Origin of the sequence: Vibrio diazotrophicus (assembly GCF_038452265.1) — a bacterium.
Classification (GTDB): Bacteria; Pseudomonadota; Gammaproteobacteria; order Enterobacterales; family Vibrionaceae; genus Vibrio; species Vibrio diazotrophicus.
Map to the genome: position 1 here is coordinate 1441787 of NZ_CP151842.1, position 57671 is coordinate 1499457.

Below are 57671 nucleotides of genomic sequence, written 5' to 3' on the forward strand. Positions count from 1 at the left end.
TGGCACCATCAAACACTTCGCAGCGAACGATCAAGAAACCGCACGAATGGATGTAGATAGCGTGATGTCACAGCGCGCGCTGCGTGAAATCCACATCAAACCGTTTGAAATGACGGTGAAGTATGGTCAGGCGTCTACCATCATGACCGCTTACAATCCGATCAACGGTCATTGGGCGGCTTCCAACTATGATCTGAATACCACCATCTTGCGTGGTGAATGGGGTTACACTGGCATTGTGATGACCGACTGGTGGGCCAAAATGAATCACCCCGTTGACGGAGGTGAAGAGAGTAAGCGCTTCACTGGCTACATGCTACGAGCGCAAAATGATCTCTACATGGTAGTGGAAAACGAAGCAGCCGAGCGTAACCCGATGGAAGATGACTCCTTGCAGGCGCTCGCGCAAGGTGAGTTAACGTTGGGCGAATTGCAGCGCAGTGCGATGAACATCTGCCGTTTTATTTTGAATGCACCAGTTATGCAAAGACCGTTGCAGGCGTATCATGCGGTGAAAGCTTTTGCGCCACTTTCGGCTCAGGCGCGCCACGCAGTGCCTGAAACGGCACCAATCTGCTTTGCGGATCAAACCATTGAACTCAACAGCCAAGAATCCATCCAATGTTTGTTGCAGGTAGAAAACAGCGGTACTTACCTTTGTTTTGCTCAGATGGCCTATGATCGAGAAGCTCTGGCGCAATCTTCTTGCAGTTTGAGCATCAATGGTGAATTTGCTATGTCACTGCCCATCAACGGTAACAACGGCAAGACTACCATGGTTCAAGGGCGAGCTATCTATCTGCCATCTGGTGTTTATTGGTTAGAATGTCAGTTCGTTAAAAAAGGCGCAGAGTTACAAACCTTATGTTTTGAGAAACAAGTGGAATAGGTGCGAACAATTTTCGTCAAATTTAGCTGTGAATTTTGTGTGTCCTTTTTGGGGTATGAGTATGTATGGAGCATTAGTAGTATGTACCCTTAGTGAATTTGGTTAAGTATTAGTTCATTTAAAATTAATAATTAAAGACTCGCGTCACGTTAAAAGAAAGCGCTTTCTTGTATGGTTTTGAGTAATAAATTCTGAGGAAAACGATATGAAGTTGTTAACTATTATATTACTTGCAGTTCTGAGTGTAGCTTGTTCGAATTCAACATTGGTTGAAAATAAGCTGTATAAGGAAATCCCTGACAGGCTAGCACTAAAAGAGCATCATTATGTGGCTCTAAATGAAATTCGATATAAACAGCTGCCTGAGGTCGGTGATATAGAACTTAATGTATCTAGTTCCAATGACATTATTAGACTCGACTCTAATTATTCTTATGTAGAAGGTATTAAACTTCCTGTAAGCTCAAGTGATATTGGAGTTAGTGTTTATTCACCAATTGATGACAACGGTGTATTTTTGCCTTCTATCTTGGTACTAGATGAAAACTTCAAGCTTTTAGATTTTCTTGGAACTAGTAATAATTTTTATACACCAAAGAGTTTATTTAAAGCAGAAGGATATTATAGCGAATATAGACTTCATCAAGTTTATCCTAATGGCAAAAATCCTAGCTACTTAGTATTTTTTACGGATGTGGAAAAACTGAATTTAGATTCTCCTAAACCGTTAAGAGTGATCAATGATATGGCGATCCGTGCTGGTGATATTGAAGCAAATATACTGGATGCTTCAAATAGTAATATCCAATATAGAAAAATTGGTAGGATATACCTAGAAATAGAATTAGAACACTTTAGTAATCCTTATGAGAGAGTAAAAGAGCAGAAGGTTATTAGTAATATTCCTTCATCTTTTAAGTGGAGTGAATCCAAAGATGATGAATCTAAGTACTACTATGAGATGATTAAAAATTTCGTTCGTAAAGGGTATTTTTCAAAAGCTGCTACGTATATGGAAGAAGCAGAGAACAAAGGAGTTGAAGGTGTTAGAGAGTTATTTGTTCTTGAGGTAAATAATTACTGATAAGCCAACTGCGTTAGCAGTTGGCTTTTTCATGCACCTCATTCGGAGTTCTCATCCCAAGGCTAAGGTGCGGTCTCATATTGTTATAGATGTTGATTGATTCCTTTACCAACTGCTTAAGCTCAACGATATCCTTACACTCATGAAGTAAAAACTCTTGTTTCAGGATGCCGTTTACTCTTTCTGCTAACGCATTCTGATAGCAGTCATAACCATCCGTCATTGATGGCTTGATTGTGCCTTTTTTCAATCTATCTTGGTAAACTCCTGAGCAATATTGAAGCCCGCGATCTGAATGATGGATACACGAGCAACCGTACCGACGTGTTCTTATCGCCATATCTAAAGCCTTTACAACATCCGTCGCTTTCATTTCATTGCTAAGTTCATAACCCATAATTTTACGACTAAAGGCATCAGTCACTAACGAGAGATAATGCACGCCTTCATCAGATTGGACATAGGTTATGTCGCTCACCAACACATCTTCGGGATGACGAGGCTTGTAGTCCTTCAGCAAGTTAGGATGTTTTTTCATCCAATGTCGACTATTTGTCGTCTTCGTAAAACTGCGCTTAGGTTGAACGAGAAGGCGTTCATCACGTAAGTAATCGAAAAGTGCATCTCTACCTAGTTTGATCCCTTGTTCTTGAAGCTTGGGTTTAAGTAAGGAATACAATTTTCTAGTCCCTATTCGAGGCATATAACGCCGAAGTTCTAGAACCCTCTGTTTGATAGGGATGAGCTCTACCTGACGGTGAGCGGCTCGCTTTTCTCTTTGATAAACGCTTTGCCTCGATATACCGCACAACTTACAGACTCGGGCTAGGCTCAGTCCTACCTGTTTTTGAAGGCTTCTTGCTCCTTGGCGATATACTTTTTTCTGAGACTAGTCCCGTGCTCAGCGTCAAGAATATCAACGACTTCATTTAAAAAGAGATTTTTTATTCGTTCATCTTCCAACTCTTTTTCAAGTCGCTTAATTTTTTGAGCTGGGGATTCATTGGGTTTCGTTGTTTTATGCATGGCGTTCTTCCTTGGATTTTGCGTCCAGTCCATTTTTCCGAACTTTCTTAGCCAGGTTAAAACCGTTGAACGACCTTGAATGCCATAGATAGCTTGGGCTTGTTTATAAGTCATGTCGCCTTTTTCAACAGCATCAACAACCTGTAATTTAAAGCCTAGTGTGTAATCACGCTGGGTGCGTTTAACGTAGAGATTATGTGAAGTAGTCATAATTCGTCCTCAATGTGTAAACATATTTCAGGACGAGACAAAATACTAAAAAAAGCCACGGCTCTCTTGATGTCGGACTCACTGAACAATTCTTGACAATCAAGAAACTCAAGCAGAGCCACAGCGTAAAAATATTATGCGAAGTCTTCAATGTTCATCGAAGTAGTTATAACTATTGGCATAAACGCCCAACGGTAATCAATGCTGAAGTAGTAAAGCTTCGCAGCTTGGTGAGCGAGGCTCACGCCGCAAGCAATGGCTCTGCGGGAGCGAGAACCATTGCAGATATAGTCACAAATCAGGGCGTAAAGCTGAGCCGATACCGAGCAACAAAGCTTATGAAAGCTCTTGGTTTAGTGAGTTGCCAAGAACCAAAGCATCGTTACAGAAAGGCTTCACAAGAGCATATTGAAATTCCAAATCACTTAGGTCGTCAGTTTGCGGTTACTGCGCCAAATGAAGTCTGGGCTGGCGATGTTACGTATATTTGGACAGGTAATCGGTGGATGTATTTAGCGGTTGTTATCGATCTTTTTGCCCGCAAAGTGATTGGTTGGTCAATGTCGTTATCACCTGATTCTAGGCTAACAGGCAAAGCTCTTTCGATGGCTTATGAGTCTCGTGGTAAGCCTAAAGGTGTCATGTTCCACAGCGATCAAGGTAGTCACTATACCAGTCGTAAATACCGCCAATTACTGTGGCGTTTTCAAATAAAGCAGAGTTTATCTCGCCGAGGAAATTGTTGGGATAATGCGCCGATGGAGCGCTTCTTTAGAAGTCTGAAGACGGAATGGGTGCCAACTGTGGGTTATCGTAGCTTCGCTGAGGCTCAACAAGAGATCACCCGCTACATTATCGGATATTACTGCCAACTCAGGCCACATAAGTATAACGGTGGTCTAACTCCCAATGAATCAGAACGATTATATTGGGAAAACTCTAAAACCGTGACCAATTTTAGTTGACCACTACACCATAATGCTAGGGCTTCGATTAAAGATTCGGCTACAACTGAACGCAGCATTCTCGCGATAGTGTGCCGACGAGGGATGCCATGAGTGAATGGTCGATATTTTCTCAGCCATTCAAGTTTATGTTCGTCATATGTTTCGATATCTTGCCAACCCTCGCTATCAGCGGTTATGGCACTAATAACTAGGGAAATAATATCAATTAAATCATGCTGTTGGTTTATGTCTGAACGAGTATCTTCGACAACGGTAAGGCGTTCTAAAAGGCTCAAAATTGGTTTCGTTTTATTGGTTTGCGCCTATTAGATTATATCTATTAACAAAGTGCGATCCCGCCCTGACTTTGGTGCAACCAAGCTAGCAAAGGGGTTAGAATCGCATTGAAGCCTAATATGATAAGTCGATCAAGTATTGATGGATTACCAATTCAATTTACGACCATACTGAAAAAAACACCCGTTAATTCTATCCTTAGTCTCTAACAAATTAAGTATTTCTAATGCTGCATCTCTTGGTAAGTCAGGAGCATCAGGTCCACCCATTTCAGTCTTTACCCACCCTGGACAGACAGAACATATTTCAACTTCACCGAATGTCTCTTTGGAAAGTGAAACAGTTAAAGCATTTAAAGCAGCTTTACTAATGGAATATAAAGGTGGACCTTGTAGTCCTTTATCAAACGCCCCCCACTCTGAACTGATGTTGATAATTCGGCCTTTCCCATTCTTAAGCATTTCTTTTACAAACATACTGCTGATTATGTAAGGGGCAGTGGTGTTGACATCCAATGACTGTTTGAAGTCATGAAAGTTAAAATCAAGCAATTTGCTATCTTTCATAATAGCTGCGTTATTTATTACAAAGTCTACTGTGTGACCAGAGTGGACAATAATTTTAAAAATTAATTTTTCAAGCTCATTACTGTTACTTAAATCAATTGAATATATTGCTAAGTTTTTATGATTTATACTGTCAGTATAATTTCCTCTAATAAGACCTAATACTCTATACCCTTTCTCTAACAATAGCTTAGTGATCTCTGAACCAATTCCTCTATTTATACCTGTAACTAGTACTGTTTTCATAAATACTCCGTATATATTCAGTGTTATAAGGGTTATTTACTAATTTTAATAGGAATATACGCCATTGTTATTAATTTCTGGTAAATTGTGATTTTACTTTATTTGTTAGTTTTAGTTTTAGTTTTAGTTTTAGTTTTAGTTTTAGTTTTAGTTTTAGTTTTAGTTAACTTATATTTTTAATACATTGACTGGCTTTGTTGCTTAAATCGATGGAACTAAATCAAGAAGCGACGATCTGATCGGCTACACCCATCAATCATCGTAGCCTCATGCCTAAACCTCGTTATAAAACAACTAACTGGAAGCAAAACAAACAAGGCAAGCGTGGTAGGCCTCACCGATTCAGCGACTTAACCATTACTACCGCACTGATGGTGAAGCGCGTTTTCTCTATGCCATTGAGAGCGCTGCAAGGTTTTCTAGACTCAGTATTTAAGCTAGCTAACATCCCGCTTGTTTGCCCACACTACACCTGTATAAGCCGCCGAGCTAAGGAAGTTGAGGTTTCATTTAAAACAAAAAAAAGAGGAGCAATACAACATCTAGCCATTAATGCTACTGGTCTTAAGTTTTATGGCGAAGGTGAATGGAAGGTCAAGAGGCATGGTACTGATGGGAAGCGCAGAGTATGGCGTAAGCTGCACATCGCAGTAGATACGCACACCCACGAAATCGTCGCAGCAGAGCTGAGTTTGTCTAACGTAACCGATGCAGAAGTGCTCCCTAACTTACTAAAACAAACACGTCGTAAAATCATTGAGATATCCGGTGATGGTGCTTATGACACAAAGGGTTGCTATGATGCTATACGAATCAAACGAGTGGTTCCGCTTATCCCGCCACGAGAAGGGGCAGCCTTCTGGGGACGGAGGCATCCTCGCAGTTTAGCGGTAGGTAGTCAGAAGCTTTACGGCTCGAACAAGATGTGGAAAAAGCGGTACGGCTATCACAAGCGCCCGCTATCAGAGACAGCAATGTATCGAGTGAAGCAGTTGTTAGGTGGGAAATTAAGCCTGAGAAACTACAACGCTCAAGTTGGCGAGACTTACGCTATGATCAAGGCGATGAATAAGCTTACAGGGTTAGGTATGCCTGAAACTCAGTATATCGTTTAAGAATTAAGCACTACGGGACAGGCATGTCTTCTCTCTGAATTAAGCAACAAAGCCACAGCTAATTTGAATAAATCAACTAGCAATAATGATTTAACCCCTCTTTAAAATCTATCTTAAGCCTAAGTGGTTTGAAGATTTTAAACACATATTCATCGAGCAATGACACATCTGTAGTTGACTAGGTTGTAGTGGCTGCAAGAAGCGATACCTAGTGATGCAAAAAAACGGCTTGTGGGGTTGATACCTACAAGCCGTTATTATTTTCTTTTTTCTTAAGATTAAATCGAAGAAAGTTAGCAAATATAAGCTAGTAATCAGTAGTACTGTTACGCTATAACAGATGTCTTATTTAGCCGATTCATTTATTCATCGTAGTCTTTGTAGAAATTCTCTGTCTACACAGACATCCAGAATAGTTGCAAAACCTACGATTAAACTGCTGAATATTTTTACACATAAATCTAGTTTTCCAAGCTTATATGGTTAAATGATCAAATGTTGTTGCGCAAGCTTATACTTTTTCTGGTATGTTTCGAATAGGTTCTGCCGAGACTTACCAGTGTTTCCGTAAAAAAGACAGTTGTTTGAATTCAAGAATTCGTAGTGATTGACTATAGAGTCTAAAACATGATCAATTCTTGCTAAGGTTTTTTTTGTACAACTTTTTCCATGCAAGTCGTCTTCAATATCTAGCACATGAGACCTGAACGATTCAGCTCTATATAGGTTCTTCAATGCGTTACTGCTTTTCAAAGCTTCAGACCATTTATTGACAATATTTTGAAAGTGTTGAATAACCTCAGATGACGCATTATTTGCTTTCAACCATGATATTTTTTTGTTAAAGACACCTATTGCTACAGATTTTAGGTCGGCAAACAAAGCTATTTTGTCATCTTCACTTAGATTATCTCTATCTAAGAGCCATCCAAAGAAAAATCGGGTTTCGAATCGTTCAACGCTATTAAAAATAGAGTCAGACATACCGTTGCTATTTATATCTACGAGAGGGTTGAAAGGGTACATATAACCAAAGTCGAATAGAAAAACTTTACCGTCTTCATTAATTAAAATGTTACCTTCGCAGAGGTCCCATTCCATTAGCCCATATTGCTCACATAGTGACGTGGTTTCTAGTATTTGCTTGAAAATATCTTTGTTTAAAGTTTCTAGCTGCTCACCTTCGATCCACGGGGATAATATTATACCTAATCGATAGTTAGCGTAAATCGTATCTACAATGTTGGGTAAGAGTTCATGATCATCGTGGTTGGATTTTAATTTGTAAAAATCAGCTCTACGTTGAACTTCATTCAAAAATGAGAATTTACCATCCACGTTAGAAACAAGTGCCGAAGCTCTCTTTTTCTTGAGAGTATATTTTTCACTATTAACAGTAAGTTGATAAACTTCAGCGGTCAGGCCGGAATCTATTGATTTTGTTACATAATCTGAAGCTTCGGTAATGCTTGCTAAGACTGAAGGATCTAGAGGACAGTTTTCAGGAGAACCTACTTCGATGTTGTCCCCACTTGCTTCAAACTCCGTTTGTTGCTTTTGCCTAGTGTTCATATAAATTTCCCTTTTCCAAAACGGGGATGAAAAATCATCCCCCAAAGTTTTATGCAATTGTAAGAACTTCTTCAGTGGGTCTTCTGGTCTTTTTTTGCCAGTTACCGTCTGCAGCTTTGCCTACGGTAATTAAAATTGTTGGGATTAGTGAATCGCTTAGATTGAATGAGCGCTTAACCATTTCAGGATCGAAGCCACCTACACTACCCGTATTGTATCCCTTAGCTTCCGCTGCATAAATCAAACTCATTGCTAAGAGGGATGCAGAACGGATCGCTTCGTCTCTACGTAGTATTTCACTGTTTTCGTGGCTTTGTGAAGCCATGCCAACCCATGCGTCTTTGATAGAATCAGGTATGATTTTCTCATTGACATCGCTTTGCAGAATTCTTTCTAAATTTTTATATCCTTCGCTATCGCCACAAACGACATATGTTACTGCAGCATCTTTAGTCTGTGGCTGCCCATATGCTGCTTCACATAATTTCTCTTTAGCGGATTGAGAGTGCGCGGCAAGGATATGCCAATTTTGCAAGTTGAAAGCTGATGGGCTTTGAAATGCATAGTTGGCAATTTCTTTGACGTCTGAGTCCGATATCACAACATCTGGATCATATATTCCTGTTGTCTTACGCTCAACAATCAGTTCTAGTGCGTTTTTCATTTTCTTTACCTGTAAGTTAGTTGATTTATTCAGCTTCTAAATCATAACAAATAGATTGTTCACTGTTAGTTAACTGTCAATTCATAAATAAATACAAATTTCTGTTATATAGTGTTTTAGTTTTAATTTGAGAGGTAATATAAATGAAAATTGAATTCTTCCATGATGTAGTGTGTGGGTGGTGTTATATACAGTCTCCAATTCTAAGAGAGTTGAACCTAAAATATAATATAGAAGTCACTCATAGGAATTTTATTTTGCAAAAAAATGATCAAGAAATGATCGCAAGGTGGGGTTCGTTAGAGGCTGCAAAAGAACTAGTACTACAACATTGGGAATCTTGCATGGCATTTGAAGGAAAGCCAGAAAGGTTTAATATTGATGGTATGCGTGAATCAAATTTCAATTATCCTAATGGTATGTTGGCTGCGAAAGCCACTAAGACCGCCGAAATATTAGGTGGACAAAGTGCTCATTGGGATATGTTTGATATCTTACAAAAATTTCACCTTCAAGATTCTAAGAACGTAAGTGATATTAATGTTATAAAAGAAGCTATTAATAGTCAAAACTATGATGAGCGAAGTTTCATTGAATTGATGGACTCTGAGCAAGTAAATAACGAACTAAGTAAAGATGCTTTAATGGCATTTAATTACGGTGTGAAGTCTATCCCGACATTAGTTGTAAATAATAAACATGTCATCCGGTCGACCACTAAATTACCTGTATTAACAAAAATATTATCTGACTTGGGGGTGCTATGAACTTCTATAATTATATGGAGATTATGGATCGTAAAGGTTTAGTTAATGACTACAATGAAACTGTTAAGGAAAATAAATATCTTAATATAACTAAAGATACCGGATCCTTTCTCGATATGATGGTTTGTATTATCAAACCAAGTAAAGTTTTAGAAGTTGGTACATCTGACGGGTATCTACAGTGTGGTTGGTAAAAAATTACCTGAGGAAGGTAAATTAATAACGACCGAAAAGCAGTCTAACAAGGCCAAAGAGTCAATGTCTAATGTAAATAACGTTGGGTTTGAGGATAAAGTAACTGTTGTTGTCTGTACTGCTCAAAACTATCTAAAGTCCAATAATTAAATGTTCGACATGATATTTCTGGACGCTAATAGACTGGAGTATCCAGATTACTACGATCGTTTGATAGCGAGTTTGAGGTGTGGTGGGTTATTGGTGTGTGATAATGCTATATCTCATGAGGAGGAGTTCAAGCTATTCACTTGCATGGGTGGAAGAAGATACAAGGCTACTTTCTTTCACTATAAATGTAGGTAAAGGAGAGCTCTTGGTATATAAGTATTAGATGGCTTAGGAGGGGGTATGGATAAAGTTAGAGCTCTTACTGTTTTTAGGCGCATAGTTGAACTTGGTAGCTTTCAAGCAGCTGCTAGCGACTTAAAGCTTTCGAAAGCAGCAGTGACGAAAAATATGAATGAGTTAGAGGTATTTCTAGATACTCCACTGATAAATCGTACGACTAGAAAACTGTTTGTTACGGAGGCTGGCTTAGAGTACTACAAAGAAGTCTGCTTGGCTTTGGACACGATCTCAAATGCTGAACAGTCGCTTTTTTTTAATCGAGATCACATTGTAGGAAAGTTAAAAATCGGCGCTCCTTTATCTTTAAGTCTAGTTCTGTTGAATGAACTTATATGTGAGTTCTCTGAGCTTTATCCATCGGTCGCGATCGAGGTTATCATGGATGATCAACAGCAAGACCTAATCGCTCAAGGAGCAGACGTTGCAATAAGAGGTAGTGGTACACTAACTGACTCCACACTTAGGTCGAGAAAGCTATTTAAGTTGAAACGTGTTTTATGTGCCTCCCCCAAATATATTCAAAGTCATGCTCCGATATTGAGCCCATTGGATGTCAAGAGCCACCAATGCTTAATATATAGCTTGGCTACGGTTAACAAATGGAAATTTAGTCGGGGCTATGAAACGGAAGAAGTTGAGCTGGAAAATTCACACTATATGGTTAACAACAGTTTAGCATTAGTAAAAGCTTGCCAGCTCGGTAAAGGTATTATACTAACTCCAGATATCTATGTTAAATCAATGCTAAAAGATGGTCGATTAATAGAGATACTTCCAGATTGGTCCCCGGAGGAACATTATTTGTATGCTGTTTATCCGAGTAGTAGAGCTAAATCAAAATTAGTTAGAAGTTTTATTGATTTTCTGGTTGAACGTTTATCTTGATTTCTTTTTACCTGATAATACCAGTCCATAAAGCGATACTAATACTAATAGCATACCAAAGCCTTGAACTAAACTCATAGACTGGTCTAACGCCAACCAACCGAGAGTAATTGCCGTAATTGGACTCAAAAAACCTAATGGAGTGACAATTCCTAAAGGTAGGTTTTTAATTCCATTAAACCATAGTGAATAAGAGATAATTGCCCCAAATACTACTAAATATCCATATCCATATATATTTTTTAATTCAACGGTGTCTGGGTATATATCAAAGAAAGGGGAAATAAAGAGTAAAACAATACCTCCAAATGTCAATTGATAGCCTGTAAATGCAAAAATGTTAATTTTAGTAGACCACTCTCTTGAGAAAAATGTACCAAATGACATAGATAATGCACCTATAAAGGCTGCTAAAACTCCGATAGTATTTAGTTGTGTTTGAGGTGTTAAAAAAATACAACACATTCCTATAAACGCAGTTACAAGCATAAACTTTTTTCTGCTCTCGAGAGTTTCGCCTTTAAATATAAATGCAAGAAATATTATTATTGCCGGCTGTAGAGAGGTAATTAGGGATGCGACACCGCCAGGTAGAGTATAAGCTGAGATAAAAAGCATACTCTGGAACAAGGTAATATTCAAGATTGAAAGTATAAATAACCTTTTCTTCGTTACGGTATCGACTTTTTCTCGAAAGAAAAAGAGTAGTACTAACCCTGCAGGTAAGCACCTAATAGCCGATGCTAAAAAGGGTTGGTTTGGTGGGAGGAACTCTGTGGTTAAATAGTATGTAGTGCCCCAAATAATTGGCGCTAAAGCGGTTGTAAATATTTGTGTAAGCATAGTTAGTCTCTAAAAGTAAAAATTCACTAAATTATTATTAATTTAATTTTTCTCTAGCTTCAATATAAAGGTAGTGAATTGATAGTTTACTAAAGTGTCATTATATTTTTGGAGGTGATGAATTAATATATAAGTGTAAATTAAATTGGAGGCTGATTATGTTATTTAGAAAGATCCTTATTTCATTGTCGTTAGTTATTTTCTCAACTCATTCTTTAGCAAGCTCGCCGGAAACAAAAGGTATGCTGGAACTATCTTTTAGTGATGGAAGACCGTCTGTTCAAGGAGTAAAAAATGTAAATAGTTTCTTAGAGCGCGTTGGTGTCAAAGTTACACAATTGAGTATCCCCAAAAAAGTACAACCTATTATCGAAAAGTCTAAGGCAACAGCACTCAATGCAGATGAAAAAAAACTTCTAATTCAAGTGTTTTCACTGAATCGAGCTCAATTACTTGAACAAATTGAATTGGCTGGTAGGAAACCCGCTGTTCATAGAGGCGGTTATTTGTCTACGTCAGAACCAGATGTAGCCCCTTACCCAAAAGTTTACGACATGATGTCAATGTCAGAAGACATTAAATATTATCTCCAGCATAAATTTGGGAAGCTTCATGTAAATAGTTCAGAGAAAGGTGAGGGTATTGATGAAGTTATGACAATTATTTCAGGGGGACATTGGACTTGGTTTTTTGTTCTTGATGATGGTGTTGTTGGTAAGTTAACCCTCGGCTACGTTGATATGGATAGCAAAGCTTGGCGAATTTCTTACCCTGGGCTTGTATCACACGGTGGCTTTTTCGATGCCGATTATGGTCTTGTAGTCGCTCATGCGCATGGTCCAGAACAGTTTATCATGCGATATGAAGAGCCGAGTATAAGTTGGCCAGGAACGTTAAATGGAAACCCTTGGATCGACTTTACAAATGAAGCTCCTGTACTGCTCAATCAAACTGTAAAATTTTAGATTTCTCCTTTGAATCAAAAAGTATATTGGGAGTAAACATGTTTACTGTGTTGTATGAATTCGTAATCAACGAAGGTACGGATAAAAAATTCAGAGAAGCTTGGATAGAGCATACGGAATACGTATACCAAATGAGAGGAAGCTTTGGTTCAAGGTTGCATACAACTGGAGTCGCGAATACATACGTAGCTTACGCCCAATGGCCAGATAGAGAGCGCTGGGCTGAGACTGATGAGTTATTTCGTGACTTACAGCCAAGTACATTGGTTGAAATGAAAAAATACCTAACAAGTTCATCAGTGTTAAGAGAGCTAACAGTATGTGATGATATATTAAAATAGATAATATGAATTTTTTACTGTTAGATTCGTTTAAATATAGAGAGTTAAATGTTTAGGGACTCTCTATATATTGACACCCCAAGGGGCGAATAATTGAACCTCATGTTTAAATTTATCTTAAGTTCTCGTAGCTGCTTATTCTCGTCATCAGCAAGAAATCTATAGATAAGTGGATTCAAAACAGTTTTTTGGCGCGTTAACACGACTGTATCTCCTTTCTATTAGTTAGTAAGCAGTGCTGATCTTGGTTGACTTGAATTGTAGAGAATATTACTTAGAGGCGTGAAGGAATACAGTTTGCAATATAGGGAATGATATGAATAAGCAGGCTTTACCAAAGGTATTGCTCAGCCTTTTTGATACTGCAGGTGAAGGGTTTTGGTTTATGAGTGATGACAATGTGGTTCAGTTTTACAACCACTCATTCTACCAACAGTTCCCTCTATCAATGGAAGATTCAACTTTAGATGATTGGTTAAGGTTGGTTCACCCTGAAGATAGAGAAAAATTATTGCAAGAAGTAGACAGTCATCGACAAGCACTGTTGTTTGCACGAGTGACCACGCGGTATCGAGTAAAAAATGTATCTGGACGTTACCTCTGGATTGAAGCGACTGGTGTGAGAGTAGAGTACCAAGGTGGACTCGCCATAGTGGGGGTACATAAAAACGTATCTGAAGAGGTACTGCTGAATCAGTACCTTACTCATATGGCTACTCATGACAGCGAAACTGGTTTGTTTAACCGACACAAGTTTCTGGAAAAATTTCCAAGTCTTAGTGAGAAAACTTGGATTCTGGTATGTTGTCTGGCGCAACTGCAACAGCTGCAACGACAAGTTGGATATGAAGCAATTGGGTATCTTTCTTCGGCTCTAGTATCAACATTGGATGATGTTTTGCAAATGAAGTACGGTTTGTATCGAATTAGCGCGGATGTGTTTGTTGTCACGATGGAGCAAGCTATTAATTCAGAGGAGTCCCTTTCGCTGTTGTACAAAATTGAATCCGTATTTCACCAAGTCGGCGAAAATGACTCAATACTTTCAAGTAGACTAGGTCTTGGTGCGATTCCAGTTTGTGCTTTAAGCGTCACTGCTCCTTTACAGCAAATATTTGACTTATCTGAGTACTCCCGGGCTATCACTTCGCCTATTACCTACATGGGGGAGTCACAGCGCAGTATAGATAGGTACTTTGTAATTCATGATGCTTTAGAATCAGCTGTTAATAAGCACCAAATTACGATAGCGCTGCAACCTATTGTAGAAGCCGCGACAGGAGAGCTGATAAGTTTTGAAGCGCTAGCTCGGTGGGAACACCCTGAATTGGGTTCGATTCCGCCCTCAGAGTTTATTCCGATTGCAGAGCGATTGGGGCACATACACGCATTGGGTATGTTGATTTTTGAGCAAGCTTGTCAATATTTGGTGATGTTCGATGCGAAACACCATGCGAGACCTTTAGTCAATGTGAATGTGTCAGCGCATCAATTGCTTAGGGCGAGCTTTGTCGATGATGTTTGTAAGGTTGTCGCGCACTTTGGTATTGATTCAACCCGTATAGTGCTCGAGGTGACCGAGTCTTATCTGCTTGATGAAAATCCGACGATCACAAAAGCGCTCGATGTACTTCACACTCATGGTTTTAAGCTATCACTCGATGATTTTGGCTCAGGGATGAGTGCGATTACTAGTTTATTCAGACTTCCGTTGTATCAAGTCAAACTAGATAAGGTATTGATTAACGAAGCGATGAGGCGTGAAGCCTGTTTAAAACTCATTGCCCATTTGTACGAATTTGGGAATACATACAACATAACACTTGTCGCGGAGGGGGTAGAGACGTCGGAAATGTTTAAAAGGCTAACAGAGGTTGGCATATCGTATCTTCAGGGGTACTACTTGTATCGGCCCTGCTCACCGCAAGTATGGCTAGAAAAGAGTGTCTTCGAATGAGGAGAATTGACGGACATGAGATATATAGGTTCATGTTCAAAGTGACGTCCACCAAACAAATATGCTGGGAGTAGATCACGGTTGTATATAGAGTTTAATGTTGTAGCTGGTTCTATCATTAGTATTGATAGTGCTATTGCGTACAATAACGATTATCTTACCATCTTAAATAAGGTTACCTAGTAGTATTTGTAGCCCTTTCCATTAGTCGATGAATACTACAAATGGCAAAAGTAAAAACAGTCTTAATAACGAGGAAAATGTTCAAAATAGTCTATTAAACATTGCTGGTCTCGTAGCGAAAATAAAAGCAGCAAGTAGTAAAACAGCTCTGGCTAGTCAAAGGCAAGAGATTCTAGCATTTGATATTGAAGAGCAGGTCAATGGTATTGAGAATATGTTGATGAAAGTTAAAAAGTCAAGCTCGGAATTAACTAATGAAACTTGTAAATTGACAGAGATGAATGGAGAGCTAAAACGCATGATATCTAAGTTTGGAAATGGAAGTTAAGTTAGTTGTGAGTGTGTAAATTATGATCGTATATTCATGACTTTCGTAAGGTAATTCTAAGGGACTGACTGTTATGGAAATGCCTCTTATTGCTACGTGTAGTCACGAGTATTATTTTATTAGTTCGGTTTTTAAAGCCGTTATTAGTCACTATTACTAAGGTTTGGCAATGGTAATCCAGGGTAAACTTTTTTTCTTTTGTGGAAAGATGGGAGCGGGTAAGTCAACTCGATCTGAAGTTGTTGCAAATGAACACAATGCTGTGCTGATTTCAGAAGATGACTGGTTATCTGCTCATTATCCTTCCCAACTTAACAATTTTGACGACTACCTTAAGTACTCAAGTCTAATCAAGCCTTTCGTTAAAAATCATGTTAAAAGTCTCCTTAATGCTGGTGTTGATGTCGTAATGGATTTTCCAGCTAATACCGTGAAGCAAAGATCTTGGTTTATATCAATTTGTCTTGAAGTGAACTGCAAACATGAACTATTTTTTTTGGACTTAACAGATGAACAATGTTTGTCTCAAATAGCTAAGCGCCGAGTTGAAAAGCCAGAAAGAGCTATGTTTGACACAGAGGCTGTATTTCATCATGTGACCCAGTATTTTGAGGCTCCAACAGCGAGTGAAAGTCTCAATCTGGTACGATTGGAAGAATACGCATAACAAGCGTTTAAGACAGATTCCCAACGCACAGCATTTCCCATTCCATCGTTAGGTTCAGTGTTTACGGAGGTATGGTTAGGTTTCGTGGTAGCGTAGCTCACTACTTAATTAACGCGGCGTTAGCAATACAATCATAGTGAGGAGGATTAATGCCACATTTTGTAATGGATTGTTCAGAAGGTATTTTAAAGTCTCATGATGAGGAGTTTATTATCGAGCAAATTTTTTTGGTAGCTCATGCTACAGGGTTGTTTGATGCGAATGATATCAAGGTCAGGATAAACTCTTTTCAAAAGTACTCAGTAGGTAATAAGCGAGAGGAGTTTATTCATGTGTTTGCATCTATCATGCAAGGAAGAACTACAGAACAAAAGTCGATACTATCGCAACAAGTAGTGTCAAAGCTTGTTGCCTTGTTTCCGAATGTTCCCAACATCGCTATGAACATAAGTGACTTTGAAAGGGCTACTTATTGTAACCGTACAATGCTGTAGCGCATTGCTAACAAGAAACTATAGCGTCAATAGCTAATTTTTGACGCTATATTTATCCCACATTACTTTCTAAACTATCAAGGGCAATGGTTATGCCATGGCTGGTTTAAAAAGGCTGGAAAGTATGGCGTGATCATATTGTTTCAAATCGCTCAAGTGCCAATTAAGCTGCATGTGAAAATCATCAGTCAAGCGAACTCGTTCGAACCTTTTGGGGAAGGTTTTCTCAATGAACGTAAGGTGACAAATACAGGTAGTAACTCATGGTTTGAACTTGTTACAACAGCTTTGTGAATTGCTGGGTAACACTAACTCCTTAGTGGAGGCTTGAGCCGTATGCAGTGAAAGTTGCACGTATGGTTCTCAGGAGGGCGGCATCTGGAAACAGGTGTCGCCTATCCGACAAAAATGAGTTTAGAAGGCCGGACTATTGATTTTACAGCTTGTGTATAGAAGCAAAAAAAGAATGGGGAGCAATCAGGCTCCCCATTGTCCTTTCACCGTCTTTGGTGGTATTACTTTTCTGTGATGGCTTCACAGCCTTCAGGGACGGTGATGCTCGCTACGTTGTTACCTTCTATTGCGCTGCTTTCACATCCATTTTGTATCGAGTACATTTGCCCACTCTCACGCTGACGGCTCCCGAATGGTTTATTCAGAGGTTGCGTTTACAGCCAATGATTGTTAGTTTGTTTGGATGAAACGTATCCCGACACCTTCATCATTTTTCTTTTGGTGGCGCTCTAACTAGAGCGGCACAGGATTTTCACATTCTCAAGCTGCTGGAAGGTAGCTAAGACTGTGTTCGATTATCTCCAGTAGCGATCTATTTACTAGGAGATAAACATGACCACTAACCACTACTACTCTGATAATTCAGAAGTCATCTTGACCGGTGACAGAGCTACTGGTCCATTGCATCTTGGCCACTATGTCGGTTCATTGAAGCAGCGTGTTGCTTTGCAGCATGTTCACGATCAGACTATTCTTGTTGCTGACATGCAAGGTTTGACAGATAACGCTCACAATCCATCTAAGGTATCTTCCAACATACTTAATGTCGTCGCCGATTATCTGGCGGTAGGCATTGACCCAAGTAAAACAAAAATTTGTCTCCAGTCGCAGTTGCCCGCATTAGCTGAACTAACGATGTATTATAGCAACCTTGTGACAATAGCGCGGTTAGAGCGAAATCCTACGGTGAAAAGTGAGATTCAAAACAAAGGCTTCGAGCGCTCAATCCCAGTTGGCTTTTTGACATATCCCATTTCTCAGGCCGCCGACATAACGGCTTTCAACGCGACTCTTGTTCCTGTAGGGGATGATCAACTGCCTATGCTTGAACAAACGAATGAAATTGTTAGGAAAATAAATACCCTAGCAGGAAAAATGGTTCTCAAAGAATGCCGTCCGCTACTTAGTAACGCATCACGTTTACCTAGCACAGATGGCAAGAATAAAATGTCAAAATCAATGGGGAACGCGATCAATCTTGGCGCTTCCCAGAAGGAGATCAGTGCTGCCGTAAAATCAATGTATACCGACCCAAATCACTTGAAGATAGAGGATGCTGGTTGTGTTGAAGGAAACGTTGTTTTTACCTATCTTGATGCATTTCACCCAGATTCAAACTACATCACTCACCTGAAGGAACATTACCAACGAGGCGGACTTGGTGATGGAACGACAAAGAAAATCCTTGAAGAATGCTTGCAAGAGCTACTTCGGCCTATTCGAGAGAAAAGAGCCGAATTACTTGATGACAAAGCACAGCTAATCAGAATTTTGGTTGAAGGAAGCCAGCTATCTAAAGAGAAAACTCAGAGAGTACTTTTTGATATTAAAGATATATTTGGACTAAATATCTTCTGAACAGACGTTACTTCGGGAGAGTCAACTCAAGTTAATGAGTAATGATCCCGAAGTGCATGTCATGTTACTGAACGGCTAACGTAATGAACAAAGTGGTGAGCCCAGCGTTTAATCATTGCCCAATCTCTATAATCTCCTTCACTCACGCCTTTGCTTTTCGCGATCCACTTGAGGGGAAAACGATAGTACCAAGGCATTACCTCTAGCTTTAATGTGCCAGGAAAACCTGCAACCATAATCGGTTTAACTTGGGTGTTCACACTAAGAAGTGTGTCATCGTAGACTTGTTTGTCATCTATTGGATTTGATGTCCCTTGCACAAGAGAAAGACAAGTATAGAAATACGCGACAGGAATCTGTGAGAGTATCGTTTGATGGCGAGTCACGTACTGTCTAACGGTGGGTAACCACCTGTCATAACGGATGGGACTTCCCACTATTACCGCTTCGCCATCTAGCGGCGCGCGCGCATTTTCAGCATTTTGGCACTCTACCTGCACACCTAAGCGAGAGAGCTCGGTTGCTATTACTCGCGCAATGTCTTCGGTTGAACCAAATCCTGAGTCGTACGCAATGAGTACTTTGTTAAAGTTCATGATATTGGTCCTTTCGATGAGTCACTGACTATTTGAACTTGGCTTATATTGAGCTAACAAAACACGTTATGTGAACGCTTTCGTCTTTCTAAAGGCCACGACGAGTAAAACCGCAATCGCAATTTCTACAACTAGCGCGGCCAAGATCCCCCCTGACGGTATACCATCGGCAAATATCCCTATCACTCTACCCACAGGAAAAGCGAAAAAAACGATTTTTGCGGCAACGATTGAGGTCTTAGATAAGGGATGATAAAAAAGGCCGGCTAGCATCAATGCCCCCAATACAGCGAGGTTTGTCCCCGGTCCTCGTAGCTCACTGAGTAGGCTTGGGTCATCCGCGAGCGCAATGCCATAGCTTAAGTAAAAAGTATGTGGCTCTAGTGCAATAAACCCGCCGATAGTAAAGGCGGTAACCCCAGCTATCCCTAAAACAATACGCTCAAACATAGATGCAATCATGGTGTAATCTCCTTCTAGATTTCATGACATCATTGGATTAACTGACTAGAGCCACAAAACTGCGGCAGGCAGTGAACGTTGTTTATTAGACCTAATTGAGCGATGATTTAATTGACAGAAAGTCGCTGAACGTTTGCAGGAAGTACATATTGATGGATGATAAAAGAACACAAGCCATGGCGAAGTTTGAACAAAACAGGCGTCAGGATGAGGAAGTCAGCTCTCCGCTCAGTCAACTTAAAATGAGTAGCGTTTTTTATACTTACTCGATGTTGAAGCAACCTTGGGGGGTGAAGATCCCTTCTATTCCCTCTAGCACTATGTTTCACTTAGTTCTAGAAGGTGAAGCTTTCGTCTCAGTGTATGGTGCCCGTGTAAAGCTGGGACCAGGTGACTTTATTTTGCTACCACGAGGTACCGGTCATGACATCGTTGACGTCAATAACACACCAGCCAATGACCTGTTTGACAATAATATCGAAAAAATCACCGAACACTATGAGCGTTTAACTACGACTGGTGAAGGTGCGTTGACGACGACTCTGTGTGGCACGGTACTGTTTGATAACGAGGTTACGACGTCCATCATTCAATCAATGCCGGATTATATATTGGTGCCGTCACAATCCCCTGCACACCAAACCATCGAAAGTGTGGTCCAATCGATACACAGAGAAACTGAAAACGAGGATTATGGCGCAGGGCTTATTGTTTCGAAGTTGGCGGATGTATTAATCCTTCAATGTATCCGTACTTGGATTAATGAACTCTCTGATGAACATCAGAGTTGGCTACTGGCACATACTGATAAGCGTCTTTCTCGTGCGATGAAAAAAATACATGGAGACCCCTCTGCACATATCGATATTGAGTCTTTAGCTGAGTTATCTGGTATGTCTCGTACGAGCTTCATTGATTATTTTAAGAAAATCGTGGGTCAGACGCCTAAGAAGTACATTACACATTGGCGCTTATCGTTAGCGCGAGAGCGGTTGTTGCATGGCAATGAGCATGTTCTCAATATTGCACTTGATGTTGGCTATCAATCTGAAGCCGCGTTCAGTCGTGCATACAAGAGTAAGTATGGAGTGTCACCATCTTATACTAAGAAATCCGGGTAACACTGTTTACCGTTTTATAGCGGGAATAGCGGGCAACCCGATGCAAGCTCGGGTTGCCCAATGATCATGGTTGAATCAACCGTCCTGAATGCTCTATCCCCAGTAACCCCCTTCAATGGTTTTGGTGACATAGTCTGAGAACCTTGTTGGTTTGGTGCCAGTGGCTTCCTCGACACCATGCGCAAGGTTTGAGTTACGTCCGTCAAAGACAACAGTGAAGAGCTCATTAAGGAGCCATTGGTAATCTTCTGGTACGTTTTGCTCTTTGAGGATGTTTAAATAGTCATCGATACTGACCGAGGTAAATTTAATCTCTTTGTTGAGCTGCTTGGAAATCTCATCAACGCAGTCCTGAAAGGTCAGCAGCTCAGGACCTGTCACTTCATACAGGCGGTTGCGCTTGCTTGGGTCAACCAGAGTGGCCACCGCTACCTCTGCAATGTCATCAGTGTCAATGAAGGGCTCCGGTATGTTTCCAGCAGGTAATATTAAGTGGCCGTTCAAGATGCCTTCTGCCATAAAGCTTTCGCTAAAGTTTTGTGCAAACCAAGAAGCGCGAACCACATTCCATTCAAGGCCACTGCTGATAAGAACTTGCTCTGCTCTTTCTGCTCCATCTTCACCTCGCCCAGAAAGTAAGACAACATGCTCAACGCCTTCGGCTTTCGCCACTTCGACAAACGCACGGATATCACTCTCTGCATTGGGTACGGCAAGATCGGGCTGATAAGTCACGTACGCTGACTTTGCGCCTTTTAAGGCAGCAGGCCAAGTTGTTCGGTTTTCCCAGTCGAAGCAGATCGAGGTGCTGCGGGAGACTGGGCGAGTCTCAAAGCCAAGTTCAATGAGTCGCTTGTTGACGCGAACACCGGTTTTGGCATTTTTACCGATGATGACAATGGGGTTTGATGGATTGTTCATGTTGGCTCTCCTAGTGGGATTATAATGTGTTGGTTACGTCGTGCTCATCATGTCCTGAGAGAGCCTTTAGCGGAATGACATCAAATTCGTATTTGTTTGCATAAAGTTCAAAATTAGAGAGAGGCGACAGAATATGGGTTTAGTTTCATTTCGATTAAGCTTGAGGTTTCAGTTTCTTGACATGAACCTTTGTATATATCGTTTTGATGATTCCCGTCGTTACTTCATGTAAAGGACAACGTCAAAAGACAATACCGCTCTTCCTTTCGAAATTTGAACGAAAGGTTATAAAAAATGGATTTTGAGTCAAGTGGAGATGGAGCGGTTGAGTATTATGTATCAAGGTTGCGCTAGAAATTGATGCGTAATTTATTGATTTATAGCAAACATTCAGCTTCAGACGACCACGTGTGACGGACTTTTGAGGTGCCCAAGAACATTGGATATAGATGAAATGTGATGTTTAGTGGCAAGGCAGAGCAATAGGGAGATAGCTATGGTTCGTTTTCGTAAAGCTAAGCAAGAAGATCTGACGTGTTTAGTGCACTTGCTCGCTGACGATCCGTTAGGTCGTGATAGAGAAGATACTACCCAACCGCTAGATGAACAATATAAGCAAGCGTTTCAAAGCATATTGAGTGATGCGCAAAATCAAATGATTGTCGCGGAACTTGATGATGAGATCGTCGGAATGTGCCAATTGACGTTCATTCCTTATTTGACCCATAAGAGAGGATGGCGATGTTTGATTGAAGGCGTCAGAGTGAAAGCGACAGTAAGAGGGCAGGGAGTTGGAACCACATTGATTAACTATGCGCTCGATCTCGCGAAGGCATCAAACTGCATTATGGTCCAGTTGACCAGTGATAAATCTCGCCCTGACGCTATCGCCTTTTATCAACGTTTAGGGTTTAGAGACAGCCACGAAGGCCTCAAACTACTCATCGGATAGCATGTCGCCTACTCCGGTTTCCTACACCTCATTTTTCTATCGCAAAGATGAAGACGGATAAGTTCCATCTTGTAGGCTTCAACTATCTAGGACATGAAGGAAAACCAAATGAATGCTCGTCACGTAAAGCAACAGTTATTTGAAGAGAGTGGTCAGAATCTTATTGTTGGAAGAGTCATTGACTGTCCCATTGAACCTAAGCATTTAGCACAAACGACAGCTGATTCCCCTTATGTTATCGAGGCTTTTGACAGCGGTTTGACGGCGGAAGTCTATAGAGTTCGTTTTGACAATAAGGACTTTACTCTAAAGAAGAAGCGTCAAAGTGCAAAGGTGCAAAACTTAGATGGTCAATTTTCTTTTCTTAATGAGGTTCAGCGGCGTCAGGACTTTCAGAAGTTAAAAGCAGAGCGTTCTCTTGATGGAATTGTGAATACCGTTTATGCCGACTATCGATTAGGGATCATCTTATCTGAATGGATAGAAGGTGCGCCAATCCAAAACCTAACGACTGAAATACTCCAGCAACTGTTTTCGACTTTGATGATGTGTGAACAAAACGGATTGTTCGAGTGGGACTTATGCTCTGGCAATTTGTTAGTTGACCATCATCAACAACTTAAATTGTTCGATTTTGGTTACATGTATGAGTTTGACCCGAGACAGGCATTTAATAGTAACGGAACGAATGATCCGCTATTTAACTTCTGTGAACGGTTTGAGACGCGTTTCTTATCTGGATGGTTACTCGAGAAGGAGTATACCCAGGATAAGGCCCTCACTTTGTTTAGGGAGGTCAAACAGACCGCACTAAAAGCCATAGAGGATAAATTAACTTGGCTTGATGGGAACGGTGGCGAGTCTCATATCATCGAATACTATCGTGGTATCCAGAGAGAGTTCAGCGAGGCCATTACTAACCAATCAGTACTTGAACGGTGTTTCTTGACAACCATGTTCCGCTCTCATGTGCTTGATATTGAAGACGATCTGGAAGGAAAAAGTTGCACAGCCTTAACACTCAAGCGTATTGATGTCGTTCAAGTGATTCTCAATCATCATTTTCCACTGCTTGAAAGCTACGGTGCCCTATTTTATCAGAATGAAGGAGCCTCGCAGGAAGAGTTGCGCCTTCGATATGAACAGAAGTGGAAGCTAGCGGAAAGCTATCAGTTGTAAAACAGAAGTTGGAGCTATTAAGCGAATATTGGGTATTTATTGCAAGAGTTGCTTAAAGCAACACATCGATTGACTAGGCGCTAATCCTAGCAACATGGAATAGTTGGTTCTTGAATAGGTAAATGAAAATGGACAAACAGACTTTACCGCAATTACTGCTCAGTCTTTTAGATACCGCGAGTGAAGGTTTGTGGTTTATGGGCGATGATAATGTTGTTCATTTCTACAACAGTACTTTCTATCAGCAGTTTAATCTCCCTTCTGAGAGTCCATCATTAGAAGACTGGTTGGAATTGGTTCACCCACAAGATCGAACTCAACTAGTGAAGGAAGTCGAGTTATATCAAAAGTATCATACGACTTCTCGCGTAAAAACGCGTTATCGTGTGAAAAATTTGTCAGGTCGCTACCTTTGGATTGAAGTAACGGGGGTACGTGCAGAGTATAATGGTGGATTCGCCATGGTTGGCTCTCACAAGGATGTCTCTGATGAGGTGTTCCTTAATCAGTATCTGACTCATATGGCCAATCATGATAGTGAAACAGGATTATTCAACCGCCATTACTTCTTGCAAAGCTTTCCTCGCTTTAAAGAAAAAGGATGGCTTTTTGTGTGTTGTCTTACTCAATTACAACAGTTTCAACGTAGGGTTGGCAATGATGCATCTGGAGCACTGTCTTCTACTTTAGTTTCCACATTAGATCATGTCTTTTCGTTGAAATACGGGCTTTATCGTATTAGCGCTGATGTATTTGTTGTTCAAATAGATGAAAAACTGGATGCAGCGTTAGTGCTAGAGCTGATGAATCAAATAGAATCGGAATTCCAAAGCCAAGTCCAAGTTAAAGGATGCAATGTAACTATAACCAGTCGAATTGGGATAGGAGCTTTACCTGTTCCCGTTATCAACCCAGAAAATCCGCTAGAACAAGTTTTTAACCTTTCGGAATATACCCGCCTGGTAAACTCTCCAGTGAGTTATACCGATGATTCTCAGCGTAATATCGACAGGCATTTTGAAATACAAGACGCATTGGAGGAAGCTATTGAATTACATCAGATTACTATTGCCCTTCAACCTATTGTTGAAGCCTTATCGGGAAATATAATCAGTTTTGAGGCGCTAGCTCGTTGGAATCATCCTGTGTTGGGCCATATTTCACCTATAGAGTTTATCCCTATCGCAGAAAAGCAAGGGTATATTCATGCGTTAGGAATATTGGTCTTAACGCGTGCTTGTCAATACCTTGCAACGTTTGATGAGACTTATGTAGCAAGGCCCCTAATCAATGTAAATGTTTCAGCACATCAGCTTCTTAAAGACAGCTTTGTGGATGATGTACTTGATGTTGCAACGCAAGCTGGTGTGTCCCCTAGTCGTATTGTGTTGGAAGTGACAGAGTCATATTTGCTTGATGAAAATCCCACGATAAATAGAACTCTAAATGTGCTCCATACTCATGGTTTTAAGTTGTCGATAGACGATTTTGGATCAGGGATGAGTGCTGTTACTAGCTTATTTCGTCTTCCACTCTATCAAGTCAAACTGGATAGAGCTCTGATTAATGAGGCGATGCGATTGGATGCATGCATGAAGTTAATTACTCATTTGTGTGAGTTTGGTCGGTCACACAATATCAGTCTGGTTGCGGAAGGAGTTGAGACATCGGCGATGTTTAAGACATTAACCGGGGTAGGTGTACCGTACCTTCAAGGGTATTTTCTTTACAAGCCTTGCTCGCCTGAGGTGTGGTTGGAAAAGCGCGCTAGTTTAAGACTTAGGGAGGGTACGAATGTTAAATTACACCTGTAAGTTATGCACTTTTGAATCAACGGTTGATGTACAAGAAACGGTCCCGTTTCAGATTGAGCATGGAGTATGCGAGTTTTGTATGGATGATGTCCATCACACGTTAAAAGCGAGCCATCAGTTCAACAAAGTTGAGCTTCACTTGAGAATCAATTTGCGTAAGCTCAGGTACAATTTACAGCGAGTGACACGCCATGACAAAGAAGTGAGTTCGGTGCTTGATGTCGTTCAATCAGAGGTGAGTGCCATTGAGCATGAGTTGGGGGAGTTGATGTCAGATTATCCTTCGATTGCTGAAGTGTTATCGGAATATCGAAGTTTATTATGCGTGTATAAGTAGCGAACAGGTAGCAACACATGGTCATTGCGGAGTTTAGTGTTATTCGGGCTCGTTGAGCGTGAGCGAGCCAAATTTAATCAGAAGAATACAAGAGCATATCAACTTGGGGAGGTGTCAAGAGCTGTTTTTGATGCTTGTTATACTTTTACTCGGAGAGTCTGCGCGTAGAAGTGTGGGCGGAAAGGCTGACTCTACTTTGATGGAGTTGAAAGAGCTTTATGAACTGGGCAACTGTTTGGTCATGTTAAGCCATGGTGTGAACTTGCGAATTGTATAAAAACGACCCGTAATTGTTGGTCACGAGGAAATACTACACTTCGCGATTAAGCCAATGTTATGAGGTTAGTCAGACACATACATACAGCCTCTGAATTAATGTGCTTTCAAAACGATATAGCACAATTAGGAACAATTATTTAGCGGTTTTTTATTAGGTGCTATTAGGACGAAGGAATTATGGAAAAAGGATTTTTCGGGTTTAAAGGGATATTGCTGGGCGCCATGGCTTGTTTGCTAACAACGGCCCTTATTGTAAGCGCTTGGATTGGCTATAGTGATACTCGCGAAATCGTCGTGGAAAATGTGGAGCGTTATTTTACTGACTATACACGACAACAAGCGATGGCCGCAGAGAGCTATTTTGGACAGAAGACACGCAGTATCAGTAAAGTGGCGAAACATTATAAGGCTCAGCCTTTTCCTGAAAACTATATTGAACAGACTAAGTTACTTGCTAATGCCATGGATATAGACAGTGTCGTGATATCACTTGACAATGGTGATGCGTACTGGAATCAAACAGCCAACACATGGCCAAACCACAAATATAATGGCGATGTTACGAAACGTGAGTGGTACCAACTGGCTCAAAGGAAATCACAGGTCTCTGTAACAGAACCGTATGTTGCTTCTGATGGTGTAATTTGGATTAGTTTTGTTGAAAAGACATACGACGGCACGATTTCTTCTGACTTGACTCTGGATTTTCTAAACCAGATTGTCAATCGAGTGAGTGATATACCCGGCGCGGTTGCTGTTATGATGGATAGTGAGACGACGATACTTGCTTCATCTTCACCCGTCATTAAAAATGGCGAAAAGGCAAGGGACCTTAATGGATTCAGGGATACTGCGCTGAATGCTGTAAGAATGCATTCCGGTGTTCAGTCTTACGAACTGGATGGCCAAGAAAAGCTGTTCTTTTCTCACAGATTCCAAGTAGCGGATAAAACATGGTACCTAGGTGTAGGGGTTGATGAAGCAATCGCATTCCAAGAGTTAGGAGAGTTGGAAACTAACCTTACTCTCAGTGTCGCGATTAGCATCCTGTCTGCACTCATTGTTTTGTCATTGCTCTTCCATCGCTTATACCAACCGGTCCTAGCTCTTAGGGATGTCATAGAGGACCTCGCCAAGGGGAATGGCGATTTAACCAATCGGATCCCAGTAACCTCAAGCGATGACCTTGGACGGATAGCAGTTGGTATCAATGGGTTTATCGCACAGTTGCAGTCAATGTTCCTAGAGGTTAAAACTTTGTCCAAGGAGCTTGAAAGCCGCATTGGCACGCTTGCAACTCAATCCCAACAGAGCGCTCTGCGCCTCACAGAACATGCTTCCGAAACCGAGCAAATTGCCGCTGCAATTGAAGAGATGAACGCCACTGCGGAAGCGGTTGCTCAGAGTGCTGCGACAACCGCACAACTGACACAGAAAGCAGAAGAGTTGGGGCGTGACGCTTCTCAGAGTATTGACCAGTCAAAAACAAACATGAGTTCATTGCGTCGAGAGGTTGATGTGGCCGTCGAGCGTGTAGAAGAGATGAATGGTAAATCACAAGGTATCCACTCTATTTTAACGGTCATCAGTGATATTGCTGAGCAGACTAATCTGCTAGCCTTGAATGCGGCCATCGAAGCCGCTAGGGCGGGTGAGCAAGGACGGGGATTTGCAGTTGTGGCGGATGAAGTTAGAAATCTCGCGGGACGAACAAAATGCAGTACAGAGGAAATTGAGCAAGCGTTAAATGAGCTGTTAAACAGCAGTCGTACGATGGTTGATTCAATGGAAAGTACCAAAGTGTGTTGCCAAGAGGCTGACTCTAGCACTAATGCCTTGGAAAGGAATGTTTCCCATGTTGCAGAGTTGGTAACACACATTAATGACGCGAGCATGCAAATAGCAACATCGGCTGAAGAGCAGAGCAGCGTTACACAGGAAATTGGTCGTAACATCACCCAAATTAACGATATCGTGAATGCACTTAAATCTTCGGGTGTAGAAATTGAAGAGGAAACACTCAGACTAGTAGAAGTGAATCAGCAATTGAGCGCGTTGATGGCGAAGTTTAAAGTTGAGCAGTAGAAGGTGTAAATCTTAGCAATCGAAGAAGCGTCGATTGATTTGAAGTGAGTAGTGCTGACGTTTGGAGACCTAATAAGTTTTGAGGTGTTGGCTTGGTGGGAGCACCCTGAGTTGGGGGCGATTTCACCTGCAGAATTCAATCTCATTGCCGAACGGTTAGGGTATATACATGCATTGGGCTTGCTAGTTCTAGAGTATGCTTGCCAGTACTTGGTTATGTTTGATTCCACACTCAATGCGAGACCTTTAGTCAATGTGAATGTGTCGGCGCATCAATTGCTGAAGGCGAGCTTTGTTGATGATGTGTGTGAGGTTGTCGCTCGTTTGGGGCAAGCATATATATATCGAAGACTTGGTAACTAACACCGAACTTCATTCTCGTTGAGTGGGTAAGTTTCTTCTCGATTGGTTTCAATCATTTGTTGATGTAGCTAAGCAGATTTTAATTATTAAGGTTATAGGAATAAGCTTTTGGAAAACTTAGGTAAAGAGTTGTATGAAGAATATGCGTTGATCAGTAAGCGGTATCTTAAAAAATGGTGGCATAAAGTACCTAGTTTTTTACAGAGAACTTTTGGCAACGGAGATCATTATTCTCAGTTGCTTAAAATGGAACAAGTGATAGTTCATGATACTAAGCTATTTGCTTCATCAAAGCTTAAGGCTGGTAATGGGCTAAACAAAGAGTGTATTAACGAGATTGTAGTGGCTTATAAAAACACTAGAGAGAGGTTGGTTAGTCGCTCAAATTATCTAACTCTATTAGCCGCTAGTTTTGGCTTAATTTCTGCTGTTACTGGAATGTCGCTAAAGTTGGAGGTTGCTTCAGGCATCTTTCCTAGTCTGTTTACTTTATTCTTGTTTATTCCGCTTTTTTTGCTTTTAGTTGAACGGAGTAAATTGAATGAGCATGCAGCATTGGCTCAAGAATTGGTCAATATACTTGAACTAGTTAAAAGTGATCTTGATTCTGAACCACAAAAAGAGGTTGGGTAATTTGAAGAGATGGTTAAGTTAAGTATATCTAAGTCAACAAGTTAAGGCTGATTTGCAACATCTGGGTATTGTCACTAGATCCTAGTTTTATGTTTATAGAGATGATAAGGATAGGTTAGCTGAGAAGCAAAAAAAAAGGGGAGCAATCAGGCTCCCCATTGTCATTTTTTACCGTCGCTGGTGGTAGGTATTACTTTTCTTTGACTGCTTCACAGCCTTTAGGCACGGTGATGGTCGATACATCCTTGCCTTCCTGCTGCGCCGCTTTCACATCCATTTTGTATTGAGTACATTTGCCCACACTGACGTTGACTGCATTCGAATCTACGGATGGGTTACCGCCCAGTGTTCCACCAGCAAAGGCGGAAGAGGCTGAGAAAGCTAACGCTGCTGTGATGAGTAGAGATGACTTGTTCATAGTTGATCCTTACGAGTTGGTTGAGTGTGTTATTTGGGAATTGAAAGTTAGAAGGTGTAGACAAAGGTGCCTGCGCTGGAGGTGACTTCGATTTCTTTCACGCTGTCCACAGTGCAGTTGTTGCTGTATCCGGTGTAGGTTTGGCCGAACTGCAATGAAACGTTTCTTGATAGCTCTGAGGTTGTGCCTGCGGGTAATCGGCAGTTGCCACGGTTAATCACTACATCGCTTATCACGGTGTTATCGGTAATGGCTTGTAGGTCAAAGACCAATGTTCCCCAGTGAGGGTTAGCTGATATCGACACTTCAATATCTGCTGTTGCCGCTTGAGTCTCTTCTTGATCGCCACAAGCGGTGAGTCCAATAAACAGCAAGCTCATAGCGGCGTATCGGAGTAGAGTGTTGATTAATGTCATAACGGTGCTCTCCTTATCGGTGAGTGAAATTCAGGGTGTACTGATTCCATCGTGTTCACGCATGAACCGCTCAAGATTGAAATCAGTCGGATAGGTAAAAGAAAACGTCGATACACTGGCCTCATCAATCAAGGGCAAGGCTAGGGTGCGTATCGTGTGTTGACCGGATAATCGAAAGAGCAGCAAGAGCGCGTCACACTGAACCGAGAGTCCCAGTGGCTCAATGAGCGCCTTCTCTTGCTGCAATACTTGGCTAGATATCTTGAGCATACGGTTGTGCAGTAATGCCGTGTGTACCGCATTCAACACTTGCCGTTGCTCGTCGCTCCACTCACGAATAGTGGGCAAAGCTACATGTACTTTGGCTAACCATGCTTGCTCTTTTGAATGTGCTGAACCCTTGTGTGACAAGGGTTTGTCTCTCTCCGAGGAGGACCCTTGCCCATGATTCAGTGCATCAGGAACCAGCGGCAGTAAGTACTTGTCGGTCAGTTGAGAATAGAGCATTTCCTGCTTGTTGAGCTTCAGTAATTGCTCTGAGGTTTTCCGGTAAACATGGGGCATGCTCATCGAATCACACTCCACGTTAAACACGTCCACAATGATGTCATCGAGGTAGCGTTTAATGCTGCGCGTGGTGCGGTGGATATCGAGTAGGGCTAACTGCTGCTGCAACTCCCTAACGGTGATCCATCGATGTTGAGGAATAAGCATCAGCGTGTGCAGCAAAGCGGATAACCCTTCAATGCTGGTTTTATTGCTCATGCCTACGCTCTCAATACATCAAAGCTCCACACCGGAGTCGGACATTTAATGTCGGGAGAATAGAGGTGGGTCAGACACATAATGTCCAACGGTGAAAACAGCATCAATCGGCATCACTAAAGCGTGAGCCGATTAACATTAACGAGGCTTATGCTTATCACTGAGCTCTGCAATCGCTGCCAATAACCCAATCACCAGCACCACCAGAAACCCTAAAGTGGATAGGGCACCAATGGCACCGAAGAACGGAGAAAGTGAGAACAACGTAATGAGGGCAGTGACAAGTTTGATGGTTTGTAGAAGAAGGGAAGTCATGAGTTATTGCGGGGTGACGGCTATCTCGTTGTAAGCGTCCATATCGACATAGGCAAGAAAGTTATTCTCCCATAGCCGATACAGCTCTTTGGCATCACGGCTACCTTGCATCGGTAGCCAGCCACGATAGGCCACAAAGAACTGCCCAACTCGAAAATCAAAATCCAAGTTTCGCTCTAACTCTGGGTAGTAGTTGCCCATATAAGCAAAGTCGGTGATGTACTCAATGCTCCATTCTCCTGTTGAGGTTTGGCAAATCGCCATCTCAACCGGATGAAAACCGCCTTCATCCGCGCTGTAACTTTTATCGCGAAAATTAAACACCAGATAACGGCTGGTGGTCAGTGCTTCATTACTCAGCAAATGAGCGGTGAACTGTTCACTTAACAGCTTATGTAGTTTCTTGGACACAGGTAGTGATGATGCTGTGAAGGTTAATTTGGACATAGTGAGTCCTCCTTGTTTCAGGATTCAAATAAGAAATGAGAGAGTGAGAATTTAGTGGAACGTACCGACCATCGTCAGTTGCACGTCATCAAAGACGTTTCTGGAAAGGTGACGAGCAAAGGCTTTCATCCATACCGAGAGCAGCTCTTGTACCTCTGGATGGGATAAATCCGTGCTTCCTACATCGGGTTGATAGCACCAGTGATTAGCAAGGTGAAAGTACAACTCAGGCTCAACGGTTGTGCTGTTGTCATCGGGATAAGAGAAGCTGGCAAAGAACACCACCAACCAAGGACTAGAGGCTGACTCACGTTTAAGTTGCACCTCAACGGGATGCAAACCTTGTCGATGTCGGTAGTAACTCAGTTGGCGGCAGTTCAGCACGAGTCGTTCAGCGTTCTCTGGGAGAGTGTATCGATTCAAAAGTGTTTCCAGTGACACATGTAATACATCATCAATAGAAAGCTCACCATAATGTTGACCAATCATAACCACCCCCTTTCAGCAAATGAGGTGCAGGTATCGCCTGTCACGATATGGTCGAGAACGCGGACATCCACCAGCGCTAAAGCGTCCTTGAGTCTTTCGGTTATGCGCCTATCGGCTTGAGACTGTGTTGAGTCACCGGATGGATGGTTGTGCGCAAATATCACCGCTGCTGCATTTATTTCTAATACCGCTTTCACCACTTCTCGTGGGTAGACACTGGCCGCATCCACCGTTCCTTGAAACAGCTCTTTAAACTCAATCAGTCGGTTTTGGTTATCCAGTAGCAATAAGGCAAACACTTCACGCTCATGGCTGCCTAGCTTACAGCGCACATACTCTTTGGTGGCATCAGGGTTGGTGAGGGCGTCACCACGCACGTAGCGTGTCGCCAGTATCTCAGCGGCATGCTCTAGGATTTCATTTTCCTGATAGCGTTGCTGCTTTTGGTAATCGGAAGTTTTGGGATTCATTTCAGGCTCCTGTCGAAATCAATAGTGGTTATTCACATTGATGACATATACCTGAAGATTTTTTGGTTTAGGGTGAAGGGCTATGGTAGGCAAGTAGAAGGAGGTAGCGAGCTCATAATGAGAGCATATGGGTTGTTAGTTTTAAGGAGGAAAACTGATGGCGTTAGAATGAGAAAGGGTAGGACAGAATCGCGTGTGATCACAATTTATTGAGTCGTTACTCTAAATGATTTATGCCCCAAACCTTCTTATCCCCAACGAACTGACCACCTAGCCAGTACAGCAGTAGACCAAATTAATCGGTTCTTCTCCGGTTACATGAGCTTGACAGATGGATAAAAGATTGAGGATGTCTCTGGGACAGAGATTTGTTTAATCTTCAATTTAAAATATTCAGTATCTCTTATCCCTCTGGCTCTTTTCCTCAACATACCAATCGATACATTTCCAGCTTCAATTGCGGCACTGGTTAAATGGTAAGTTGCGTAGTTACAGATCCCTTTTTTATGTCGCTGAAGTGTCCCAACAAAGCTTTGTAAACTCAGTATTCCTGACTGCATTGCCAGGTGGCACCATTGCTCAAGCTTATGTTCCATTTCTAGGTAGTTCGTGCTGTTCCAGATTTGTTGAAGCTGTTCCTTCATCATGTAGATAAAACAAAGGTGTTTGTTGGATTCTAGCAACTCATCGAGCTTATCTGATTGTGAAGAAGACAGTTTTCCTGCGTTCTTTAGTAGTAAAAACAGAGAGCCTTTTATCAGTTTTTTGTCTTTGTGATTTTCGGCTTTTTTAAATTCAAATGAACGCTCTTTCCGTATTATCTTGCTATATAGCTGCATGACATGAAAACGGTCAAAGACGATATCTGCATTGGGTAGATGCTCTGTGACCGCTTTTATGTAGGAATCGCCCATATCCATAGCTACAGCTTTAATTTGTTCAGCGGTTGCTCGAGATAACTGCGTTAAAAAACGACTTAATGTATCGCTTGTCCTTCCATGTTCAACCCATATCAAGCGACCTGTATTCATATCGTAAACCACCGTCATATAATCATGCCCTTTAGCTCTAGCGACTTCATCAACACCGATATGAGTCAATCCAGTAAGCAGCGCCGGGTCACTGGGAGGCAACGTCCGATTCAATAACGCTTTATCGATATTTTTGACGGTTTCCCATCGCAAACCAAAATGTTTTGCTATTACGCTAATCGGCATATGACGGCATAACCCGCTAATCTGGTGACAGAAGCGTTTTGAGTATCGAACACCTTTCTCAACAAATTCACTTTCCTCAATAAGTCGAACGCCGTCAGTATTTCTGGTTTGAGCTAATTCAATATGAACACGACATTGGAGACCACTAATCGGTAAGTCATGAATAATTCGAGTGAGATAGGTATTAACTGTACTCCGCTGTAGGGAGTTTGGCGTTTTGACTGAAAATCGACGGTCTCTACGGCAGAAAACATCAATAGACTGAGAATGAGTATCGAGTTTAACAGAGCGAATAACCTGTCCATCGATACGTGAAAGACCAGAAATAGAATAAGTCAAAATACAGCTCTAACATACCAACTATAAATATATTAATAATCAGTATGATAGAGATTGATGTACATGGGAATCAGACTCATCAAAGCGGAGAAGAGCCAATTAATCTAATCTGTACGTTGGGAACTTATACAGAAGCTTTCCGTAGTTCTACCTCGAAATTCTCTATCGATTCATTGAAAGGCGGCGTTATTGCAAACGCCGCACTTTTCCGGTTGTAGACGCTAGTCAACTTTGATTTTTGCGACTGAAATACTGACTACTCCCATCTCTAAAACGTACTGTTCACCTGTATTTGTAGGTAACTGAAAATCCACATGTGTAGCTAAAGTCTCTGTCTGCAAATATCTTAAGTACTTTTCTATCCAATGTCTTACGTGATCTGATGTGTTCATAGACACCGAAATCTTATCCGTCACACCAAAACCGGAGGACTTTCTCAGTTTCTGAATACGGCTCACAACTTCTCGAATCATCCCTTCTGCAACCAACTCTTCTGTGAGGTTAGGTTCAAACTCCATAGAGATATAACGGTTAGAAACCGCATTTACCCCCTCCTTCGCCTTTCTGTAGATGACAATTTCTTCTTCGGAAAAGCGTTGTCCATCAATTTCCAGAAACCCAACTTGCTGAAGTTGAACAATATCAGTCGGTACAAGGTTAGCAATCAGATTGGCATAGTGTTTCATTTGCTTACCCAGACGTTTGCCCAGTGCTGGAAAGTTTGCCTTCGCGTAAAGGTCGATAAATTTTCCTTCCTCTGTACTAAAACTTAAGGACTTAAAGTTAAGCTCCGCTTTTATGTAATCAGACAAACGTCGAATGTCATCCAGCACTATTTTATCTCGGTGCAGCACCGTTGCCTGGCTCAAAGGTGTTTTTAGCTTTACTTTAATATCATTTCTCATTTGTCGGCCCATGATAATCAAATGTTGAAAACTCTGAACACTTGTCTCGAGATCGGGCACCCTGAGCTCCTCGATTGTGTGAGGATAACGACGCAAATGCACCGACAATGGTCGCTGCGCATTCTCGTCATACTCTTTAAGCTGTTGATAAATGAACTCCGACAAGAAAGGGGCAAACGGTGCCATTAACGTCGTAAACGTGTCTAGACAATAATAAAGGGTGGCGTAAGCGCTCTCTTTGTCCTTATTCATTTTAGGTTGCCAGTAACGCGAACGGTTCAGACGAATATACCAGTTGGTTAAATCTTCCAAAAACTCAAACAAAGGTGGTACCACTTCATACAAATGGTACGCCTGCATTTCAGCGTTCACTTTTTCTTTCAAACTTTCCAAACGAGAAACAATCCACTGATCAAGTACGTTGTTTCTCGGCGCGGAGCCTTCGACTTTCCATCCGTCGATATCAGCATAGGTTTTAAAGAACTTAAATCCGTTATACCAAGGGAGCAGTACCTGTCTCACCATTTCCTGAACGCCTTTATCAGAAAATTTCTGTTCCTCGGCTTTTACCAGACCAGAATTGATTAGGTACAATCGCAACGCATCGGCACCGTACTGTTCCATTAGGATATCGGGAGCTGTGTAGTTTTTTAGCCGTTTAGACATTTTCTTACCGTCTTCCGCCATCACAATGCCGTTAACAATGACATTGGTGAAAGCGGGTTTACCGAACAGACACTCGCTTAACACTTGTAAGGTATAGAACCATCCTCGAGTCTGATCTACCCCTTCAGCGATAAACGATGCAGGAAAACTTGCTTCAAACTCTTGCTTGTTCTCGAATGGATAATGAACCTGCGCATAGGGCATTGAGCCTGACTCAAACCAACAATCAAAGACTTCCGGTATCCTACGATATACACCATCCTCTCCGGCTAAAGTAAAAGTTAAATGGTCGATATGATCCCTATGCAAGTCTTCAATTTGAGCCCCGGTTAAAGACGTCAGCTCTTCGATAGATCCAACACAGTATGGTTTTTCTGTAACATCATTTATCCAGATAGGCAGTGGCGTCCCCCAATATCGATTTCTTGAAACCGCCCAATCAATCGCATTTTCCAGCCATTTGCCCATTCGACCCTGCTGAATATGTTCTGGCACCCATTTGATCTGGTTGTTGTTTTTAACAAGTTTGCCTCTCAGTTGGGTTACACCGATATACCATGAAGGCACTGTTCGATAGATGATTGGTGTATCAGAGCGAGGGCAAAAGGGATAACTGTGCATTAACGTGTCATGCCGATACAACAGACCTCGTTCCTTAATGGTCTGAATTATCGATTTATCAGCATCTTTTACATAAACGTTGGCAAAATCACTCACTTCCCCAGTAAAGCGACCTCGGCTATCCAGCGGACATACACTAGCCTCGACACCGTTTTCACGGCAGACTCGTTGATCTTCCTCACCAAAAGCGGGGGCGATATGGACAATACCAGTACCACTTTCCTGCGATACAAAAGTATCCGCGAGGACTTTAAACGCACCTTTGGCTTTGTTCTGTACAAAGTAAGGAAAGATAGGCGTATAGGATTTACCTGCAAGATCTGAACCCTTAGTGGTAGCGAGCACTTCGACTGAATGTCCTTTAGAAAAACTCTCTAATAACTCTTTAGCAATCCAAAACCTTTTACCTACAGACTGGTCGAACACCTTAACGTAATCAAAGTCAGGATTTACGCAGAGAGCAAGATTTGAAGGTAAGGTCCAAGGTGTTGTCGTCCATGCTGCGAGATAACCATCTTCGTCTTCTAGTTTAAACAGTACCGAAATTGCGGGGTCTTGCACATCTTTGTAGTTCGATGTTGCCTCAAAGTTTGATAACACGGTTTCGAGTTCTGTTGAGTAGGCGACAACCTTTTCTCCCTGATAAACCAAACCTTTATCCCACAGCTGCTTAAACACCCACCATACGGATTCCATATACCAGGGTTCCAGAGTTCGATAGTCATTATCGAAATCTACCCAACGGCCTAGGCGGGTTATTGTTTTTTCCCACTCCTGTGTATACCGTTGAACGATACCACGGCATTCGTCGTTATATTTAGCGATACCAAACTTCTCTACCGCTTCCTTAGCCGACATCCCCAATGATTTGTCTATCTCATGCTCGATAGGAAGACCATGACAATCCCAGCCAAATCGCCTTTCAACGTAATGTCCAAGCATGGTTTGATAGCGAGGGATTATGTCTTTGATAGTGGAAGCAACTAAATGGCCGTGGTGGGGTAACCCTGTAGCAAAGGGAGGACCATCGTAAAATACGAACTTAGGTTTATCTTTTGACTGCTCCAGAGATGCCTGGAATACGCTGTACGTTTCCCAGAATTGCAGCATGTCATGCTCAGCATCCACAAAAGAAAAACTTGTTGATGGAGATGCCTGTTTTTGTTTAGAACTCATATTTACCTCTTAACTTAAGATCCTAAGAGGTAAGTACAAAAAACCCGCCTCTTAGGCGGGTCTTAAAATTTAGTTGCACTAACTATCCCACCATTTCTTAAGAAATGATGATAATAATTCGTTGGAAGTTAGGCGTCATATTCATAAATACAGGTTCGCACTTGCCGCTTTGTTTGTCAATCAGTGTATAAGTGAATTGGTCCACATTCATGTCTGTTTAGCGCATGGTTTGCAATATCAGAAGAGGTGAACCGAACAGTCAGATTGTGTTTTAGTTTGTAACTCGGTTTTGTCCATCTTCGAGCCAGCTAAATCGATCGGTGCTGGCTCATTTATGTCGAGTAGACGACACCTGTTACCAAGTGTCGCCTCTCTAAGAACCCAGCGTGCAACTTTCACCGCACTAGGCTCAAGCCTTCACGAAGGCACCGATTGGCACCCAGCAACTTACAAAGCAGCGAGAGCAGGCTCATACCAAGAGTTACGGTATTGCCTCTTTGACTTTCTCTTTGCCAAGTATTCTTGGTATTGAGGGTCAAAAGGCGTTGCGGCACTCCTGATTTTCACATGTCTTTCTATTGGCACCTTAGCTATTTGAAACAGATTGAACTGGCAATCCATATTCATGATCTTCTGCCAACCGTGAAATTGCCATTGACCTTGACGGTTGATGAAGTATTTAAGGGCGATCCAAGTTCTAGATTTAGTCGGATGACGCCTTTTAACCCAGTGCCATAACGCATGGAATAGCTTGTGACCTACATATCCGAATATCTGTTTAGCAACACAGTGTCGATAGTAATTCGACCAGCCCCTGAGTTTCGGATTTATCAATTTAATTAGATCGTTAACGGGGATGGTTGCGTGCTTCTTGATGAGTTCGCGCAAGTTACTCAAGAGCATCAGAGTGTTGGTTTTGCTCGGTTTAATGAGCAGTTTTCCTTTGTACTTCCTATGATTAAAGCCTAGAAAGTCAAAACCACGGCTGATGTGGGTAATGTGCGTTTTCTCTTCGGAGAGTGTTAAGCCTCTTTCCGCTAAGAACTCAGCAATCAACGGTTTGATATCGTTCTCCAGCACCTCCTTTGAGGCACAGGTGACGACGAAATCATCGGCGTATCCAATAAAGTTGGCTCTCGCACCCTTTTTGAGGGCGGTAGATTTTATGCGCTGTTCTAGACCTGCAAGTGTCATCAACATCAGAGTGGGAGATATAATCCCACCCTGCGGTGTACCCTCGTCGGTATGGTAGAACAGCCCTTTATCTATAAAGCCAGATTTCAGCCATTGTTCCAGCATCCGTTTGTCTGCTGGTATGTTTTCGATAAGCCATTGATGACCAATTTTATCGAAACAGGCTTTAATATCTCCCTCAAGCACCCATTGTGCGGATTTCCTTTGACTTAAACAGATAAAACACTGTGCAATTGCATCAGCAGTGCTTCGATTAGGTCGGAAGCCGTAGCTATTAGGATCGGCGATAGTTTCAGATATTGGTTCTAGTGCAAGAAGGTGGAGCGCTTGTTGCGCTCTGTCGATCATGCAGGGGATACCCAGTGGTCTGAGCTTGCCGTTTTTCTTGGGGATGTAGATACGCTTAAGCGGTTTGGCTTGATAAGCTTTTCTGCTCAATTGATTGACAGCTTTCATGCGGCGCGTATCTGTATTCCAGATAACGCCGTCAATTCCAGGCGTTTTACTGCCTTTATTTTGTGATACCCGCTTAACAGCAAGAAGCTTTGCTGAACGCGAGTGAGTCAGTATCCATTGCAATGCTTTCGCTTTGCCGTGTTTACCTTCTCGTGTTGCCTTTGCAATACGCATCTGGAGCTTTAATACATGGGATTCTACGACTTTCCAATTTATGGATTGCCATTGAGCACTGTCAGGAGTGGCACTAATCTCTTTTGAAATCATCATTTGCTTATCTCCTTGAATAAAGTTCTTCAAATTCTCTTGCAACGGAAGACCAGTCGGAAGTCAGCTCACTTTCGTGCCAGATAGGGATCTGTATCTGCATCGTTACAATACAGCCTTCGCTTTTTCCGACATCCTCTACCTGCATCACTATCGGCCACAGAGGCTTTCCCAGAGGGAGCGATACAGGCTTACCGTGTTCCGTATGTCGCGCAATGTCAGTTTAGATGCCCGCTATGGTGCGGAGAGTTCAACGATCACGAAAGAGCATGGGGCAATCTCTTTCCGATTCTCACGCCTTTTGGCTACAGCGTGTTAACCACTTCCGCTGTTTCATCACATAACGCACCTTGAGCGGATTCACTTATGTTCATCATGTTGACTACCTAGCACTCACCCGATTTGTGGTTATCAGGAGGATCGTCCTCTCACGATTTCAACCCCGATTGGCAAATGCCAATCTTCGTTACATTGTCAGAGCCGCTACTTTATTCAGGCTCCTAGGTTCATCTGGTGATACAGATGGTTCACACATCAAGCGGTGAACAGCGCTTCATACGACTTCACGTCGCACGCCCCATTGTGTATATGGAATCCACGTATTTACAAAGTGATTTGGCAAATAAAGAGTTAAGATGCGTACGTATATTCGGTTTCTTGTGAAGGAGCGACCTTCTAACCTTTGATGTTTGCGCACCTACTGTCCTCATCGAGTTTACAGCTTGTTAAGCATGACAGAATGGTCAGGTTTTCAGTAGGTTGGTCTTACCTTTTATGCATCATCATTTCGTAAAATTTGGTTTAATTAATTGGTTAGCAATATTGGCTTATATTTAGTTTCGTAACGAAGTATTGCCCATGCTGTTCGGACTATTTTATTGGCGAGTGCAATACAGGCTTTCTTGTACCCAATGCGTTTGATGATTTTAGCTAGCCAAGCGTCTTTTTGAGTTTTAGGTGTTTCTGGCAGTCGGCCAACGTAGGACATCGCCCCAAGATAAAGTAAAGAACGTAATTCTTTAACCCCTCCGCATTTATCAATTCCTATCATAAACACTTTTCCGCCCGAGCTATGTTGCTTAGGTGTCAGTCCAACGAATGCTGAAGCTTGTCTTCCATTTTTGAACTGCTTGCCATCGCCAAGAGTGGTGTAAAGCATCGCTGCTGTTGTCTCGCCAACCCCTTCGATTTCCATTAATCTTTGGCATGGTTCAATCTGGCGAGTTAAGGCATTTTTCTCTTTTTCAAATTCAATTAATTTAGACTTGAGTAGTTTGTATTGTTCCCACAACATGGCAAGAACAGAAACCACATTAGCTGGTATTGGAGTTTCACCATCTAACACGGATTGAATGGAGGCTTTTAATCCTTTTTCGCCTCTTGGGTTTGCTATCCCGTAGCCCAAGATCGTTCCTCTGATATGCTGCCCAAGTGATACGACACTACGAGATAAAAAGCGTCGACTGCTTTCCAAAGAGTGCATAGCTTGTTGTTCTAATGTTTTAGGTCGGCTGTATTTTATACCAATTTGTATAGCTGCATTAGCAATGGCAAGAGCATCATTGTGGTCGGTTTTATGGCCTTCTAAGTAGCCTTTTACTTTCTTGGGATTAATAATTCTGACCTCATGACCACATTTCTCAGCTAACTGTCCCCAATAATGGCAGCCACAACAACCTTCCATCGCAACGATAGATGGTTTCGTTGTAGTAAGAAACTCTTTTGCTTTTTGTCGGCTTAAAGCTCGATTAAAAAGTAACTCGCCATGAACGCTGATATGGCAGATTTGAAGGACGTTTTTAGCTAAGTCGATAGCAATAACATTGTTGGTCAGCATGTTGGAACCCTCGGGTATTTATCTCATCCTGCTAAGTTTAGATTGGCAGGGGAAGAGTGGATTCCATACATCAAGTTATGAATGCAAGCTTATACATCGATGATTTGGTCACTTTGATATACAAATAGTAATGAATGGCAAAAGGAAAGACCTGCCCCCGTTAGCGTAGGATGTGAATTTGTGCGCGTTTTGTGGTAAGCCTTACATACCACCTTTATTTTTCTTCAGTAATCTGAAACGGGTCTCTAGTTTAGTTAGTTGTAGTAGCCGAGATGGTAGCTAGTCTGTATTATTATTAAAAACCGTACATAACAAGGTCTTAATGGCGATGGAAACAGTAATTACTTCGAAGCACTTTGAAAGTGTACCACTGGCAAAGTTAGTAGTTGATCACCTGAAAGCTAATAGCGAAGCTTTGGGTTTAGATCAGGCTATTGTTTACTTTGGATTTCCGAAGTTTTATGGATACGAATCTGATGTGATGAAAACATCTGACTTAGTAATACTAAGTCAACAACATGGTGTGTTAGCACTGCGCTTCAGTGAGTTTGACGGTACTGTTTCCTCGGAAAAAATAGATGAAGAGTGGGATGAATACAGAAGTCTAATATTTTCAAATCTATACGAAAGTAAACTTCTTCGTACTAAGAAAAAGAGAACACAAGAACTCAGTATTGGCTTCGACGCCTTTTTTTATACAGAGTCAATAGCAGGCTTAGACTGTGATGAAGACCTTTTTATTACTTCTATTACAGAGCTTACTGATACTCTAGTCATTATGAGAGAGGAGCTTGGTACACCTATCTCGGAAGATAAGTTCAATGAGTGCCGAGCTATATTGGAGGGCACTAAAGCACTGTCTTCGGATCAACAAAGGAATGTTGATGACGGTGACAAAACCACTAAAGCGTTTACTTTGATGAAGCTTGAAGAAGAGATTAAAACCTTCGATATTCGTCAAAGAAATAGTGCGGTCACTATTATTGATGGTCCTCAACGGATTCGTGGGCTAGCTGGTTCAGGGAAAACGGTTGTGTTGGCGATGAAAGCTGCTCATATCCATATGGAATACCCTGAGAAGAAAATTCTTTTTACGTTTTTCACCAAGAGCCTATATGTACATGTAAAAAACCTAATTACACGTTTTTATAGGCATTATAAAAAGGTTGATCCCAATTGGGACAACTTACAAATTAAGCATGCTTGGGGTGGTAGTGGTATAGATGGAGTTTACTACTCAGCATGTAATGATAACGGCATTCCAATAGTGAGTTTTCCTCAGGCTAAAGCGCAGTTACCGAGCAACCCTTTTGAGTATGTTTGTTCAGATGCTATAGCTAGCAATAAGCTTAGAGCTGTGTATGACTATGTACTAATGGATGAGGCTCAGGATATGACGCTGTCATTTTTCCGCCTTGTCTACCAAATCACTAAAGGGGATCGAGATACAAAAAATATTATCTGGGGATACGATGAGTTACAAAATATCTTTAAGGTAAAAACTAGATCACCTAAAGAGCTATTTGGTCAGGACAGAGATGGTGAAGATTACATTGATCTTCAAAGAGCTGGGCGTCATTTACCTGAATATTTAGACAACGATATTGTTCTTACTAAGTGTTACCGCAATCCTCGAGAGGTTCTTATCGCCGCTCACGCATTGGGTTTCGGTTTGTATCGAAAAGATGGATGTCCCGTTCAGAACTTAGAAGATAAGGCTCACTGGGAGGATGTCGGTTATGATGTTATTAAAGGAGACTTCGAGATTGGTAGTGAGATAATTCTAGAGCGCCCAAGTAAAAATAGTCCGCTGTCGATATCAGCTTATGAGCCACTAGACGAACTTATTAAATACCAATCTTTTCAGAACCTTAATCAAGAGTCAGACTGGGTTGTCGATAATATTCGCTCTTTACTATCCGATGGATTGAAGGCGGAAGATATAATGATCATCGCATTGGATGACCGCAATGCTCGTAGTTATTTTAAAGCAATTCAAAGTCGATTGTTCACACACGGCATTTCGTCGAATAATGTATTACTAAATCCTTATAGTTCGAAGTCATTTATCGAAAAAGGGCAAGTGACGATGTCGACAATTCATCGTGCTAAGGGAAATGAAGCCCCTGCTGTACTTGTTATAGGCATTGATTCTCTGTACTGGACCGAAGGTAGTCATTACTCGAGAAATAGAATCTTTACAGCCTTTACTAGAGCAAAAGCTTGGCTAAGAGTCAGCGGCATCGGTTCTAGAGCTGAATTGTTTTTTGATGAACTACGGATGTCACTCACGAAGGCGCCTCATTTAGAGTTTGTGCAGCCAGACCCTAAACACATCGAGACGCTTCAACGAGACTTATCTGAAAAAAGCCAAAAATTAAAAGAACTCCAACGAAACTATCGTGAACAGCTTGAACTTTTAGGCGTCAGTGAAGAAGAAAAAGTAGACTTCCTAAAGGGGATCTAAATGAAGCAGAAAAACTTCGATAGTGGGATTGTTCGTGCCATGGCTATATGCACTAAGCTAGGTTTAGAGCCTAAAATGGTCTCTCCCGTAAGTCTAAAGGTTTGCAATGGCTTCAATAAGGTAGCCTTAATGAGTCGTTCGACACACGAAGAGATTTATTTCGCAGGACTAAACGAAGGATATTATAACTTTATTCTAAGTGATTTTTCGTACTTTCAGTTTTCGTTTCGAGAGCTAAAGCCTGACCCGAAGAAGCCTAAGCTATCCTATCCATATGAACTTCGAATGGCTTTTTATCCAAACCCTATGAACTCTAATACATATTCTGATGAGCCAGACTCTCCGACGGACTTGCTACAAACCTACCATCAATATTATCTAGAGGATGAATGGTCATTCGAAGAATATACTCAAGCCCTTTGTGAGCTGAGAGCGAATATTACAACTCCTATATTACGCTACGACCTTAGTGAGCATCAGCATAAAAGGGTCAACCATCCTATTGCTCATATCCATTTAGGCGTTAATAACAGCTCTAGAATTGCAACCAATAAAGTGTTTACTCCAGAACTATTTACTACGTTCGTGTTGAGTAATTTTTATCGAACAAATTGGGAGTTATTGAGTGGTAGCGATTTTAAACTTGATCAAGAGTACAAAAGAGCAAAAACGGACTGCGCAACTATTAAGTCAGATTTCTATTGTGATGTGCAGCGCGGAGCTTTAAATATTATTTGAGGGGGGGGCACTCATGTCACGATATCTTATTGAAGGTGTATAATATCGATCTTGCTTTGGGGTAGGTTTTGCCATATTTAAGTTAATCCATCTTCTGCTAATTTAGCAAAGGTACTGGCACATTTCTGTCCATCTTCGAGCTAGCTGATTTGGCTAGCTCAGATCTGCCCCATTCCTTTTTGCGGTGCTCTTTGCTCTCATTTTATTTAGTAGTTTGATCAAATTAAAGTAATGTTACGAAGTGGCTACTGAATCGGTGGTAAATCTCGCGATTGGAAGCTTAATTCTTTTAGTAACCAAGATTTAAACGCATTAATTCTTAGAATTCGTGAAGAAGAAGGGTCACTAATTACAGAATAGCGAATTCCGGGATTTAGCCCTATATTGAATGGCTTGACTAATAGACCTCGTTCAACAAAGTCTGCCGAAATACTTTCAGTTGCTAGACATGCTCCATGTCCAGCAACTACAGCGTTGATTGCCATATCAAAGGTACTGACTTCCATCCATTGAATACCTTCTCTTTTCGCACTTACGTTTGCATAAACAAACCATTGCTCCCAACTGAAAGATGCAGAGTGGAAATCAATCAACCAGCAGTTGAGGAGTTGCTCAGGACTATCGAACTTCATAGATTCTGCTAGCTGTGGAGAGCAATAAGGATAAATGTTTTCTTCAAATAGTGTCTCTTGATCTAAATCTAGATGCTTTACATTTTCATCTCCTTGCCAGATCAATACATCAGTTTCAGTGTGTCGAATATCGATTTCCTTAACCGTTTGTACGCGAATCGGTACGTGTGGGAATTCCATCGTGAATTTCCACAACCTAGGCATTAACCAACGCGTGGAGAATGAACGAGGAGCACTGACGTTCAGTACTCCTTCGAGTGGTTCATTTTGAATTCGATTTAGTCCAGTGATGATGTTTTTAAAACCGTCATTGACATGACTTTGGAGTATTTTTCCCTTATCTGTCAGATGCATTTCACGTCCGCGACGGATGAATAATTTACATCCCAAACGGTCTTCAAGTTGCCGTAGTTTTTGGCTTATAGCTGCTTGTGTGACATACAATTCTTCGGCAGCTTTACTATAGCTTTTATGTCGAGAAGCAGATTCGAAAAAACGAAGTGCCGAAAGATAACGTAGTCGATTGTCCATAAGCTGTAATTATAGTTCCTGTAATTAATCGTTGTTCGTAACGGAAGTTGTTTCCCTTGATAATAACTGCATCTAATCAGTAATCAAGAATAAGACGATGCTGTTAACTATTCTTAATAAGAAAAACTATATTTTTAAAGCTATGAAATTAAAGCTATTTATTATGATTTTTGATAAGAGATGCAATAAGGTTACTGCTATGAACACTCATCTTAGAAAAGATGTTGGCCTATGTCCTGAAGAGAGGGATAATCGGCATTATTCAAGGTTTTTATAATATGAACTAATTGGTAGTTTAGTGACGGTTCAGATGGCATCGTTAGTCTAATCGTTGACTACGGGCTTGTACTAACCAATACAATTGATAAGTGGAGATATGCTAAATATGGAAGTTATTATTGATGACTGAATAGCCACCGAGTCAGTAGACACTAGTTAGTCTTCTCTCATATTGCTTCTCATACTCTACAGGCGACAATTGATTATTGGAACCGTGCCTGCGTTTTACGTTGTAGAACATCTCAATATATTCAAAGATATCCATGCGAGCATCTTCCCGTGTAGAGTAAATTTTTCGTTTAACTCGCTCTCTTTTTAGTAGCTGGAAAAAACTTTCTGCCACAGCATTATCGTGACAATTACCTCGACAGCTCATACTGGCTTCCAGTCCATGTTGCTTTAAGAACTTGTTCCAGTCATGGCTCGTATACCGACTGCCTTGATCTGAATGTACGAGCACCTTTTGGCTTGGAGAACGGCGCCATATAGCCATTAAAAGCGCATCCAAAACCAACTCTTTAGTTATTCGACTTTTCATCGACCAACCAATCACTCTTCTAGAAAAAAGGTCAACAACAACGGCAAGATACAACCAACCTTCATGTGTTTTTATATAAGTAATATCGGTCACCCACGATTGGTTTGGAGCCGTTGGATTGAACTCTCTGGCTAATTTGTTAGCCGAAATGATATGCTCAGTACCCGCTTTAGCTCTGGGTTTACGATACCCGCGTTGTGACTGTAAGCCTTCTCGTTTCATCAAGCGATGTACTTGGTTGATTCCACAGAATTCCCCTTCATCTCGTAGGTCACTGTATATCTTCCGATAGCCATAAACCCCACCTGATTCCAGCCAAAACTGTTTAATAAGTCCGAGAAGATACTTACGCCGTTTCTCTTGTTTGCTGTCAGGGTGTTTTAGCCAGGCATAAAAACCACTTGGATGAACCCCAAGGATTTTACACATCCGTCGAACAGGCCAAACTGACTGGTTGGCTTTGATAAAGGCGTACCTCAGTCGGACTGGCTTGCGAAGTACACCGCGGCTTTTCTTAATATATCCCGCTCTTCGGTAACTCTTTGCAGTTCTTTCCGAAGCCTACGAATTTCGGCACTTTCATCAGATTGAGCTTGGTGTTGGGAGGAGTCGGGACCGTAGCGCTTTACCCAAGCATAAAGACTATGGGTAGTCGTCCCTAAGCGGTTGGCAACATCAGCCACACTATGACCTTTTTCCGTGACCTGTTTTACCGCTTCAATTTTAAATTCTTCTGGATATCTTTTGCTGCTCATAAGCACCTCTCTGTTAGTCATTTTGTCTAACTAAAAGGTGTCTATCAAGTCGGTGGCTATTCATATAATTATGGCTGTTATAGGCCTCAAGAATTCTAGTGAGCTAGATATGCATATAGGTAGTTTTTTAACGCCATTAAATCATAGTGAATATGAAATTAATGCACCAAAAAAATCAAATATAAATAACCATAGATATTTTTAGCTTCGAAATTTGTAGGGTAAGTGTCAAAGAATGGAGATATAAACAATAAAGCTAGTCCTCCAAGGGCTAGTTGATAACCAGTAAAAGCATAAATATTAATTTTAGTGGACCATTCTCTCGAAAGAAATGTGCCAAGTGACATTGACAAAGAGCCAATTATAGCAGCAGATACTCCAACAGTATTTACTTCCAGAGAATTATTTATAAACGTTAGAGATATGCCAAGTATAGATAAAATAATAAATATTAAATTTCTTCTACTTACTGTATCCCCCTTGAGTACGAATGCGATTAGTAAAATGATGATTGGTTGAAATGAACCTATTAGTGTAGCAAGCCCACCAGGTAAGTGGTATGCGGAAATGAATAACATGCTTTGGAAAAGTGAAATATTTAAAATAGAAAGTACGAGTAGTCTTTTTAAACTATTTCTATCAACTTTACGGCCAAACAACGACAGTAAAACTATGCCTGCAGGTAAGCATCGTATGGCTGCGTTGAGAAATGGCTGATTAGGTGGCAGAAATTCAGTGGTTAGAAAATATGTGGTACCCAAAATAATGGGAGCTATAGCTGTTAATAGTGTGATGCTTAATGTGTTCATAGGTTATGAGTTTTATTTAACATATCGCTCTAAAGCTATTTATCAATACAAATAAGGTTAAAACACTATTTACTAAAATTAAATTATTGTTTTTAAATTATTTGGGTAAAGTTAATTGATCATGCAATAGTTTTAAAGAGGATGCTTTGTGAATAATTTAATAATTTCTATGGTTTTAAGTGTCATTTTTTCCATGTCTGTGTTTGCTAGTGACCAGTTGACCAAAGGTGTTTTGACATTGTCTTTTAGTGATGGTAGGCCTGATGTACATGGTGTAAGTTACGTTAATAAAGAGCTTGAAAAAGTAGGAGTAATTGTAACTAAAGTCGATATTCCTACTGAAGCACATTTGTTTATTGAAGAAGCAAAAATCAGAGCTTTAAGTGCAGGAGAAAAGTCAAAATTATTAGAAATTTTTTCGCTCCGTCGAGTGGAGCTTTTGAATCAAATTAAATTGGCAGGTAGGGCGCCTGCAGTTCCTCTGGGGGGCTTTTTGGCAACTTCGGAGCCTAATGTAGAGCCATATCCGAAGGTTTATGATATGAAATCTATGCCAAATGATATGAAATATTTTTTACAACATAAATTTGGGAAGCTTCATGTTAATAGCTCAAATGAAGGTCAGGGAATTGATGAGGTTATGACCATTATTTCTGGTGGAAAGTGGACATGGTTTTTTGTACTAGAAGATGGTGTTGTTGGAAAATTGACTCTTGGATATGTGGACAAACTTGAATCTGCTTGGCGAATATCATATCCAGGCCTAGTTCCTCATGGAGTTTTTTCTCTCAAAAAATTACTTAAGTTCATTTGTTGAAAACTATAGAAATGAGCTGATTGAACAAAAGAAAAAAGAGTTGATTAGTTACTTGGATATATCTACTTCACCACTCTATAACTACATTTTTGACAAAGATAATGGTAAGGAAAAGGCTAAGGAATACTTAGAGTCAATAATTTATGATAATGGTAATTATTTCTTTGGAGTTGATTCTAATGGGATTAGTGTATTTAATGGTGATAATAAGTCTTTAGTCGGTAGTGACATATCAGGTTTTAAGGATGTTAAAGGTAATAGAGTAGTTAGTGATATAATACTAGCCTCAAAGAATGGTGATGGGTTTAGTTATTTTTATTGGCATAAGCCGGGTTATACTGAAGAAGTACAGAAGATAGCTTATTCTATATATATTAAAGAGTGGGATTGGATTGTAAGCACTGGGGTATATGTTGATGACATTGATGTTGCTGTTAGAGAGTATTCCGAAAGTAGAGTTCAAGAACTAGGTTATAAAACCAAGCTGTCTCTGGCTATAACTTTTCTGTGTTCTAGTCTTGTCGGTTTTATAATTTATCTATCTATGAATAAAACAATGAATCCTCTTGATGAGATTAAAAATGAATTCAAAAAATTAGCATCAGATAATCCAGATCTTACTTACCAAATGAAGATAAGGTCTAATGATGAAATAGGTAATATAGCCGAATACTTTAATGAGTTTTTGAATAAAACAAACAACATGATTTGTAGTTTGGAAGAGTTTTCTATTGATCTTCAAAATAAAATAGATCAATATCAGATTTCTATAAATAATATAGAAAATGTAATTGAGTTATATGTCATTGAAACTGATGAAATGACCAAGTTAATTGAAGAAATAGCAAAGTCTTCTAAAGATGTTTCTTCCCATGTGGTCAACACTACTCATTTAATATCTACTGCAGATAAGCAGGGAGAGCAGGCATCTTCTCTTATTACATTATCTGCAAGTAGTGTTAATGAGCTTATCAAAGAAGTCTCTCAATCTATGGAAATATCAAAGGGGATAAAGCTAGAGTCTGAGAGTATAGTTAGTGTTTTGAGTGTGATAAATGAAATAGCAGACCAAACAAACTTACTAGCATTGAATGCGGCGATCGAAGCCGCTAGAGCTGGTGAAAACGGCCGTGGTTTTTCTGTTGTTGCAGGTGAAGTTCGAAGCCTTGCTAATAGGACTAAGTCTAGTACTGTAGAAATTGAAAAAGCTATGCATTCATTGAACGATGGTAATAGAAAAATGTTTCGCTCGATGGATAATACTTCTATAAGAAGTAAAGATAGCATTGAAAAGACTGAAAGCATTCAAAATAGTCTATCGAACATTGTATCTCTAGTGGGTGAAATCAAATTGGCCAGCAATGAAGTAGGTAGTGCTAACCAAAAGCAAGAATCACTGACATTAGTTGTTGAACGTAAAGTTAATGGTATTATTGATATGCTTTCTAGAGCAAGAGAGTCAAGCGCGAAACTTAGTAAAGAAACATTAGACCTAACTAATATGAAAGACGAACTAAAGGAGATGCTTTCTAAGTTCAGATGAAGAGTAATCAAGGCAATGATCCGCCCCAGCAGTTTTGGACACTGAGTTAAGTGAGTACAATCACTAACGAGGTGAACAATGATAAATACAGGTCTTATCGTACATACAACTCATATTCAAACTTCATACATCATTTATGCGCGTTCCTTTTAGCCTGCCATGCAAGAGATTTTGAAAACAAAAATATTACGAACAAAAAAGGTATCGAGAAGAATCAGTTCATTGATTACCTAATCACGGAGGATGTTTATCGTTTGGTTAATGGGAGAATTGAGCGTATTAAACGTGGCAAAGCTCCAAGTTATGGAAATGACATTTCTCACTATGAAAATCTTCTACCCATACCAGTGTCATTTGCACAAGAATTCAGGGGGTATCGCAACAAGATAGCGGGCCATGCTTCTTAACAACGCACCAAAGGTCTTAATCTAACGGACTTCTATTTAAAGCACCATTATTACATGTACTTACTGTACGCAGATGTTTGTGAGTTTAGGGGGCGAAAGGGAGATGACTTTCCCGAACTTGAAGATGTTACAAATTTCATGAAAGCTATGGCGCGAGACTGAACTTACAAACGACTAAGGTTTCAAGGTGTTTTTTCTAATCTGGTAAAACTTTTTTAGAACGACACACCTAAAACACTTTTGTCCAGAACCGTTACGTTCGGCACGCTCTAACTCAGAAGTGCCTCAATATGTGTTGCAGCCGTACTGTTAATTCAATAAGACTGACTAATGGCTAATTGTGCAGCAGCTTGTTTGAACGAATCAGTCTGAATCAAAAATACCCCGTACATCAATCTTGGCATAGAGCCCTGAGTGCCTTCTTAGCTCAGTTATTGGCCTACTTTTCTTATAACATGATATGTAATCAACTTTGTTTGATATGTTATATCAGACAAAGATTTTCGGGTTTACATGTAATTACTTAAGATACCCCCGCATTGAGCTGATACATGAACGATTCAAGGGGGTGACATTTCAATTGATTACGTGTGTTCAGCTCCCAGATTTACACTTAATTGGAGGCGCTACAGGTAGAACAACTGATGATTTCGAATCATACATTAATTACTGTGAATAATATCTTCGGGCACTTCCAAAGACTAGGTGAAATTTGTCTTGGGAAGCGGACAACAGATTTTAAAATTTGGTCGAATTACAAACTCAATTACTAAGGCGTTATTGTTAAACGAAGAATAACAATGAGTTATGATGTAAAAGTGATATGATAATAGTCGAGCCTAAGATAAAAATGTCTCACTTAAGGCCAAACTGAGATTTTACTTAAGAACAGTATATGATTAGTGGCCTTTATTTTGCGATTTTTAAGTTAATAGTTATATAACTAGCTGTTATATAATGAGATATACTGATTTTCAAGGCAAGGGAACAAATGTCTTTTGTTGTCATTAAAATTAATGGTGTTTGTATTTTAAGTGATTGAATTTAATGAAAAGTATCAATTTCACAACGTGCGTTTCACAACGTGCGTTTCACAACATGCGTATTAAACTCACAACTGCCCCGAAACGTGTTGAGTGAAAGATACTTAAAAACTCATGGTTTCAAATTTGACAAACTCCCCCTAATACCTGAACTTATCCATACGGACGACGATGAGGTACTTATGGATAGGCTCAAAATTCTGCTCATGGCAGTAATATGCTTGATGCTTTTCTTGTTGCTTGCGTATTCCGGTGATTCCGGACACCGGCTCCGGTTTAACCGGACGCCTCATATCCCTAGCTTTTCTCTAACCCTATTTTTACTCTACCTGTCCGGATTGCGCCAGTTTTCTCATTGATTCTCCTCCGAGTTCTATTCGGTGACTGTTGTGGATTAACCTATCCAGTAAGGCGTCAGCAACCGTGGCATTGCCTATCATGTTGTACCATTCTTTAACCGGAAGTTGGCTTATCATAATGGTGCTGCTGGTTTGATAACGATCCTCCAGAAGCTCCAGCAAGTGACCTGCATGATCCGGACTCAACTTTTCCATTCCCCAGTCATCCAAGATCAGAAGTTGTTTTCTCGACAGAGCCAGAAGTTGCTTTTGGTAAGTCCCGTCAAGGCGACCTGAACTCAGGTCATCAAGTAAACGGCTGAGCCTGTGATAACGGACACTGTAGAGCTGGTCGCAAGCTTGAGCTGCAAGTGCACAGGCAACGTAGGTTTTTCCTGCTCCCGTCGGTCCGGTGATCAGAACGTTTTGTTTCTTGTGCAAGTAGCTCCCAGTTAATAGCTCACTCATTTGAGTACGCTTAAGTCCTCGTCCTTCTTTGTAAATAGTCTGACTTGGCAGAGCATCGACCCGGAGTTTAGCTTGCCCTTTCAGGCGCTGGATTTTGGCCTGATTTCGTCCCAACACTTCGCTTTCAAGCAGCAGGCTTAACCGCTCTTCGAAGCTCAGCTCTGCATAGGTCGATAACTGCTCTTGTTGTTGCTCCAGAGCCGAGGCGGCATGGCTCAGACGCAGTGATTTGAGTTGTTCGCTTATTGTGTTCATCATTCTCTCCTAGTGATAACTGTTGGGTCCGCGCACATTGCTGTGTTGGATGTCAGGGGTGGATTCCGGAGTCGAAGACAACAGGCCTTCCCGGTGATTTTCAAGCAAGTTTCTGATGAACCTGAGATAGGGTTTGTTCACCATCAGAGCATCTTTACATGCCTGCTCTAAGCGAGCGTCACCGTATTTTTTCGTCAGGTTGAGAAGCCCAAGGCAACTGCGATTGGCTTGCGCAGGATGCGCTTTCGACATGAGTAATCGGTTGACCACTTCTTGTGTCGCTGCGCCGATCCGGCCTCCCCAGTTAAGTAACCGCTCTGGTGACCATTTTTGATATTGATGATTGCTGGGCATATGCTCCGGATAAGTACTGATCCCATGCTCTTTTTTACTGGCTGGGTGCTGAGAGATCAGATTACCCTGATGGTATATCTGTATCAGCCTGGAAGTGGCTTCAAGCTCAACGTATTGGCCCACTAACTGATGGGGAACAGAGTAATAATGCCTTTTGTATTCGATGTGATAATCCGGCCCCACTTTGGCGCGTTTGATTTCTGTGTAGAGATAACGTTGTACGGGGAGAGGTTTTAGTGCCGGCTTATCCAGAGTATCGAACAGCTCCTTTCGGCTGGCTCCCAGTTGTTTCATCTGTCTTTGGTTCAGTGAGTCCATTAACTCCCGGATAGAGAGGTTTAGCTCTTTGAAGGTATGGAAGGTTCGGTGACGAAGCCGCATCATGATCCAACGCTCAACGATAAGGACGGCATTCTCAGCCTTGGCTTTATCTTTGGGTTTATAAGGGCGTGCTGGCATAACGGCCGTGCGGTAATGGTACGCCAACTTGCGGTAACTATCGTTGAGCTTGGGTTCGTAGCGGTCCGTTTTGGTCACCGCGGATTTTAGGTTATCAGGTACAAGCAACGCCGGAACGCCGCCGAAGTGTTCAAAGGCATTGGCATGAGCTTCCAGCCAGTGCTCAAGTCGCTGGCTTTCACAGGCTTCAACATAGGTGTAGTTGGACGCACCTAACGTCGCCACGAAGATCTGAGCGTTGCGGATTTCTCCGGTTTCAGGGTTCACAACCGGGATGGTTGGCCCACAGTAGTCGATGAACAGTTTGTCACCGGCCAGGTGGCTCTGACGCATACTGCGTTTTTGTTTCTTTAACCAACGAGTGTAATGCTCGCAGAACTGGCTGTAACGATAAGCTCTCTCCTGATATTCAGCCATATACTCTTCCCACAGAAGATGTTTGCTCATGCCTTTGCGTTTCAGTTCGACAAAGCTCTGGGCGAAGTCCGGCATCACCTTTGTGTCACTGGTTGTTTTGTCTCGGTAGAGAGTCTGAGCCAGTTCGGTATCTGAGCAGCTTTCGGGAAGTGGCCAAGTCATTGCGCTTTGCTCGAAGCGGGTCAGTATTTCTGAGATGGTTGAACGACTGACTTTCGTGCAGGAAGCGATCTTTCTGGTCGACAGATGGCACTCATATTTAAGGCGTAATACCTCTTTGATGTTTGTCATAGATGTTCTCTTTTTCGGCATTATCACTTCCTTGCTACGTTAATATGCATAACAAGAATAGTGAGTGATTGATTTAAAAGAGAAAAGAGGGATATTCCGGAGTAACCGGACAGGGTTTCCGCTCAACCGGACAGCGATTCCGGAGTTAGTGGAAAAATGGCTGGTTTATGCCGAAAATAGTGTCCGGATTAAAACGGAATGGGTGTCCGGGGAATCCCGGAAACGGTGGCTGGATTGCTCCGGAATACGCATTGCTAATGGAACGTTCGATTTTGATTGTAAAACAATCAGAGCCAACAACGAGAAGTGACTATTTACTTAAACTCATCTATATCTAGAGCTTATTTGAAAGCTGCTGTAGGCTTTGAAGTTGTTGAGTGTGAATAACTTTTGCCCCGTTCCTTGTTTCAGCGCTGACTTTCATGATCATTACCTACTCATTATGCTATGATTAATCTAATGTCATTTACGAGTCGAGATGTGAGCATTAATCGTACTCAAATAGCGTTGTACGAAATTTTCCAACAAGTACGAGCATTAAGATTTGCTACAATATTATCTAGGCATGGAATCAGAATAGGTTACGTATGAGTACTGAATTTATAATAGCAATGGGGATTCTTTTAGGTGGTTCGTTCGCGGTGGCTACGTTTGCTGTAATATATGATAAGAATCGAAGTAACAAATAGAAAAACATTAGGTTAGCTCTATAGCTTGTGTCTATAGTAACTCTGTTTGCACCGACTACATAGAGTTACTATAGACAGTGTTCAAATTGTAATATCACATAGAACACTTTCATCCGTGAATTCCTTGTTATAATTGAACGATATGGATGTCTAATACTAAATTTATAAATGGAAAGAATTAATCTTCAGCAATAAAGAACGATTCATTTAAAAAGCGGCAGTATCTACTTCAAAAATAACACATGTCTCGCATTTTTAATGCGGTTAAAGTGGTTGTTTATTTTTGTTCAAAGTAACAACTTTGTACTTACCCTCTTTTATTGCCAATTTACAGGCTCGCGTCAACTTATGCATTGATTCAACCTTGCGGTGATTTGTAATTATGGTTTTTCGTGAACCCATGCTTTTACCTATATAAAATAACCATCTTAATATTGAAAATACTAGATGATCACAGGCTGCCTTACCAGATATTTATAGCGCTACAAACTTTAGGTGGTTTGTAAGCTTTGTTTGTCGAACAGTTGGGGAGTATATCCAAAGCAGCCCGTATCCTTGGTTGCTCCCGCCAATCCCTTTACACCTTAAAATAATGGCAGAAGAAGAGCCATTATGTCTGAAGCGGATTAATAAGCCTCTGAAACGCAGTAAGAATCGTATCCCAGAGCACGTAGAACACAAGATTATAGAGCTGACGTTACAGAATGCACACTTTACATTGATGCAACTAATGATGGAGTTAAAACAACACGGCATCAATGTGAGTATCGGCACGATTAAAAATATCTGGAAGGAAGAGAAACTCAATACCAGAGAGCTTAGGATTATGAAATCACAATCGCTGAATATCGATGTGTAAGGAGAGAAGTATTAATCCAGACCAGAATGTAAAGGCATGACAGAATCGGCTGGTACTTATCCCGTCATCTTCCCTCAGTAATGCCAGTACCGTTGATCAGATTTGGTCATCCGATAGGCTGGATTTATAAGCTGAAATTTTCTTCTAGAAGAAGACAGGGAGAACTATTTCGACAATGCAAACACTGACTTCTGGCAAATCAAAACTCAATCACTATCGGGTAAATACTCGATCACATCTTCAATCTTACAGTCAAAGAACTTACACAAGGCTTCAATGGTGGTGACGCTGGTATGGTATCCGGTGTTATTAGCAATTTTTGACATAGCTGAACTTTGAATACCTACTTGCTCAGCCAAATAAGATAAAGTTATACGTCTCCCTTCGCGCTTAGACTTCTCTGCCACTAATTCCCTAATCTTATATCTAATCAAATTCTTATTACCAAATGTTCGAATAAATGTCTTGATAAGACGAAAAATGACTCGTATATTTGTCTTGAGAAGACGAAAATAAGTCAAAAGGAGGTCTCTATGAACCAGACACTATTAACGGTGAAAGAGCTCGCAGTTCGGATCAAATATAGCGCCAACTACATTAATGCAAAACTGCGAGACTCAGTATTTATCGAAGGTAAACACTACATTCGACCTTTCCATGGTAGAAAAATTCTATACATATGGGAAGAGGTAGAAGTGGAATTATACCAGAGTGCGACACGAAATGCGGTTTATATTCCGATGGCGGCAGGGAGAGTATGTTATGGGTAGCGTTAATGTAAGGGGAGGCAAGCTATATATCGATTTTCGTTATTGTAAAGTGCGGTGTAGAGAACAAACGTTACTCAATAATACAGCCGCTAATCAGAGGAAACTCACCAAACTGCTAAATCAGATTGATGCGGATATCAGGTTAGGGTGTTTCGTTTACAGCGAATATTTTCCTGAGTCGAATCTTGCATCTAAGTTCGTCAAGCAAGACATCCTGGCTCGGCGGAAGAAAGAAGAGTTGCTCGGCGCTTATAAAACGGCTTCGCAGGAGCTGCAGGGAATTACCAGCATTCCCTTTGAAGATTTTGCCCACGAATGGTTCGGTGAAAATGAGGTTCGCTGGAAAACCAGTTATGTGAACAGCATGAAAGTGTATTTGTTTGGTTATCTCGTACCTGAGTTTGGCGATGTGAATGTCGATCAAATTCAGCGGCCAGATATCCTCAAATACCGAGCAAAGTTAATGCAGACCAAACCGGATGGAACGAAGCTCTCAACCGATTTTGTCAATCATGTCATGACACCTCTTCGCATGATATTACGTGAAGCGGCTGACCGCTATGGGTTTCGGTGCCAGTTTGAAAACATCAAACCATTGCGGGTAGAAAAGCGCGATGTGAATCCGTTTACTTTGGAAGAAGTGATGGATTTCTTAAATGTGGTGAAAAACGAGTATCGCAATTACTTTCTGGTACGTTTTTTTACCGGCATGCGCACCTCAGAAATCGATGGTCTGAAATGGCGATATGTGGATTTTCGTTTAGGGGTAATTAGTGTCCGTGAAACCTATGTTCAGGGGAAGATGGATACCACGAAAACCTTGGGTTCTGCTCGTGATATTCATATGTCGAGTATAGTGGTGGAAGCGCTCAATGCTCAGAAAGAAGTGACTGGGGCAGGAGAGTATGTCTTTTGTAACGCCGAAGGTAATCCTTTGGATAAAGGTAACATTCGCGACCGGGTTTGGAA

General features: G+C 41.1%; 57 protein-coding genes and 2 pseudogenes (2 of these 59 running past the window's edge). 33 read left to right on the plus strand and 26 right to left on the minus strand.

Going from position 1 to position 57671, the window contains the following annotated elements; all coding sequences use genetic code 11:
* Together AAGA51_RS06555 and AAGA51_RS06560 are read left to right on the plus strand one after the other, a co-directional pair.
* Positions 1-889: the 3' end of a glycoside hydrolase family 3 protein gene (locus AAGA51_RS06555; protein WP_042488637.1), read on the plus strand. Its footprint begins 1928 nt before the window's first position; only the last 889 of its 2817 coding nucleotides appear in the window; its start codon lies off the left edge, out of view; its stop codon occupies positions 887-889.
* Between the two features lie 205 nt (positions 890-1094).
* Positions 1095-1973 (plus strand): MalM family protein, encoded by an 879-nt coding sequence (locus AAGA51_RS06560; protein ID WP_042488633.1) that lies wholly within the window; start codon positions 1095-1097, stop codon positions 1971-1973.
* Positions 1974-1986: 13 nt separating this feature from the next.
* Here AAGA51_RS06560 and AAGA51_RS06565 read toward each other — a convergent pair.
* A protein-coding gene (locus AAGA51_RS06565) for an IS3 family transposase (protein ID WP_156102073.1) occupies positions 1987-3209 on the minus strand; the annotation gives its coding sequence in 2 pieces (ribosomal slippage) (positions 1987-2835 and positions 2838-3209; 1221 coding nt in all).
* 47 nt (positions 3210-3256) lie between these two features.
* On the opposite strand from AAGA51_RS06565, the pseudogene AAGA51_RS06570 reads away from it, so the two are divergent.
* Positions 3257-4174 (plus strand): annotated as a pseudogene (locus AAGA51_RS06570) (IS3 family transposase); the annotation flags it as partial.
* Here the strand turns inward: AAGA51_RS06570 and AAGA51_RS06575 are convergent.
* A pseudogene (locus AAGA51_RS06575) lies at positions 4171-4452 on the minus strand (transposase family protein); the annotation flags it as partial. The pseudogenes AAGA51_RS06570 and AAGA51_RS06575 sit on opposite strands and share 4 nt — an antisense overlap.
* A 147-nt stretch (positions 4453-4599) precedes the next feature.
* Entirely contained in the window at positions 4600-5265 is a 666-nt protein-coding gene (locus AAGA51_RS06580; RefSeq protein ID WP_042488619.1) for an SDR family oxidoreductase, read from the minus strand.
* A 269-nt stretch (positions 5266-5534) separates the two neighbouring features.
* Here AAGA51_RS06580 and AAGA51_RS06585 point away from each other — a divergent pair, with 269 nt between their 5' ends.
* Positions 5535-6380, plus strand: coding sequence for an IS5 family transposase (locus tag AAGA51_RS06585; RefSeq protein WP_156102072.1), 846 nt, complete (start codon positions 5535-5537; stop codon positions 6378-6380).
* Positions 6381-6863: 483 nt separating this feature from the next.
* On the opposite strand, the gene AAGA51_RS06590 is transcribed toward AAGA51_RS06585, so the two are convergent.
* Positions 6864-7952: a phosphotransferase gene (locus AAGA51_RS06590; RefSeq protein WP_042488613.1), complete on the minus strand. Its 1089-nt coding sequence runs from the start codon at positions 7950-7952 to the stop codon at positions 6864-6866.
* A 49-nt stretch (positions 7953-8001) separates the two neighbouring features.
* Positions 8002-8616 carry a nitroreductase family protein gene (locus AAGA51_RS06595; RefSeq protein ID WP_042488611.1) on the minus strand — a complete coding sequence of 205 codons (615 nt, stop codon included), beginning with the start codon at positions 8614-8616 and terminating at the stop codon, positions 8002-8004.
* A 143-nt stretch (positions 8617-8759) separates the two neighbouring features.
* Between AAGA51_RS06595 and AAGA51_RS06600 the strand changes: the two genes are divergently transcribed.
* The 4 genes from AAGA51_RS06600 (at position 8760) to AAGA51_RS06615 (ending at position 10853) form a co-directional block, all read left to right on the plus strand.
* The gene (locus AAGA51_RS06600; protein ID WP_042488608.1) at positions 8760-9383 is read left to right on the plus strand and encodes a DsbA family oxidoreductase; all 624 of its coding nucleotides are present in this window, start codon (positions 8760-8762) and stop codon (positions 9381-9383) included.
* Positions 9384-9406: 23 nt separating this feature from the next.
* A complete protein-coding gene (locus AAGA51_RS06605; RefSeq protein ID WP_156102071.1) occupies positions 9407-9577 on the plus strand; it encodes a hypothetical protein in 171 nt (56 codons plus the stop codon).
* Between the two features lie 160 nt (positions 9578-9737).
* Positions 9738-9923, plus strand: a complete 186-nt coding sequence (locus AAGA51_RS06610) for a hypothetical protein (protein ID WP_342291569.1) — start codon at positions 9738-9740, stop codon at positions 9921-9923.
* 45 nt (positions 9924-9968) lie between these two features.
* On the plus strand, positions 9969-10853 hold the full coding sequence (locus tag AAGA51_RS06615) for a LysR family transcriptional regulator (RefSeq protein ID WP_042488606.1): 885 nt from the start codon (positions 9969-9971) through the stop codon (positions 10851-10853).
* On the opposite strand, the gene AAGA51_RS06620 is transcribed toward AAGA51_RS06615, so the two are convergent.
* Positions 10845-11696 (minus strand): DMT family transporter, encoded by an 852-nt coding sequence (locus tag AAGA51_RS06620; protein WP_042488603.1) that lies wholly within the window; start codon positions 11694-11696, stop codon positions 10845-10847. The genes AAGA51_RS06615 and AAGA51_RS06620 overlap by 9 nt on opposite strands.
* 158 nt (positions 11697-11854) lie before the next feature.
* On the opposite strand from AAGA51_RS06620, the gene AAGA51_RS06625 reads away from it, so the two are divergent.
* The 8 genes from AAGA51_RS06625 to trpS all read left to right on the plus strand — a co-directional run bounded on the left by AAGA51_RS06625 (position 11855) and on the right by trpS (position 18503).
* Positions 11855-12661, plus strand: coding sequence for a hypothetical protein (locus AAGA51_RS06625; RefSeq protein ID WP_052404627.1), 807 nt, complete (start codon positions 11855-11857; stop codon positions 12659-12661).
* A gap of 38 nt (positions 12662-12699) precedes the next feature.
* Positions 12700-13002 (plus strand): antibiotic biosynthesis monooxygenase family protein, encoded by a 303-nt coding sequence (locus AAGA51_RS06630; protein WP_042488595.1) that lies wholly within the window; start codon positions 12700-12702, stop codon positions 13000-13002.
* 316 nt (positions 13003-13318) lie between these two features.
* Positions 13319-14959, plus strand: a complete 1641-nt coding sequence (locus AAGA51_RS06635; RefSeq protein ID WP_042488591.1) for a GGDEF domain-containing phosphodiesterase — start codon at positions 13319-13321, stop codon at positions 14957-14959.
* 211 nt (positions 14960-15170) lie between these two features.
* Positions 15171-15470, plus strand: coding sequence for a hypothetical protein (locus tag AAGA51_RS06640; protein ID WP_042488587.1), 300 nt, complete (start codon positions 15171-15173; stop codon positions 15468-15470).
* A gap of 169 nt (positions 15471-15639) precedes the next feature.
* On the plus strand, positions 15640-16137 hold the full coding sequence (locus AAGA51_RS06645; protein ID WP_042488585.1) for an AAA family ATPase: 498 nt from the start codon (positions 15640-15642) through the stop codon (positions 16135-16137).
* 149 nt (positions 16138-16286) lie between these two features.
* Positions 16287-16631 (plus strand): 5-carboxymethyl-2-hydroxymuconate Delta-isomerase, encoded by a 345-nt coding sequence (locus AAGA51_RS06650; protein WP_042488582.1) that lies wholly within the window; start codon positions 16287-16289, stop codon positions 16629-16631.
* Between the two features lie 129 nt (positions 16632-16760).
* A complete protein-coding gene (locus AAGA51_RS06655) occupies positions 16761-16925 on the plus strand; it encodes a hypothetical protein (RefSeq protein ID WP_255209405.1) in 165 nt (54 codons plus the stop codon).
* 552 nt (positions 16926-17477) lie between these two features.
* On the plus strand, positions 17478-18503 hold the full coding sequence (gene trpS / locus AAGA51_RS06660; protein ID WP_042488580.1) for a tryptophan--tRNA ligase: 1026 nt from the start codon (positions 17478-17480) through the stop codon (positions 18501-18503).
* Positions 18504-18562: 59 nt separating this feature from the next.
* Here the strand turns inward: trpS and AAGA51_RS06665 are convergent, their stop codons facing one another.
* Both AAGA51_RS06665 and AAGA51_RS06670 read right to left on the minus strand, forming a co-directional pair.
* Positions 18563-19099: a flavodoxin domain-containing protein gene (locus tag AAGA51_RS06665; RefSeq protein WP_052404626.1), complete on the minus strand. Its 537-nt coding sequence runs from the start codon at positions 19097-19099 to the stop codon at positions 18563-18565.
* Positions 19100-19165: 66 nt separating this feature from the next.
* Positions 19166-19561, minus strand: a complete 396-nt coding sequence (locus AAGA51_RS06670) for a DUF4345 domain-containing protein (RefSeq protein WP_010438850.1) — start codon at positions 19559-19561, stop codon at positions 19166-19168.
* Positions 19562-19713: 152 nt separating this feature from the next.
* Here AAGA51_RS06670 and AAGA51_RS06675 point away from each other — a divergent pair, with 152 nt between their 5' ends.
* Positions 19714-20682, plus strand: a complete 969-nt coding sequence (locus AAGA51_RS06675) for an AraC family transcriptional regulator (RefSeq protein WP_010438853.1) — start codon at positions 19714-19716, stop codon at positions 20680-20682.
* Between the two features lie 93 nt (positions 20683-20775).
* Here AAGA51_RS06675 and AAGA51_RS06680 read toward each other — a convergent pair whose 3' ends face one another.
* Positions 20776-21603: an NmrA family NAD(P)-binding protein gene (locus AAGA51_RS06680; RefSeq protein ID WP_042488577.1), complete on the minus strand. Its 828-nt coding sequence runs from the start codon at positions 21601-21603 to the stop codon at positions 20776-20778.
* A gap of 496 nt (positions 21604-22099) precedes the next feature.
* Here AAGA51_RS06680 and AAGA51_RS06685 point away from each other — a divergent pair, with 496 nt between their 5' ends.
* The 8 genes from AAGA51_RS06685 (at position 22100) to AAGA51_RS06720 (ending at position 29245) form a co-directional block, all read left to right on the plus strand.
* A complete protein-coding gene (locus tag AAGA51_RS06685) occupies positions 22100-22555 on the plus strand; it encodes a GNAT family N-acetyltransferase (protein WP_042488574.1) in 456 nt (151 codons plus the stop codon).
* 108 nt (positions 22556-22663) lie between these two features.
* The gene (locus tag AAGA51_RS06690) at positions 22664-23734 is read left to right on the plus strand and encodes an AarF/UbiB family protein (RefSeq protein ID WP_010438861.1); all 1071 of its coding nucleotides are present in this window, start codon (positions 22664-22666) and stop codon (positions 23732-23734) included.
* Positions 23735-23862: 128 nt separating this feature from the next.
* Entirely contained in the window at positions 23863-25548 is a 1686-nt protein-coding gene (locus AAGA51_RS06695) for a bifunctional diguanylate cyclase/phosphodiesterase (RefSeq protein WP_042488567.1), read from the plus strand.
* Positions 25529-25885, plus strand: a complete 357-nt coding sequence (locus AAGA51_RS06700) for a hypothetical protein (RefSeq protein ID WP_042488564.1) — start codon at positions 25529-25531, stop codon at positions 25883-25885. The genes AAGA51_RS06695 and AAGA51_RS06700 overlap by 20 nt, the downstream gene beginning before the upstream one ends.
* A 130-nt stretch (positions 25886-26015) precedes the next feature.
* Complete coding sequence (locus tag AAGA51_RS06705; protein WP_156102070.1) at positions 26016-26162, plus strand: hypothetical protein; 147 nt, start codon at positions 26016-26018, stop codon at positions 26160-26162.
* Positions 26163-26341: 179 nt separating this feature from the next.
* Entirely contained in the window at positions 26342-28249 is a 1908-nt protein-coding gene (locus AAGA51_RS06710) for a methyl-accepting chemotaxis protein (RefSeq protein ID WP_042488561.1), read from the plus strand.
* Positions 28250-28300: 51 nt separating this feature from the next.
* Entirely contained in the window at positions 28301-28612 is a 312-nt protein-coding gene (locus AAGA51_RS06715; protein ID WP_042488559.1) for an EAL domain-containing protein, read from the plus strand.
* A gap of 108 nt (positions 28613-28720) precedes the next feature.
* Positions 28721-29245, plus strand: coding sequence for a hypothetical protein (locus AAGA51_RS06720; protein ID WP_042488555.1), 525 nt, complete (start codon positions 28721-28723; stop codon positions 29243-29245).
* Positions 29246-29435: 190 nt separating this feature from the next.
* On the opposite strand, the gene AAGA51_RS06725 is transcribed toward AAGA51_RS06720, so the two are convergent.
* The 11 genes from AAGA51_RS06725 to AAGA51_RS06775 form a co-directional block, all read right to left on the minus strand.
* The gene (locus AAGA51_RS06725; RefSeq protein ID WP_042488553.1) at positions 29436-29663 is read right to left on the minus strand and encodes a hypothetical protein; all 228 of its coding nucleotides are present in this window, start codon (positions 29661-29663) and stop codon (positions 29436-29438) included.
* Positions 29664-29710: 47 nt separating this feature from the next.
* Positions 29711-30079, minus strand: coding sequence for a hypothetical protein (locus AAGA51_RS06730; RefSeq protein ID WP_042488550.1), 369 nt, complete (start codon positions 30077-30079; stop codon positions 29711-29713).
* Between the two features lie 30 nt (positions 30080-30109).
* The gene (locus AAGA51_RS06735; RefSeq protein ID WP_042488548.1) at positions 30110-30844 is read right to left on the minus strand and encodes a WYL domain-containing protein; all 735 of its coding nucleotides are present in this window, start codon (positions 30842-30844) and stop codon (positions 30110-30112) included.
* 138 nt (positions 30845-30982) lie between these two features.
* Positions 30983-31159 carry a hypothetical protein gene (locus AAGA51_RS06740; RefSeq protein WP_139284400.1) on the minus strand — a complete coding sequence of 59 codons (177 nt, stop codon included), beginning with the start codon at positions 31157-31159 and terminating at the stop codon, positions 30983-30985.
* A 3-nt stretch (positions 31160-31162) separates the two neighbouring features.
* The gene (locus tag AAGA51_RS06745) at positions 31163-31606 is read right to left on the minus strand and encodes a DUF2787 domain-containing protein (protein WP_042488542.1); all 444 of its coding nucleotides are present in this window, start codon (positions 31604-31606) and stop codon (positions 31163-31165) included.
* A gap of 51 nt (positions 31607-31657) precedes the next feature.
* Complete coding sequence (locus AAGA51_RS06750) at positions 31658-32095, minus strand: DUF2787 domain-containing protein (protein ID WP_042488539.1); 438 nt, start codon at positions 32093-32095, stop codon at positions 31658-31660.
* Complete coding sequence (radC, locus tag AAGA51_RS06755; RefSeq protein ID WP_042488537.1) at positions 32092-32565, minus strand: RadC family protein; 474 nt, start codon at positions 32563-32565, stop codon at positions 32092-32094. The genes AAGA51_RS06750 and radC overlap by 4 nt, the downstream gene beginning before the upstream one ends.
* Before the next feature lie 314 nt (positions 32566-32879).
* Positions 32880-34121: an ISL3 family transposase gene (locus tag AAGA51_RS06760; RefSeq protein ID WP_425304593.1), complete on the minus strand. Its 1242-nt coding sequence runs from the start codon at positions 34119-34121 to the stop codon at positions 32880-32882.
* 221 nt (positions 34122-34342) lie between these two features.
* Entirely contained in the window at positions 34343-37489 is a 3147-nt protein-coding gene (gene ileS / locus AAGA51_RS06765; protein ID WP_042488532.1) for an isoleucine--tRNA ligase, read from the minus strand.
* A 447-nt stretch (positions 37490-37936) separates the two neighbouring features.
* Positions 37937-39409 carry a group II intron reverse transcriptase/maturase gene (ltrA, locus tag AAGA51_RS06770; protein WP_042488528.1) on the minus strand — a complete coding sequence of 491 codons (1473 nt, stop codon included), beginning with the start codon at positions 39407-39409 and terminating at the stop codon, positions 37937-37939.
* A gap of 802 nt (positions 39410-40211) precedes the next feature.
* Positions 40212-41243 carry an IS110 family transposase gene (locus AAGA51_RS06775; RefSeq protein WP_042490479.1) on the minus strand — a complete coding sequence of 344 codons (1032 nt, stop codon included), beginning with the start codon at positions 41241-41243 and terminating at the stop codon, positions 40212-40214.
* A gap of 328 nt (positions 41244-41571) precedes the next feature.
* Here AAGA51_RS06775 and AAGA51_RS06780 point away from each other — a divergent pair, with 328 nt between their 5' ends.
* Together AAGA51_RS06780 and AAGA51_RS06785 are read left to right on the plus strand one after the other, a co-directional pair.
* On the plus strand, positions 41572-43710 hold the full coding sequence (locus AAGA51_RS06780) for a DEAD/DEAH box helicase (protein WP_167828625.1): 2139 nt from the start codon (positions 41572-41574) through the stop codon (positions 43708-43710).
* The gene (locus tag AAGA51_RS06785; RefSeq protein WP_042490372.1) at positions 43711-44448 is read left to right on the plus strand and encodes a DUF2290 domain-containing protein; all 738 of its coding nucleotides are present in this window, start codon (positions 43711-43713) and stop codon (positions 44446-44448) included.
* Between the two features lie 245 nt (positions 44449-44693).
* Here the strand turns inward: AAGA51_RS06785 and AAGA51_RS06790 are convergent, their stop codons facing one another.
* From AAGA51_RS06790 to AAGA51_RS06800, 3 genes are all read right to left on the minus strand, one after another.
* Complete coding sequence (locus AAGA51_RS06790) at positions 44694-45611, minus strand: LysR substrate-binding domain-containing protein (RefSeq protein ID WP_042490374.1); 918 nt, start codon at positions 45609-45611, stop codon at positions 44694-44696.
* A gap of 421 nt (positions 45612-46032) precedes the next feature.
* A protein-coding gene (locus AAGA51_RS06795; RefSeq protein WP_156102094.1) for an IS3 family transposase occupies positions 46033-47183 on the minus strand; the annotation gives its coding sequence in 2 pieces (ribosomal slippage) (positions 46033-46946 and positions 46946-47183; 1152 coding nt in all).
* Between the two features lie 158 nt (positions 47184-47341).
* Positions 47342-47992, minus strand: coding sequence for a DMT family transporter (locus tag AAGA51_RS06800; RefSeq protein WP_052404650.1), 651 nt, complete (start codon positions 47990-47992; stop codon positions 47342-47344).
* 148 nt (positions 47993-48140) lie between these two features.
* Here AAGA51_RS06800 and AAGA51_RS06805 point away from each other — a divergent pair, with 148 nt between their 5' ends.
* Positions 48141-48809, plus strand: a complete 669-nt coding sequence (locus AAGA51_RS06805; RefSeq protein ID WP_156102095.1) for a hypothetical protein — start codon at positions 48141-48143, stop codon at positions 48807-48809.
* Positions 48766-50352, plus strand: coding sequence for a methyl-accepting chemotaxis protein (locus AAGA51_RS06810; protein WP_042490382.1), 1587 nt, complete (start codon positions 48766-48768; stop codon positions 50350-50352). Before AAGA51_RS06805 ends, AAGA51_RS06810 begins: the two co-directional genes overlap by 44 nt.
* Before the next feature lie 1770 nt (positions 50353-52122).
* On the opposite strand, the gene istB is transcribed toward AAGA51_RS06810, so the two are convergent.
* Both istB and istA read right to left on the minus strand, forming a co-directional pair.
* Positions 52123-52863 (minus strand): IS21-like element helper ATPase IstB, encoded by a 741-nt coding sequence (istB, locus tag AAGA51_RS06815; protein WP_342291560.1) that lies wholly within the window; start codon positions 52861-52863, stop codon positions 52123-52125.
* Between the two features lie 9 nt (positions 52864-52872).
* Complete coding sequence (gene istA, locus AAGA51_RS06820) at positions 52873-54405, minus strand: IS21 family transposase (protein ID WP_342291561.1); 1533 nt, start codon at positions 54403-54405, stop codon at positions 52873-52875.
* Positions 54406-54551: 146 nt separating this feature from the next.
* Here istA and AAGA51_RS06825 point away from each other — a divergent pair, with 146 nt between their 5' ends.
* A complete protein-coding gene (locus tag AAGA51_RS06825; protein WP_156102016.1) occupies positions 54552-54722 on the plus strand; it encodes a hypothetical protein in 171 nt (56 codons plus the stop codon).
* Between the two features lie 1081 nt (positions 54723-55803).
* Positions 55804-55932 carry a hypothetical protein gene (locus AAGA51_RS06830; RefSeq protein WP_342291562.1) on the plus strand — a complete coding sequence of 43 codons (129 nt, stop codon included), beginning with the start codon at positions 55804-55806 and terminating at the stop codon, positions 55930-55932.
* 206 nt (positions 55933-56138) lie between these two features.
* Here the strand turns inward: AAGA51_RS06830 and AAGA51_RS06835 are convergent, their stop codons facing one another.
* A complete protein-coding gene (locus AAGA51_RS06835) occupies positions 56139-56339 on the minus strand; it encodes a helix-turn-helix domain-containing protein (protein WP_242506669.1) in 201 nt (66 codons plus the stop codon).
* Between the two features lie 126 nt (positions 56340-56465).
* Between AAGA51_RS06835 and AAGA51_RS06840 the strand changes: the two genes are divergently transcribed.
* Positions 56466-56702, plus strand: a complete 237-nt coding sequence (locus tag AAGA51_RS06840; RefSeq protein WP_042482750.1) for a hypothetical protein — start codon at positions 56466-56468, stop codon at positions 56700-56702.
* Positions 56695-57671: the 5' portion of an Arm DNA-binding domain-containing protein gene (locus tag AAGA51_RS06845; protein ID WP_042482747.1), read on the plus strand. Its footprint extends 235 nt past the window's final position; the window shows 977 of its 1212 coding nt (coding positions 1-977); the start codon lies at positions 56695-56697; the stop codon falls past the right edge of the window. The genes AAGA51_RS06840 and AAGA51_RS06845 overlap by 8 nt, the downstream gene beginning before the upstream one ends.

Bases quoted from the DNA above. Each gene is read 5' to 3' on its own strand.
- AAGA51_RS06560 (WP_042488633.1), top strand. From the start codon at position 1,095: ATGAAGTTGTTAACTATTATATTACTTGCAGTTCTGAGTGTAGCTTGT.
- AAGA51_RS06580 (WP_042488619.1), bottom strand. From the start codon at position 5,265: ATGAAAACAGTACTAGTTACAGGTATAAATAGAGGAATTGGTTCAGAG.
- AAGA51_RS06585 (WP_156102072.1), top strand. From the start codon at position 5,535: ATGCCTAAACCTCGTTATAAAACAACTAACTGGAAGCAAAACAAACAA.
- AAGA51_RS06590 (WP_042488613.1), bottom strand. From the start codon at position 7,952: ATGAACACTAGGCAAAAGCAACAAACGGAGTTTGAAGCAAGTGGGGAC.
- AAGA51_RS06595 (WP_042488611.1), bottom strand. From the start codon at position 8,616: ATGAAAAACGCACTAGAACTGATTGTTGAGCGTAAGACAACAGGAATA.
- AAGA51_RS06600 (WP_042488608.1), top strand. From the start codon at position 8,760: ATGAAAATTGAATTCTTCCATGATGTAGTGTGTGGGTGGTGTTATATA.
- AAGA51_RS06605 (WP_156102071.1), top strand. From the start codon at position 9,407: ATGGATCGTAAAGGTTTAGTTAATGACTACAATGAAACTGTTAAGGAA.
- AAGA51_RS06610 (WP_342291569.1), top strand. From the start codon at position 9,738: ATGATATTTCTGGACGCTAATAGACTGGAGTATCCAGATTACTACGAT.
- AAGA51_RS06615 (WP_042488606.1), top strand. From the start codon at position 9,969: ATGGATAAAGTTAGAGCTCTTACTGTTTTTAGGCGCATAGTTGAACTT.
- AAGA51_RS06620 (WP_042488603.1), bottom strand. From the start codon at position 11,696: ATGCTTACACAAATATTTACAACCGCTTTAGCGCCAATTATTTGGGGC.
- AAGA51_RS06625 (WP_052404627.1), top strand. From the start codon at position 11,855: ATGTTATTTAGAAAGATCCTTATTTCATTGTCGTTAGTTATTTTCTCA.
- AAGA51_RS06630 (WP_042488595.1), top strand. From the start codon at position 12,700: ATGTTTACTGTGTTGTATGAATTCGTAATCAACGAAGGTACGGATAAA.
- AAGA51_RS06635 (WP_042488591.1), top strand. From the start codon at position 13,319: ATGAATAAGCAGGCTTTACCAAAGGTATTGCTCAGCCTTTTTGATACT.
- AAGA51_RS06640 (WP_042488587.1), top strand. From the start codon at position 15,171: ATGAATACTACAAATGGCAAAAGTAAAAACAGTCTTAATAACGAGGAA.
- AAGA51_RS06645 (WP_042488585.1), top strand. From the start codon at position 15,640: ATGGTAATCCAGGGTAAACTTTTTTTCTTTTGTGGAAAGATGGGAGCG.
- AAGA51_RS06650 (WP_042488582.1), top strand. From the start codon at position 16,287: ATGCCACATTTTGTAATGGATTGTTCAGAAGGTATTTTAAAGTCTCAT.
- trpS (WP_042488580.1), top strand. From the start codon at position 17,478: ATGACCACTAACCACTACTACTCTGATAATTCAGAAGTCATCTTGACC.
- AAGA51_RS06665 (WP_052404626.1), bottom strand. From the start codon at position 19,099: ATGAACTTTAACAAAGTACTCATTGCGTACGACTCAGGATTTGGTTCA.
- AAGA51_RS06670 (WP_010438850.1), bottom strand. From the start codon at position 19,561: ATGATTGCATCTATGTTTGAGCGTATTGTTTTAGGGATAGCTGGGGTT.
- AAGA51_RS06675 (WP_010438853.1), top strand. From the start codon at position 19,714: ATGGATGATAAAAGAACACAAGCCATGGCGAAGTTTGAACAAAACAGG.
- AAGA51_RS06680 (WP_042488577.1), bottom strand. From the start codon at position 21,603: ATGAACAATCCATCAAACCCCATTGTCATCATCGGTAAAAATGCCAAA.
- AAGA51_RS06685 (WP_042488574.1), top strand. From the start codon at position 22,100: ATGGTTCGTTTTCGTAAAGCTAAGCAAGAAGATCTGACGTGTTTAGTG.
- AAGA51_RS06690 (WP_010438861.1), top strand. From the start codon at position 22,664: ATGAATGCTCGTCACGTAAAGCAACAGTTATTTGAAGAGAGTGGTCAG.
- AAGA51_RS06695 (WP_042488567.1), top strand. From the start codon at position 23,863: ATGGACAAACAGACTTTACCGCAATTACTGCTCAGTCTTTTAGATACC.
- AAGA51_RS06700 (WP_042488564.1), top strand. From the start codon at position 25,529: ATGTTAAATTACACCTGTAAGTTATGCACTTTTGAATCAACGGTTGAT.
- AAGA51_RS06705 (WP_156102070.1), top strand. From the start codon at position 26,016: ATGCTTGTTATACTTTTACTCGGAGAGTCTGCGCGTAGAAGTGTGGGC.
- AAGA51_RS06710 (WP_042488561.1), top strand. From the start codon at position 26,342: ATGGAAAAAGGATTTTTCGGGTTTAAAGGGATATTGCTGGGCGCCATG.
- AAGA51_RS06725 (WP_042488553.1), bottom strand. From the start codon at position 29,663: ATGAACAAGTCATCTCTACTCATCACAGCAGCGTTAGCTTTCTCAGCC.
- AAGA51_RS06730 (WP_042488550.1), bottom strand. From the start codon at position 30,079: ATGACATTAATCAACACTCTACTCCGATACGCCGCTATGAGCTTGCTG.
- AAGA51_RS06735 (WP_042488548.1), bottom strand. From the start codon at position 30,844: ATGAGCAATAAAACCAGCATTGAAGGGTTATCCGCTTTGCTGCACACG.
- AAGA51_RS06740 (WP_139284400.1), bottom strand. From the start codon at position 31,159: ATGACTTCCCTTCTTCTACAAACCATCAAACTTGTCACTGCCCTCATT.
- AAGA51_RS06745 (WP_042488542.1), bottom strand. From the start codon at position 31,606: ATGTCCAAATTAACCTTCACAGCATCATCACTACCTGTGTCCAAGAAA.
- AAGA51_RS06750 (WP_042488539.1), bottom strand. From the start codon at position 32,095: ATGATTGGTCAACATTATGGTGAGCTTTCTATTGATGATGTATTACAT.
- radC (WP_042488537.1), bottom strand. From the start codon at position 32,565: ATGAATCCCAAAACTTCCGATTACCAAAAGCAGCAACGCTATCAGGAA.
- ileS (WP_042488532.1), bottom strand. From the start codon at position 37,489: ATGAGTTCTAAACAAAAACAGGCATCTCCATCAACAAGTTTTTCTTTT.
- ltrA (WP_042488528.1), bottom strand. From the start codon at position 39,409: ATGATGATTTCAAAAGAGATTAGTGCCACTCCTGACAGTGCTCAATGG.
- AAGA51_RS06775 (WP_042490479.1), bottom strand. From the start codon at position 41,243: ATGCTGACCAACAATGTTATTGCTATCGACTTAGCTAAAAACGTCCTT.
- AAGA51_RS06780 (WP_167828625.1), top strand. From the start codon at position 41,572: ATGGAAACAGTAATTACTTCGAAGCACTTTGAAAGTGTACCACTGGCA.
- AAGA51_RS06785 (WP_042490372.1), top strand. From the start codon at position 43,711: ATGAAGCAGAAAAACTTCGATAGTGGGATTGTTCGTGCCATGGCTATA.
- AAGA51_RS06790 (WP_042490374.1), bottom strand. From the start codon at position 45,611: ATGGACAATCGACTACGTTATCTTTCGGCACTTCGTTTTTTCGAATCT.
- AAGA51_RS06800 (WP_052404650.1), bottom strand. From the start codon at position 47,992: ATGAACACATTAAGCATCACACTATTAACAGCTATAGCTCCCATTATT.
- AAGA51_RS06810 (WP_042490382.1), top strand. From the start codon at position 48,766: ATGGAGTTTTTTCTCTCAAAAAATTACTTAAGTTCATTTGTTGAAAAC.
- istB (WP_342291560.1), bottom strand. From the start codon at position 52,863: ATGAACACAATAAGCGAACAACTCAAATCACTGCGTCTGAGCCATGCC.
- istA (WP_342291561.1), bottom strand. From the start codon at position 54,405: ATGCCGAAAAAGAGAACATCTATGACAAACATCAAAGAGGTATTACGC.
- AAGA51_RS06825 (WP_156102016.1), top strand. From the start codon at position 54,552: ATGCCGAAAATAGTGTCCGGATTAAAACGGAATGGGTGTCCGGGGAAT.
- AAGA51_RS06830 (WP_342291562.1), top strand. From the start codon at position 55,804: ATGATGGAGTTAAAACAACACGGCATCAATGTGAGTATCGGCACGATT.
- AAGA51_RS06840 (WP_042482750.1), top strand. From the start codon at position 56,466: ATGAACCAGACACTATTAACGGTGAAAGAGCTCGCAGTTCGGATCAAA.